The 57,305-nt window shown below is 71.9% G+C and carries 47 protein-coding genes (1 of these 47 running past the window's edge); 28 read left to right on the top strand and 19 right to left on the bottom strand.

The features are described 5' to 3' along the window. The 7 genes from D3P35_RS14590 to D3P35_RS14560 all read left to right on the top strand — a co-directional run. Positions 1-632, top strand: partial view of an ABC transporter ATP-binding protein gene (locus D3P35_RS14590; protein ID WP_118135473.1) — the 3' portion only. It extends 379 nt beyond the left edge of the window; 632 of the gene's 1,011 nt are visible here — the last part of the coding sequence; its start codon lies beyond the left edge, outside the window; its stop codon occupies positions 630-632. Then, the gene (locus D3P35_RS14585) at positions 629-1,624 is read left to right on the top strand and encodes an ABC transporter ATP-binding protein (RefSeq protein WP_118135472.1); all 996 of its coding nucleotides are present in this window, start codon (positions 629-631) and stop codon (positions 1,622-1,624) included. The genes D3P35_RS14590 and D3P35_RS14585 overlap by 4 nt, the downstream gene beginning before the upstream one ends. A gap of 25 nt (positions 1,625-1,649) precedes the next feature. Further along, a complete protein-coding gene (locus D3P35_RS14580; RefSeq protein ID WP_118135471.1) occupies positions 1,650-3,482 on the top strand; it encodes a hydantoinase B/oxoprolinase family protein in 1,833 nt (610 codons plus the stop codon). Continuing rightward, the gene (locus tag D3P35_RS14575) at positions 3,469-5,508 is read left to right on the top strand and encodes a hydantoinase/oxoprolinase family protein (protein ID WP_118135470.1); all 2,040 of its coding nucleotides are present in this window, start codon (positions 3,469-3,471) and stop codon (positions 5,506-5,508) included. The genes D3P35_RS14580 and D3P35_RS14575 overlap by 14 nt, the downstream gene beginning before the upstream one ends. Then, entirely contained in the window at positions 5,505-6,917 is a 1,413-nt protein-coding gene (locus D3P35_RS14570; protein ID WP_118135469.1) for a M20/M25/M40 family metallo-hydrolase, read from the top strand. Before D3P35_RS14575 ends, D3P35_RS14570 begins: the two co-directional genes overlap by 4 nt. 281 nt (positions 6,918-7,198) lie before the next feature. After that, a complete protein-coding gene (locus D3P35_RS14565; protein ID WP_118135468.1) occupies positions 7,199-9,067 on the top strand; it encodes a hydantoinase B/oxoprolinase family protein in 1,869 nt (622 codons plus the stop codon). Between the two features lie 8 nt (positions 9,068-9,075). Then, a complete protein-coding gene (locus D3P35_RS14560) occupies positions 9,076-11,121 on the top strand; it encodes a hydantoinase/oxoprolinase family protein (protein ID WP_118135467.1) in 2,046 nt (681 codons plus the stop codon). Between the two features lie 303 nt (positions 11,122-11,424). Here the strand turns inward: D3P35_RS14560 and D3P35_RS14555 are convergent, their stop codons facing one another. From D3P35_RS14555 to D3P35_RS14520, 8 genes are all read right to left on the bottom strand, one after another. Further along, complete coding sequence (locus D3P35_RS14555; protein WP_232830514.1) at positions 11,425-12,069, bottom strand: TetR family transcriptional regulator C-terminal domain-containing protein; 645 nt, start codon at positions 12,067-12,069, stop codon at positions 11,425-11,427. Between the two features lie 96 nt (positions 12,070-12,165). Further along, positions 12,166-13,029 carry an amidohydrolase family protein gene (locus tag D3P35_RS14550; RefSeq protein WP_118135466.1) on the bottom strand — a complete coding sequence of 288 codons (864 nt, stop codon included), beginning with the start codon at positions 13,027-13,029 and terminating at the stop codon, positions 12,166-12,168. After that, positions 13,029-14,618: an NAD(P)/FAD-dependent oxidoreductase gene (locus D3P35_RS14545; RefSeq protein ID WP_118135465.1), complete on the bottom strand. Its 1,590-nt coding sequence runs from the start codon at positions 14,616-14,618 to the stop codon at positions 13,029-13,031. The genes D3P35_RS14550 and D3P35_RS14545 overlap by 1 nt, the downstream gene beginning before the upstream one ends. After that, positions 14,615-16,273, bottom strand: coding sequence for a class I adenylate-forming enzyme family protein (locus D3P35_RS14540; protein ID WP_118135464.1), 1,659 nt, complete (start codon positions 16,271-16,273; stop codon positions 14,615-14,617). The genes D3P35_RS14545 and D3P35_RS14540 overlap by 4 nt, the downstream gene beginning before the upstream one ends. Positions 16,274-16,344: 71 nt before the next feature. Continuing rightward, entirely contained in the window at positions 16,345-17,832 is a 1,488-nt protein-coding gene (locus D3P35_RS14535; protein WP_118135463.1) for an aldehyde dehydrogenase, read from the bottom strand. Positions 17,833-17,854: 22 nt separating this feature from the next. Then, positions 17,855-19,249: an aminotransferase gene (locus tag D3P35_RS14530; RefSeq protein ID WP_118135462.1), complete on the bottom strand. Its 1,395-nt coding sequence runs from the start codon at positions 19,247-19,249 to the stop codon at positions 17,855-17,857. A gap of 168 nt (positions 19,250-19,417) precedes the next feature. Next, complete coding sequence (locus tag D3P35_RS14525) at positions 19,418-20,452, bottom strand: histone deacetylase family protein (protein WP_118135461.1); 1,035 nt, start codon at positions 20,450-20,452, stop codon at positions 19,418-19,420. Positions 20,453-20,460: 8 nt separating this feature from the next. Next, on the bottom strand, positions 20,461-21,894 hold the full coding sequence (locus D3P35_RS14520) for an amidase (protein ID WP_118135460.1): 1,434 nt from the start codon (positions 21,892-21,894) through the stop codon (positions 20,461-20,463). 197 nt (positions 21,895-22,091) lie between these two features. Between D3P35_RS14520 and D3P35_RS14515 the strand changes: the two genes are divergently transcribed. From D3P35_RS14515 to D3P35_RS14495, 5 genes are all read left to right on the top strand, one after another. Beyond that, positions 22,092-23,678 carry an ABC transporter substrate-binding protein gene (locus D3P35_RS14515; protein WP_118135459.1) on the top strand — a complete coding sequence of 529 codons (1,587 nt, stop codon included), beginning with the start codon at positions 22,092-22,094 and terminating at the stop codon, positions 23,676-23,678. Positions 23,679-23,787: 109 nt separating this feature from the next. Next, positions 23,788-24,753, top strand: a complete 966-nt coding sequence (locus tag D3P35_RS14510; RefSeq protein WP_118135458.1) for an ABC transporter permease — start codon at positions 23,788-23,790, stop codon at positions 24,751-24,753. Positions 24,754-24,763: 10 nt separating this feature from the next. Next, complete coding sequence (locus D3P35_RS14505; RefSeq protein ID WP_118135457.1) at positions 24,764-25,642, top strand: ABC transporter permease; 879 nt, start codon at positions 24,764-24,766, stop codon at positions 25,640-25,642. 3 nt (positions 25,643-25,645) lie between these two features. Continuing rightward, positions 25,646-27,271: an ABC transporter ATP-binding protein gene (locus D3P35_RS14500; RefSeq protein ID WP_118135456.1), complete on the top strand. Its 1,626-nt coding sequence runs from the start codon at positions 25,646-25,648 to the stop codon at positions 27,269-27,271. A 25-nt stretch (positions 27,272-27,296) separates the two neighbouring features. Then, a complete protein-coding gene (locus D3P35_RS14495; RefSeq protein ID WP_118135455.1) occupies positions 27,297-28,967 on the top strand; it encodes a GMC family oxidoreductase in 1,671 nt (556 codons plus the stop codon). An 8-nt stretch (positions 28,968-28,975) separates the two neighbouring features. On the opposite strand, the gene D3P35_RS14490 is transcribed toward D3P35_RS14495, so the two are convergent. After that, positions 28,976-30,256, bottom strand: a complete 1,281-nt coding sequence (locus tag D3P35_RS14490) for an MFS transporter (protein ID WP_157982157.1) — start codon at positions 30,254-30,256, stop codon at positions 28,976-28,978. 209 nt (positions 30,257-30,465) lie between these two features. Next, on the bottom strand, positions 30,466-31,047 hold the full coding sequence (locus D3P35_RS14485; protein WP_118135453.1) for a cupin domain-containing protein: 582 nt from the start codon (positions 31,045-31,047) through the stop codon (positions 30,466-30,468). 249 nt (positions 31,048-31,296) lie between these two features. Between D3P35_RS14485 and D3P35_RS14480 the strand changes: the two genes are divergently transcribed. From D3P35_RS14480 to D3P35_RS14435, 10 genes are all read left to right on the top strand, one after another. Further along, a complete protein-coding gene (locus tag D3P35_RS14480) occupies positions 31,297-32,208 on the top strand; it encodes a polysaccharide deacetylase (protein ID WP_198670626.1) in 912 nt (303 codons plus the stop codon). Continuing rightward, positions 32,205-33,458 carry a M20 family metallo-hydrolase gene (locus D3P35_RS14475; protein ID WP_118135452.1) on the top strand — a complete coding sequence of 418 codons (1,254 nt, stop codon included), beginning with the start codon at positions 32,205-32,207 and terminating at the stop codon, positions 33,456-33,458. Before D3P35_RS14480 ends, D3P35_RS14475 begins: the two co-directional genes overlap by 4 nt. Next, positions 33,455-34,387: a C4-dicarboxylate ABC transporter gene (locus D3P35_RS14470; RefSeq protein WP_118135451.1), complete on the top strand. Its 933-nt coding sequence runs from the start codon at positions 33,455-33,457 to the stop codon at positions 34,385-34,387. The genes D3P35_RS14475 and D3P35_RS14470 overlap by 4 nt, the downstream gene beginning before the upstream one ends. 31 nt (positions 34,388-34,418) lie before the next feature. Continuing rightward, positions 34,419-35,486: an arginase family protein gene (locus D3P35_RS14465; RefSeq protein ID WP_118135450.1), complete on the top strand. Its 1,068-nt coding sequence runs from the start codon at positions 34,419-34,421 to the stop codon at positions 35,484-35,486. Positions 35,487-35,752: 266 nt separating this feature from the next. Continuing rightward, positions 35,753-36,655 carry a hypothetical protein gene (locus D3P35_RS14460; RefSeq protein ID WP_118135449.1) on the top strand — a complete coding sequence of 301 codons (903 nt, stop codon included), beginning with the start codon at positions 35,753-35,755 and terminating at the stop codon, positions 36,653-36,655. Between the two features lie 122 nt (positions 36,656-36,777). Continuing rightward, positions 36,778-37,608 (top strand): ABC transporter substrate-binding protein, encoded by an 831-nt coding sequence (locus D3P35_RS14455; RefSeq protein ID WP_118135448.1) that lies wholly within the window; start codon positions 36,778-36,780, stop codon positions 37,606-37,608. Continuing rightward, positions 37,608-38,480: an amino acid ABC transporter permease gene (locus tag D3P35_RS14450; protein WP_118135447.1), complete on the top strand. Its 873-nt coding sequence runs from the start codon at positions 37,608-37,610 to the stop codon at positions 38,478-38,480. The genes D3P35_RS14455 and D3P35_RS14450 overlap by 1 nt, the downstream gene beginning before the upstream one ends. Continuing rightward, complete coding sequence (locus D3P35_RS14445; RefSeq protein WP_118135446.1) at positions 38,477-39,247, top strand: amino acid ABC transporter ATP-binding protein; 771 nt, start codon at positions 38,477-38,479, stop codon at positions 39,245-39,247. Before D3P35_RS14450 ends, D3P35_RS14445 begins: the two co-directional genes overlap by 4 nt. A gap of 153 nt (positions 39,248-39,400) precedes the next feature. Then, complete coding sequence (locus tag D3P35_RS14440) at positions 39,401-39,667, top strand: type II toxin-antitoxin system Phd/YefM family antitoxin (protein WP_232830513.1); 267 nt, start codon at positions 39,401-39,403, stop codon at positions 39,665-39,667. Then, positions 39,657-39,950: a type II toxin-antitoxin system RelE/ParE family toxin gene (locus tag D3P35_RS14435; protein WP_118135445.1), complete on the top strand. Its 294-nt coding sequence runs from the start codon at positions 39,657-39,659 to the stop codon at positions 39,948-39,950. The genes D3P35_RS14440 and D3P35_RS14435 overlap by 11 nt, the downstream gene beginning before the upstream one ends. A 353-nt stretch (positions 39,951-40,303) precedes the next feature. On the opposite strand, the gene D3P35_RS14430 is transcribed toward D3P35_RS14435, so the two are convergent. The 8 genes from D3P35_RS14430 to D3P35_RS14395 all read right to left on the bottom strand — a co-directional run bounded on the left by D3P35_RS14430 (position 40,304) and on the right by D3P35_RS14395 (position 48,138). Then, positions 40,304-41,047: an ATP-binding cassette domain-containing protein gene (locus tag D3P35_RS14430; protein ID WP_118135444.1), complete on the bottom strand. Its 744-nt coding sequence runs from the start codon at positions 41,045-41,047 to the stop codon at positions 40,304-40,306. A 3-nt stretch (positions 41,048-41,050) separates the two neighbouring features. Then, positions 41,051-41,917 (bottom strand): ABC transporter permease subunit, encoded by an 867-nt coding sequence (locus D3P35_RS14425; protein WP_118135443.1) that lies wholly within the window; start codon positions 41,915-41,917, stop codon positions 41,051-41,053. An 82-nt stretch (positions 41,918-41,999) separates the two neighbouring features. Then, the gene (locus tag D3P35_RS14420; protein WP_118135442.1) at positions 42,000-42,959 is read right to left on the bottom strand and encodes an aliphatic sulfonate ABC transporter substrate-binding protein; all 960 of its coding nucleotides are present in this window, start codon (positions 42,957-42,959) and stop codon (positions 42,000-42,002) included. A gap of 53 nt (positions 42,960-43,012) precedes the next feature. Continuing rightward, positions 43,013-44,215 carry an FMNH2-dependent alkanesulfonate monooxygenase gene (gene ssuD, locus D3P35_RS14415; protein ID WP_118135441.1) on the bottom strand — a complete coding sequence of 401 codons (1,203 nt, stop codon included), beginning with the start codon at positions 44,213-44,215 and terminating at the stop codon, positions 43,013-43,015. An 11-nt stretch (positions 44,216-44,226) separates the two neighbouring features. Next, the gene (locus tag D3P35_RS14410; protein ID WP_198670625.1) at positions 44,227-45,702 is read right to left on the bottom strand and encodes an FAD/NAD(P)-binding protein; all 1,476 of its coding nucleotides are present in this window, start codon (positions 45,700-45,702) and stop codon (positions 44,227-44,229) included. Positions 45,703-46,011: 309 nt separating this feature from the next. After that, the gene (locus D3P35_RS14405) at positions 46,012-46,491 is read right to left on the bottom strand and encodes an Lrp/AsnC family transcriptional regulator (RefSeq protein WP_118135439.1); all 480 of its coding nucleotides are present in this window, start codon (positions 46,489-46,491) and stop codon (positions 46,012-46,014) included. 2 nt (positions 46,492-46,493) lie between these two features. Next, positions 46,494-46,874 (bottom strand): hypothetical protein, encoded by a 381-nt coding sequence (locus D3P35_RS14400; protein ID WP_118135438.1) that lies wholly within the window; start codon positions 46,872-46,874, stop codon positions 46,494-46,496. A gap of 367 nt (positions 46,875-47,241) precedes the next feature. Continuing rightward, the gene (locus D3P35_RS14395; protein ID WP_198670624.1) at positions 47,242-48,138 is read right to left on the bottom strand and encodes a LysR substrate-binding domain-containing protein; all 897 of its coding nucleotides are present in this window, start codon (positions 48,136-48,138) and stop codon (positions 47,242-47,244) included. A gap of 114 nt (positions 48,139-48,252) precedes the next feature. On the opposite strand from D3P35_RS14395, the gene D3P35_RS14390 reads away from it, so the two are divergent. From D3P35_RS14390 to D3P35_RS14365, 6 genes are all read left to right on the top strand, one after another. Further along, positions 48,253-49,731: a sulfatase-like hydrolase/transferase gene (locus tag D3P35_RS14390; RefSeq protein WP_118135437.1), complete on the top strand. Its 1,479-nt coding sequence runs from the start codon at positions 48,253-48,255 to the stop codon at positions 49,729-49,731. A 65-nt stretch (positions 49,732-49,796) separates the two neighbouring features. Next, on the top strand, positions 49,797-50,762 hold the full coding sequence (locus D3P35_RS14385) for a tripartite tricarboxylate transporter substrate binding protein (protein ID WP_157982155.1): 966 nt from the start codon (positions 49,797-49,799) through the stop codon (positions 50,760-50,762). Beyond that, positions 50,759-51,232 (top strand): tripartite tricarboxylate transporter TctB family protein, encoded by a 474-nt coding sequence (locus tag D3P35_RS14380; RefSeq protein ID WP_118135435.1) that lies wholly within the window; start codon positions 50,759-50,761, stop codon positions 51,230-51,232. Before D3P35_RS14385 ends, D3P35_RS14380 begins: the two co-directional genes overlap by 4 nt. Before the next feature lie 12 nt (positions 51,233-51,244). Further along, complete coding sequence (locus D3P35_RS14375; protein ID WP_118135434.1) at positions 51,245-52,732, top strand: tripartite tricarboxylate transporter permease; 1,488 nt, start codon at positions 51,245-51,247, stop codon at positions 52,730-52,732. Positions 52,733-52,784: 52 nt separating this feature from the next. Next, the gene (locus D3P35_RS14370; RefSeq protein ID WP_118135433.1) at positions 52,785-53,753 is read left to right on the top strand and encodes a formylglycine-generating enzyme family protein; all 969 of its coding nucleotides are present in this window, start codon (positions 52,785-52,787) and stop codon (positions 53,751-53,753) included. A gap of 232 nt (positions 53,754-53,985) precedes the next feature. Beyond that, the gene (locus tag D3P35_RS14365) at positions 53,986-55,878 is read left to right on the top strand and encodes a SulP family inorganic anion transporter (RefSeq protein ID WP_118135432.1); all 1,893 of its coding nucleotides are present in this window, start codon (positions 53,986-53,988) and stop codon (positions 55,876-55,878) included. A 276-nt stretch (positions 55,879-56,154) separates the two neighbouring features. On the opposite strand, the gene D3P35_RS14360 is transcribed toward D3P35_RS14365, so the two are convergent. Next, entirely contained in the window at positions 56,155-56,955 is an 801-nt protein-coding gene (locus D3P35_RS14360) for a carbon-nitrogen hydrolase family protein (protein ID WP_118135431.1), read from the bottom strand. Positions 56,956-57,305: the final 350 nt, after the last annotated feature.

Raw genomic sequence — 57,305 nt, 5'->3', positions numbered from 1 at the left:
GTGCCCGGGCGGGCGACCTCTTCGAGATGGTGGGGCTGGAGCGCAAGCGGCTCGACGAATACCCCCACCAGTTCTCCGGCGGCATGCGCCAGCGCGTGTCCATCGCCCTCGCCCTCGCGCTCGACCCCAGGCTGATCATCGCCGACGAGCCGGTGACCGCGCTCGACGTGGTGATCCAGCGCCAGGTGCTCGACACTTTCGCGCGGCTGCAGGCCGAGCTCGGCCTCTCGGTGATCCTGGTCACGCATGACATCTCGGTGGTGGCCTATGTGTGCGATTACGTGGTGGTGATGTACGCGGGCCAGGTGGTGGAGGCGGGGCCGGTGGGCGAGGTGCTGCGCCGCCCCGGCCATCCCTATACCATCGGCCTCTACAACGCCTTCCCCGAGCTTGCCGGCGATGACCGGCTGCTCGCCCCCATCGACGGCGCGCCGCCCGACCTCGCGGACCCGCCCTCCGGCTGCCGCTTCCGCGCGCGCTGCCCCTTCGCGGTCTCCGCCTGCCGCCACCCGCAGCCCGATGTCGCCATCGGCGAGGGGCACCGCGCGCTCTGCCACCGCGCGCCCGAGGCCGCAGCCCTGCGCGCCGAGGCCGCGCGCGCCCTCACCCCGGCCGCCGCAGGTGTGTCATGAGCCAGGCCCCGTCCGCCCCGCCGCTGGTCTCGGTCGAGAATGTCTCGAAGCGCTTCCACCTCTCCCGCTCGCTGGCCGACGTGCTCAGCGGCCGCCGCCCGGTGGTCGACGCGGTCTCCGACATCAGCCTCACGCTGAAGCGCGGCGAAAGCCTCGGCATCGTGGGCGAGAGCGGCTGCGGCAAGACCACGCTGGGCCGCATGCTGGTGAAGCTCGCCTCCCCCTCATCGGGCGAGATCCGCTTCGACGGCGAGGCGCTGGAGGGCATGGCCCGGGGCCCCGAGCTCGCCTTCCGCCGCCGCGCCCAGCTGGTGTTCCAGAACCCGTTCGACGCGCTGAACCCGCATTTCACCATCCGCCGCAGCCTCTACGAGCCGCTGCACAACGCCCGCATTCCCGAGGCCGAGCACGAGGAGCGCCTGGCCGAGGCGCTCGACATGGTGCGCCTCACCGCCACCCAGCACATGCTCGACAGCTACCCCCACCAGCTCTCCGGCGGCCAGCTGCAGCGCGTGGTGCTGGCCCGCGCGCTGGTGCTGCGGCCCGAGTTCATCGTGGCCGACGAGCCGGTGTCGATGCTCGATGTCTCGGTGCGCGCCGGCATCCTCAACGTGCTGCGCGAGGTGCGTGACCGCATGGGCCTCGCCGCCGTGTTCATCTCCCACGACCTCGCGTTGGTGCGCTACGTCTGCGAGCGCACCATCACCATGTACCTCGGCGCGGTGGTGGAGGACGGGCCGACGGCCGATGTCATCCGCGCCCCCCTCCACCCCTACACGAAGGTGCTGGTGCAGGCGGTGCCGGTGCCGGACGTGGACCAGTCGCACGCCGCACTGCCCATCGTCGGCGGCCTGCCGGACGCGCGAAACCCGCCCTCCGGCTGCCGCTTCCACGACCGCTGCCCGCTCGCCGTGTCGCGCTGCGCGGCCGAGCGGCCGGCCCTGCGCATGCTGCGCCCCGGACATTCCGTTGCCTGCCACCTGGCCGAGTAGCCGGGCGGAGAAAGGAGCACCCCCGATGACCGATTCCGCCCTCGCAAGCCGGCCCGCGCCCCGGCCCGACGCGCCCCGCGGCCTGTGCGACCCGGTGACCCTGGAGATCATCCGCGGCGCCGTCATGGCCACGCAGAAGGAGATGGAGGCGCTGATCGAGCGCACCGCCATCTCCGCCTTCATCCGCGAGAAGAAGGATTTCTACACCGCGCTCTTCGACGAGCACGGGGTGATGGCCGTGGGCTCGATGGTGCCGATATTCGGCGACCTCACCAGCCCCGTCTTCCGCCATTTCCCGCGCGAGAGCATGAAGCCCGGCGACATGTACTGGTACAACGACTGCTACGAGAGCCAGGGCGCCGTCTCGCATTCCAACGACCAGGTGCTGCTCGCCCCGGTGTTCCAGGCGGGCCGGCTCTGCGCCTTCGTGATGAGCTGGGCGCATTTCGCCGATATCGGCGGGCTGCACCCGGGCTCGATCAGCCCCGAGACCACCTCGATCTGGCAGGAGGGCATCATCGTGCCCCCCACGAAGCTCATCGACGCAGGGGTGACCAACGAGGCCGCGCTGGCCATCTTCCACCGCAACTCGCGCTTCCCGGCCCAGAGCATCGGCGACATGAGCGCGCTGATGGCGAGCGTCGAGCTCGGCGCCACCCGGGTGTCGGAGATCGTTGCGCTGCACGGGGCCGAGGTGGTGTCCGACGCGCTGGCGCAGCTGCTGGAGCGCAACCGCACCCTCGTGCGGGGCAAGCTGGCGGAGACCTTCGCCTACGGCACCCACCGTTTCACCGACGCGATCGACAGCGACGGCCACGGCAACGGCCCGTTCCGCATGCGCTTCGCCATGACCCGCGAGAAGGGCGAGGGCGGTGAGGACCGCTTCATCTTCGACGCGACCGAGAGCGACGACCAGGCCCCCGGCCCGGTGAACCTGCTGATGAACCCCGGCGTGCCCGGCATGGCGCTGGGGCTCTACTATCTCGGCGGCGACCCCGCGCAGGTGTGCAACGCCGGCGGCCCGCTTTCGCTCGACGAGGTGCGGCTGCGCGAGGGCTCGCTGGTGCAGCCGAAATTCCCCGCGCCGCTGGGCATGCGCGGCCTCACGATGATGCGCATGCTCGCCTGCCTCAACGGCCTGCTGAACGTGGCGGGCGGCGCCGCGCCCGCCGCGCATTCCGCCTATGTCGTCACGCTGATGCGCGGCACCTGGACGCGCGACGGGGCGCCGGAGCCCTTCCTGCTCGCCGACGGTATCGGCGTGGGCTACGGCGCGCGCAGCTTCGCCGACGGGATCGACGCGGTCTATTTCGTCGCGCAGGAGAACTACCCGGTGGAGTTCCTCGAGATGAGCTACCCGATGCGGCTGCGCGAATACGGCGTGGTGGCGGATTCGGGCGGGGCCGGGCGCTGGCGCGGCGGCTGCGGCATCGTGCGCGAATACGAGGTGCTGGCCGACGAGATGCTGCTGGGCCTGCGCATCGACGGGGTGACCAACCCGCCCTGGGGCATCAACGGCGGCATGTCCGGCGGCCCGGGCCGCGCCTTCCGCAACCCCGGCACGCCGGGCGAGACCGAAATCGCCCCGCTCTCGGAGGGCACGCGGTTCAAGAAGGGCGACGTGCTGCGCATCGAGACCGGCGGCGGCGGCGGCTACGGCCCGCCCTATGAGCGCCCGGCCGAGGACGTGCTGGAAGACGTGCTCGGCGGCTTCGTGACCGAGGCCGCGGCCCGCGCGCTCTACGGCGTCGCCATCACCGGCGGCGCGCTCGACGCGGCGGAAACCCGCGCCCTGCGCGCCGTGCCGCCCGAAGTGAAGACCTTCCATCGCGGGGAATATCTCGATGTCCTTTCCTGAAGCCGGCCTCTCGGTTGCCGTCGACATCGGCGGCACCTTCACCGACGTGGCGCTGACCGACCAGGCCTCCGGCCGCACCTGGCGGGCCAAGACGCCCTCCACCCCCGCCGACCCCTCGGAAGCCTTCCTGAGCGGCATCCGCCTCGCGCTGGGTGACGCGGGCGCCGATGCCTCCGCCCTCGCGCATGTGCTCCACGGCACCACGGTGGCGACGAACATGATCCTCGAGGGCAAGGGCGCCCCGGCGGCGCTGGTCACCACGAAGGGCTTTCGCCACGTGCTCTCCATCGGCCGGCAGGACATCCCCCGCAAGGCCAACCTCTACACCTGGGTAAAGCCGAAGCCCCCGGTGCCCGCCTCGCGCATCCTCGAGGTGGGCGAGCGCATCGGCGCCGGCGGCACGGTGATTGAGCCGCTCGACGAGGAGAGCGTGCGCGCCGCCGCCGCCGCCATCGCCGGAATGGGGGTGTCGGTGGTGGCGGTGAGCCTGCTGCATGCCTTCGCCAACCCCGCGCATGAGCGCCGGGTGGGCGAGATCCTGCGCGCCGAGCTGCCGGGCGTGATGGTCACCCTCTCCACCGACGTGCTGCCGGTGGTGCGCGAATACGAGCGCTCGCTCGCCACGGTGCTGAACGCCACGGTGATGCCCGGCGTCACCACCTACGTGCAGCGGCTGGAGGAGCGGCTGGCCGAGGAAGGCGCCGGCGCCCCCCTGATGCTCATGCAGTCGAACGGCGGCGTGGCCGGCGCGGCGAAGATCCGCCTCGCCCCCGCGCTCACCGCGCTCTCGGGCCCGGCGGCGGGCGTGGTGGGCGCGCGCGCTGCCGCCCGGGCCTGCGGCATCGACGACATCATCACCGTGGACATCGGCGGCACCTCGGCCGACATCTGCCTGATCAAGGGCGGCGAGATCGGGCTCACCCAGTCCGGCTCGGTGGGAGACTGGCCGCTGGCGCTGCCCATCGTCGACATGATCACCATCGGCGCCGGCGGCGGGTCCATCGCCCGCATCCGTGACGCGGCGCTCTCGGTCGGCCCGCAGAGCGCCGGCGCCCGCCCCGGCCCCGCCGCCTACGGCCACGGCGGCACCGAGCCCACGGTGACCGATGCGCATGTGGTGCTGGGCCAGCTGCCCGCCCGGCTGCTGGGCGGGCGCATGAGCCTCGATGCCGCCGCCGCCCGCCGCGCGGTGGAGGAGAAGGTGGCCGGCCCGCTGGGGCTCGACGCCCTCACCGCCGCGCGCGGCATCCTCGCCATCGCCGACAACCACATGGTGGGCGCGGTGCGCGTGGTCTCGGTGGAGCGCGGGCATGACCCGCGGGACTTCACCCTGGTGCCCTTCGGCGGCGCCGGGCCGCTGCACGGCTGCGCGCTGGCCGACCTGCTGGGTATCACCCGGGTGCTGATCCCGCTCGCGCCCGGCGTGCTCTGCGCCGACGGGCTGCTGGCGGCCGACCTGAAGGCCGAGTTCAGCCAGGCCCTGCCCAGCCCCGGCGCGATGGACGCGGCGGAGGCCGCCGGCATCGTGGCCGGGCTGGAGGCGCAGGCGGCGGAATGGTTCGACGAGGAGGGCGTGGCCCCCGCCGACCGCCGCACCGCCTGCCGCGCGCTGATGCGCTACCGTGGCCAGGGCGGCGAGATCGCGGTGGATTACGCCGCTTGCCCGGCGGAGACGGAGGCGCATTTCACCGCCGGGCACCGCGCGCTCTACGGCTTCACGCTGGAGGCGCAGATCGAGCTCGTCACCCTGCGGGTGGAGGCGACCGGCCTTGCCGCCTCGCCCCCGGTCATCCCGCTGGCCGAGGGGCGCGAGGTGCCGGTCTCCGAGCACGCGGAGGTGTTCATCGGCGACACCCCCACGCAGGTTCCGGTGGTCGACCGCGCCGCCCTCGGCGCCGGCGCCGTGCTCACCGGCCCGCTCATCCTCACCCAGCTCGACACCACGAGCTTCATCGCCCCGGGCTGGACCGGCACGGTCCACCCCTCCGGCGCCATCCTGCTCACCCGCGAGGAGCCCCGCTCATGAACGACACCCCCCGGCTGGACGCGGTCTTCGCCCATATCGACGCCCGCTCCGGGAGCTACGTGGAGCGGCTGATCGCCTACCTGCGCAACCCCTCGATCTCGGCCCAGAACAAGGGCATCCGCGAGGTCTGCGCCCTGCTGGTGGAGATGCTCACCGGCATGGGGCTGCAGGCCGAGGCGGTGCCCACCTCCGGCCACCCGATGGTGCTCGGCCGCTACGACGCCGGCCCCGACAAGCCCACCATCCTGCTCTACGGCCATTACGACGTGCAGCCGCCCGAGCCGCTGGAGCTGTGGCACAGCCCGCCCTTCGAGCCCGAGATCCGCGACGGGCGCATCTGGGCCCGCGGCGTGGGCGACAACAAGGGCCAGCATTTCGCCCAGCTCATGGCCATCGAGGCGCATCTCGCCGTGCATGGCACGCTGCCGTGCAACGTGATCTTCCTGCTCGAGGGCGAGGAGGAGGTGGGCAGCCCCAACATCGAGGAGTTCATCCGCGCCAACCGCGACCGCCTGCGCGCCGACCTGGTGGTGACCGCGGACGGGCCGATGCACCAGTCCGGCCGGCCGACCATCTCCTACGGGGTGCGCGGCGTCGCCTCCTTCGAGCTGCGCGCCCGCACCGGCCGGCGCGACGCGCATTCGGGCAATTACGGCGGGGTGATGCCCAACGCGATCTGGCAGCTCGTGCACCTGCTCGCCACGATGAAATCGCCCGAGGGCGAGATCACCATCGCCGGGCTCGCCGACCGGGTGCTGCCCGCCACCCCCACCGAGGCCGCCGCGCTCGCCCGCCTGCCGGACGACCGTGCGGCCTACATGGAGGCGATCGGCATGCGCGCGCTCGACGCCCCGGCCGACCGGCCGCTGTTCGACCGGCTGATGTTCCACCCCACGCTCACCATCAACGGCCTGCACGGCGGCTATGGCGGCCCCGGCTCCAAGACCGTGCTGCCGGCCGAGGCGGTGGCGAAATGCGACATCCGCCTGGTGGAGGCGATGACGGTGGAGGAGGTGTTCGCCTGCGTGAAGGCGCATGTCGAGGCGCATGCCCCTGAGGTGGAGTTCGTGCCCTCGGGCGGCATGCTGCCCTCCAAGACCTCGATGGACTCGCCCTGGCGCGGCGCGCTGGTCGACGCGATGATCGCGGCGCGAGGCGAGGAGCCGCTGGAGTTTCCCTGCATGGGCGGCAGCCTGCCGGATTACGTCTTCACCAAGATCCTCGGCACCGATGCCTTCGTGACCCCCTACGCCAATTTCGACGAGGCCAACCACGCCCCGAACGAGAACATGGAGGTGGCGCTGTTCCTCGCCGGCATCCGCACCGGGGCGGCGCTGCTCGAGGAGGTGGGAAAGCGCCCGGCAGGGGGGCCGGCCGCGGAGGCGTCCGACACGGCAACTGCCCCCTGAAGCCGGGGCCGCGAGCCGCGGCCACCGCCCGCGCCACCGCGACCGCCGGGGACCGGCGGCGCACGAGGGGCCGCCTCCTCTCCCGGCCGTGACCATCGGGGAGCCACAGGGGCCGGGGTCGAAAGCCCTCCCCGTGGGGGGATAGACGACACGGGCGCCCGGACAGGGCGCCGGGAAACGGGCCCGGGGTGGCCGGCACCCCGGCACCGGGCCGAAGGCGCGTCCCGCCGGCGGGGCTGCGCAGCAACCATGAGGGGCCCGCGGGCCGCAGGGGAAAGAGCATGACACTGACCAGCTCACGGGAGGCCGCCCCCGCGGCGGCCGCGGCGGAGGAGATCTCCCCCGTCACCATCGAGGTCATCAAGGGCGCGCTGCGCTCCGCCCAGGCGGAGATGGAGCGGCTGTTGCAACGCACCGCCATGTCGCCGGTGATCCGCGAGAAGCAGGACTATTTCTGCGGGCTGTTCGACCGCGAGGGCCGGCTGCTGATCGGCACCAAGCTGCCGATCCTGGGCAACATCCTCGGCCCGGTGCTCGAGCAGTTCCCCATCTCCGAGATGCGCCCCGGCGACGTCTACTGGTACGACGACCCCTACCTCTCCGAGGGCGGGGTCTCGCACACGCCCGACCAGGTGTTCGTGGCGCCGATCTTCGTGGAGGGGGAGCTTGCGGGCTTCACCCATTCCTGGGCGCATTTCCTCGACATCGGCGGCATGCGCTCCGGCTCCACCACGCCCGACGCCACCGAGATCTTCCACGAGGGCATCCTCATCCCGCCCGTGCGGCTCTACCGCGAGGGGGTGCTGAACGACGATCTGCTGCGCACCTTCCTGCGCAACTCGCGCCTGCCGGAGATGAGCCGCGGCGACATCCGCGCCATGCTCGCCTCGGTCGAGCTGGGGGGGCGGCGCATGGCCGAGCTCTTCGCGCGCTTCGGCGTGGAGCGCGCCCATACCGCCTTCGATCGGCTGATCGAGCAGACCCGCAGCACCGCTCGCCGCCGCATGCGCGAGATCTTCACCCCCGGGCGCTACGCCTTCACCGAGCTCATCGACACCGACGGCCACGGCACCGGCCCCATCGCCATCCGCATGGAGCTCACGGCGGAAGGCGAGCACCTCACCCTCGACGCCACCCGCACCGATGACCAGACCCGCGGGCCGATCAACTTCATCATGCACCCCTCCAGCCTGCAGATGGTCTTCGGCGTCTACATCATCGCCGGCCACCCGGAGCTGATGTTCAACGAGGGCCTGCTCGACCTCGTGGACGAGGTGCGCCTGCGCGAGGGCTCGGTGATCAGCCCGCGCTTTCCCGCCGCCCTCGGCCAGCGCTCGATCACGCTCGCGCGGGTGACGAGCGCCTGCCTCGGCCTCGTGGCCGTGGCGCGGCCCGACCTCGCGCTCGGCTCCTCCTCGGCCTACAGCGCCAACAAGCTGCGCGGCACGCTGAAGGGCTCGGGCGCGCCCTTCCTCAAGACGCTGGCCATCGCCGCCGGCCAGGGCGCGCGGCCGGATTCGGACGGGCCGGACGCGATCTACTTCCTCAACCAGCAGAACTACCCGCTGGAATTCGCCGAGCAGAACTACCCGCTGCTGATGCTCACCTACGCGCTGAACCCGGATTCCGGCGGGCCCGGCCGCTGGCGCGGCGGCTGCGGCGTGGTGCGCGAGTTCCGCATGCTCTCGGACACCGCCACCGCCTCGCTGCGCATGAGCAACGTCGACTTCCCGGCCTACGGCGTGGCAGGCGGCATGTGCGGCCGCTCGGGCCGCTTCGTGCTCAACCCCGGGCAGGAGGGCGAGCGGCGCCTGCCCTCGCTCGCGGGCGGCATCGAGCTTGCCACCGGCGACGTGCTGCGCATCGAGATGCCCGGCGGCGGCGGCTTCGGCGACCCGTTCGACCGCGAGCCCGCCCGGGTGCTGCGCGACGTGCTGGGCGGCATGGTGAGTGCGGCCGCGGCGCTGGAGGATTACGGCGTGGTGCTCGACCCGCAGGCCGGCACGGTGGACGAGCCCGCCACCGCCGCCTGGCGCGAAGCCCACCGCCGCCCGGTGGCGATGTTCCACCGCCGGGGATATTTCGACGCCGCCGGCTGGGTGGCGGAAGCGGACCGGGCGGTGCGCGCCGCCCGCGCCGCGGCAGAGTGAGGCCAGGCATGGACAGGACCATCTCCATCGCCGTCGACACCGGCGGCACCTTCACCGACGTCTCGCTGGTCGACCGGGGCACCGGCGCCTTCCACAAGGCCAAGACCCCCTCCACGCCCGACGACCCCTCGCGCGGGTTCCTCGCCGGGCTGCGCCGGGTGCTGGCCGACAACGGGCTCGGCGCCGAGGCCGTGAGCCATGTCTTCCACGGCACCACCGTGGCCACCAACGCCATCCTCGAGATGCAGGGGGCGGACTGCGCGCTGCTCACCACCACCGGCTTTCGCCACGTGCTCGAGATCGGCCGCCACGACATCCCGCGCACCGGCAACATCTATGCCTGGGTGAAGCCCGAGCGCCCGGTGCCGCCCGAGCACATCTGGGGCATCGACGGCCGGATGACCCACGAGGGCGCCGAGCTCGCCCCCCTCGACGAGGCGATGCTGCGCGCCGCGGTGGCCGATATCCGCGCGAAGGGCCTGCGCTCCGTCGCCGTGTGCTACCTGCATTCCTACGCCAACCCCGCGCATGAGCTGCGCACCCGCGAGATCATCGCCGAGGAATTCCCCGAGGCGCAGGTCTCGCTATCCGCCGAAGTGCTGCCGGCCTTCCGCGAGTTCGAGCGCTCGATGGCGGTGCTGCTCAACGCCTACGTGATGCCGAAGGTCTCGGGCTATGTCTCGCGGCTCGAGGCGCAGATGGCGGGCGAGGGCATCGGCGGGCGGCTCCTGCTCATGCAGTCGAGCGGCGGGGTGACCGGGGCCGGCACCATCCGCAACGAGCCGATCCACACCGCGCTCTCGGGCCCCGCGGCAGGCGTGGTGGGCGCCGGCGTCATCGGCCGGCAGGCGGGCGAGCCGCGGCTGATCAGCTTCGACGTGGGCGGCACCTCGGCCGACATCTGCCTGATCGACGGCGCCGAGGCCTCGGTCACCACCGAGGGCCGGGTGGGCGAGTGGCCGCTGGGCCTGCCGATGATCGACATCCACACCATCGGCGCGGGCGGCGGCTCCATCGCCCGGGTGGTGAACGGCGCGCTGGTGGTGGGCCCGGCCAGTGCCGGCGCCGTGCCCGGCCCGGTCTGCTACGGCCGCGGCGGCACCGAGCCCACGCTCACCGACGCGCATCTGGTGCTGGGCCATCTCACCCCCCGGCTGCTCGACGGCGAGATGCTGCTCGACCGCGCCGCGGCCGAGCGCGCCATCGAGACCCATGTCGCCGCGCCCCTCGGCCTCTCGGTGCTCGAGGCTGCGACCGGCATCGTCGAGATCGCCAATGCCAACATGGTGGGGGCGATCCGCGTGGTGTCGGTGGAGCGCGGGCATGACCCGGCGGAATTCGCGCTGGTGCCCTTCGGCGGGGCCGGGCCGCTGCACGGCGGCTTCCTGATGCGGCTCTTGGGCATGCGCGCGGCGCTGGTGGCGCCGGAGGCGGGCGTGCTCTCGGCCATGGGCCTGCTGCATTCGGACCTGAAGAAGGACTTCACCCGCACCTGCATCCTGCGCGCACCGGACTATGACCTCGCGCGGCTGGAGGAGGTGTTCGCCGGGCTCGACGCGGGCGCGCGCGAGTGGCTCTCGGCCGAGGCGATCCCGCCTTCGGGCCAGGAGATCGACTGGGTGGTGGGCATGCGCTACCTCCACCAGGGCTTCGAGCTCACGGTCGACTGGCCGGGTCGCGCGGTGACGCGGGAGGCCCTGGCGCAGGCCATCGAGGGCTTCCACGCCGCCCATCGCCAGCTCTACACCTTCGACCAGCCGGAGGTGCCGGTGGAGCTCGTGTTCGCCCGGGTCTCGGCGCGCGGCAGCCTCGGCCAGCCGGCCGACCGCGCGGGCCCCGCGGCCGGGCCGATGCCCGAGCCTTCGGAGGTGCAGCAGGTCTGGGCGGAGGGGGCGTGGCAGGACTGCCCGGTGCATGACCGCCGCCGCCTGCCCGCCGGCGCACGGCTCCACGGGCCCGCCATCATCGAGCAGCTCGACGCCACCACCTACATCCTGCCCGGCCAGGTGGCGACGGTGGACGGTTTCGGCAACCTCATCCTGCGCGAGGCCTGAGTGCGGCGGCCGCTGCTGCGTGGCCGAAGGGGGGGCGCCCGGCCCCCCCGGGCTGCTGCCGCCCCGCCTTGCGGTGAGGCGGCGGCAGGTCTCGCGAAATCGGCGTGCGCGCGATGTGCCGCGGCCCGGAGGCAGTCGAGCGCCGGTGCGGCAATGGCCCCGCCGGGCTCGCGCAAGCAGGCGGGCCCGGGGGCACCATCCGCCCGGCTTCCGGGCATCGCGGCGGCCGCTGACCGCAACAAGCCCGTGCGCGTCTGGCCCGGCCCGGCGGGGCGGCCGCGGGCGTTCCTCCGCCGGCGCGCCTCAGAAATCCTGCGGGAAATACGCGCGCATCATCGCGATGCAGGCGGCGTGGCCGCGGCTCTGCGCCTCGCTGGCCGAGGTGGTCTGCAGCAGCGCCTCGATCCACAGGCCCGAGATCATCGCATTGAGCGAGACGGCGAGCAGCTCGGCGTCGAGCGCCACGCCGCGCAGGGTGGCGAGCTCGGCGATATCGGCGGCCACGGCGCGGTTGTAATGGTCGCGCAGGGCCGCGCAGCGGGTGCGGTAGGCCGGCACCCGCGCCGCCTCCGCCCAGAAGGCGAGCCAGAGCGCGATGGTGTTGCGGCTGCCCTGCTTGCGGCTGAAATCGGTGTCGATCATCCGGCGTATCCGCTCGGCCGGGCCCAGGGCGGAGGCGTCGAGCCGCACGAGATAGGCCTCGTACTCGGCCGCCGCATGGTCGAGCGCGGCGAAGATCACCCCTTCCTTGGACTGGAAGTGGAAGGCCACCACGCCGTAGGAGCACTTCGCCTCCGAGGCGATGGAGTTGATCGTGACCCCGGTGAGCCCGCGCTTCGAGATCACCTTGATCGCCGCTTCCATCAGGCTGCGGCGCCGGTCGAGCACCTGGTCGTCGCGGCTGGGCCGGGCGGTGCCGCGCTTCGGTCTGGATGTGAGCTCAGTCACCGGAACATCGCCTCCCCGGGGCGCCGGACCCGTGCGGACGGGTCGTTTTCGCGGGTTTCCGCCTGTCTTTCCCGGATAGGCGATGGCCGGACATTGTCAAGCATTGGTGCCGTCGAGCCGCAGAAACCTTGCGGCATTGTCGTGCAGCCAGAGCCGGCGCACCGTGTCGTCGAGCCCGAGCGCGTCGATCTCGGCCACGGCCGCATCGGCGGGCATCATCGGGAAGGCGGAGCCGAAGATCATCTTTTCCTTCAGGATGGTGCGGCCGTATTGCAGCAGGGGCTCGTAGCCCGAATGCGCCTTGGCGAGCAGCTTCGGGCGCACGGCGAGCAGGCCGATGAAGAGGTTCGGGTGCCGCCAGGCGGTGCCGATCAGCTCCTGCACCCAGGGCCAGCCGGGGGGCGAGGCGATGGCGCGCAGCCCGGGGTAGCGCACCATCACCGCGTCGAGATGCTCCGGCCGGCCGAGCGACATCGGTGTCGCGGTGGAGAAGTTGATGCCGCAATGGATGTTCACCGGCACGTCGAGCTCGATGGCCTTCTCGTAGAGCGGGAACAGGCGCGCGTCGTCCGGCGTCATCTTCAGCTCGAAGCACTGCAGGTTGAGCCCGCGCAGGCCGAGGCCGGTCACCGCGCGCTCGAACTCCGCCGCCGCGCCGGGCTGCCAGGGGTCGACCCCGGCAAAGCCGATGAAGCGCGGCCCGTGGGCGGCCACGAACTCCGCCACCGTCTCGTTGGGGATGCGGAAGCCGAAGGTGGTGGTGAGGTCGCGCGCCTTCAGCACCACCGCCCGGGCGCCGAGGCGCTCGTAGGTCTCGAGATAGCCCTCGAGCCCCTGTGCTGCACCCGAGGCGGCGGAGCGGCTCTCCGAGCCGCGGTACACCCGGCGGTAGTTCTGCAGGTGCGGCGCTGCGGGGGAGAATTCGGGCAGCGGCGGGCGGCTCGAGAAGTCGATCAGCATCAGTTCCAGCTCCGTCGGTTGGCGAGGATGACCTTCGCGGCATTGTGCCCGGGCACCCCGGTGACCCCGCCGCCCGGATGCACCGAGGCGCTGGCCTGGAACAGGCCCGGCACCGGGCTGCGATAGTCGGCGTAATCGGGCGAGTAGCGGCGGAAGAACATCTGGTCGGCGCTGATCTCGCCATGGTGCACATGGCCGTTGGGCAGGTCGAACATGCGCTCGATGTCGAGCGGGGTGAGCACCTGGCGGTGCAGGATCAGGCTCTCGATATCGGGGAAATGCGGGCGCAGCACGCCCAGCACCCGGGCCCAGAGCTCGTCGCGCCGGCTGTCCCAGTCGCCCTGCGCCAGCGTGTAGGGCGCGTGGCCGCCGAAGATGTTCATCACGTGGTGGCCGGGAGGGGCCAGCGTGGGGTCGACCAGCGTGGGGATCTTGAGGATGAGGAAGGGCTCCGGCGCCATGTCGCCGGCCTGCGCCGCGCGGTGCGCGCGCTCCATGTAGCCCACGTCGCCGGCGATGGTCATCTGCGGCGGCAGGGGGCCGTTCGCGGCGAAGACCGGGGCCTGCGGCAGGCCGGTGAGCGCGAGGTTCACCCGGAACACGGTGCTCTCGCAGCGGATGTTGCGGATGTCGCGGTTGAAATCCTCCGGCAGGTCGGCGGGGTCGAGCAGCCTGGTGAAGGTGGTGCGGGCATTGGCGTTTGCGATGACGATCTTCGAGCGGATCACCTCGCCGCCCGCGAGCCGCACCCCGGCGGCGCGGCCATTCTCCACCAGGATGCGCTCCACCGGGCAGGAGGTGCGCACCTGCATGCCATGCGCCTCGCCCGAGCGGCGGATGGCCTCGGAGATCGCGCCCATGCCGCCCTTCATGAAGCCCGCGGGCCCGGCGGCGGTGCTGCCGTCGCGCACGATGCCGCGGGCGAGCATGTAGGCCGAGCCGGGGGTCCTGAGGCTCGAGTTCGCCCCGCCGCCGCCGGCGAAGAAGCCCAGCACCAGCTTCACCTCCTCGGAGGTGAACCAGCGCGAGAGGTAATCGTAGGCGCTCATGGTGAGCAGGTTGTAGATGTCGAAGAACTGCGGCCCGATGCGCCGGAAGCGCCAGACGAACCCGGCGAGGCGCTTCAGGTCGCGCAGCTTGCCGCTGCCGGGGTTCACCGGCACTTCCCACAGCAGGCGCTGCATGTGCGGGGCGATCTTCGCCATATGGGCGCGGTACTTCAGGTAAGCTTCGCCATCGGTGTTGGAGAACCTGCCGATCTCGGCGACGAATTTCTCCGGGTCGTCCCAGAGGGTGAAGCTGCGCCCGCCGCTGAGCGCGAAGACCGTGGGCGGGGCGGGCAGCACCTCGAAGCCGTATTTCTGCAGCTCGAGGTCGAGGATCACCTTGGGCTGCAACAGCCCCTGGTAATAGGAGGCCATGGAGGAGCGGTAGCCCGGCGCGATCTCGCCGGTCACCGCCGCCCCCCCCACCATCGCGCTGCGCTCGACCACGAGCACGCTCACGCCCGCGCGGGCGAGATAGGCGCCGCAGGTGAGGCCGTTGTGGCCGCCACCCACGATGACGGCGTCATAGGCGGGGGCGGTCATGCGGTCTCTCCCGAAACCCAGGCGCCGGACACGCGGTCCCAGGCGCCGGCGCGCAGGTCTGCCACTCCGGCGGTGATCTGCGGCTTTGCGATCTTGAGCGAGGCGGTGCGGGGGAACTCCTCCACGAAGGCGTAGAAGCGCGGCACCTTGAAGGGGGCGAGCCCGGCCTCGGCGGTGGCGATCACCGCCGCGAGCACGTCCGGCCCGGGGGCGAGGCCCTCGCGCAGCTTGAGATAGGCCTTCACCTCCTCGCCGCGCAGCGCGTCGGGCACGCCCACCACGGCCACCTCGGCCACGCCGGGGGCGGCGGTGAGCACGGTCTCCACCTCGCGGGCGGCGATGTTCTCGGCCGAGCGGCGGATCATGTCCTTCTTGCGCCCGACGATGGTGTAGAAACCCTCCTCGTCGCAGCGGAACAGATCGCCGGTGGAGAACCAGCCGTCGCGCAGCACCTCGGCGGTGGCCGCCGGGTTGTTGTAGTAGCCCAGCATGATGCCGGGGCCGCGGATCTGCAGCTCGCCGATCTCGCCGGGGGGCAGCGGGGTGCCCGCCTCGTCGACGATGCGGCACTCGCGGAACGGGCAGGGCACACCGCAGCTGCCCGAGCCCACCTTGTCGGGGCGCTCAATGGGGGCGAACATCGCCGGGCCGATCTCGGTCATGCCGAAGGCCTCGCGGGCGTTGAGGTCGAAGCGCGCCTCGAGACCGGCGTGCAGGTCTCGCGGGCAGCCGTAGATGTTGGCGCGGATCACCCGGTTGTCGGCGTCATGCGGCTGCGGCGCCATGCCGTGCAGCACCCAGGGCAGCAGACAGAACTCGATGCCATGCTCCTTCAGCCAGCCCGAGAAGCGGCTGGTGGACTGGCGCGCCGCCACGAAGAGCGTGCCGCGCTGGTAAAGCGTCATCAGCAGGAGCCACTGCGGATCCATGTAGAAGAACGGCGTGGAGGCGAGGATGCGGGAGAAGCGCCGGCCGTCGCGGAAGGCGTTCACCTTTCCGGACGAGATCCAGTAGCGCTGGCTCAGCATGCAGCCCTTGGGAAAGCCCGAGGTGCCGGAGGTGAACTGGATGTTGAGCAGATCGTCATGCCCCACCGGAGCGGGCGGCTCGAAGCGCTCGGCCGGGGTTGCGGCCAGCGCCTCCCAGTCATGCCCGCCGGGGGGGATGTCGCCGCCGAGCAGGATCATGCGCTCCGCCGGCAGGCTCACCAGCCCCTCGGCGCGCGCGGTGTCGAGCACGGCGCGGGTGTCGGCATGGGCCACCACCCATTCCGCCTCGGCGGTGTTCATCACATGGGCGATCTCGCGCGGGCGGTAGCCGGGGTTGATCGGCAGCATCACCGCGCCGATGCGCCCCAGTGCCAGCCAGGTGAGCGGGAAGGCCGCGATGTTGGGCAGCATCACCCCCACATGCGTGCCCTTGGTGATGCCGAGACGCACGAGCGCGCGCGCCAGCCCGTTCACCCGGGTGCGCATGGCCTCGTAGGTGATGGTCTCGCCGCTGTCGAAGAAATTCCACAGCACCCGGTCGCCGGCCTCGGCGGCGGCGGCGTCGATCAGCGCGCCGATGTTCTCGGGCAGGGGCTCGGCCTCGATGGCGCGGCGGCGCTCCTCGTAGGGGGTGACGGGGTGTGCGAGGACATCGTCCTTCCACATGGCAGCGCTCCGATGCAGGGGGAGGGCCCCCCGCCCCGGCCCGTGGCAGCGGGAGGGGCGGGGAGAGAGGCTCAGTGGGCGAACCACATCGCCTTGAGGTCGGTGTACTTGTCCATCGCGTGGAGCGACTTGTCGCGCCCGAAGCCGGACTGCTTGAAGCCGCCGAAGGGCACGGCCATGGAGCCGCGGTCGAAGCAGTTGACCCAGACCACGCCGGCGCGGATCGCCTTCGCCGCGCGGTGGGCGTTCTTCACCGAGCCGGTCCAGACCGCGCCGGAGAGGCCGTAGATCGTGTCGTTCGCCACGGCCATCGCCTCGTCGAACCCGTTCACGGTGATGGCCGAGAGCACGGGGCCGAAGATCTCCTCGCGGGCGATGGTCATGTCGTTGCGCACGCCCTCGAAGACGGTGGGCTCGATGAAGAACCCGCCGGTTTCGGTGCGCACGCGGGCCCCGCCGATGAGCGCGCTCGCGCCCTCGGCGCGGCCGGCGTCGATGTAGCCCAGCACGCGGCTCATCTGCTCCTCGCTCACCACCGAGCCCATGCGGGTGGCGGTGTCGAGCGGGTCTCCGGGCTGGTAGTTCGCGGCCTGGGCGGCGATCTTCTCCAGCAGCGCGTCGCGGATGCTCGCGTCCACGATCAGCCGGGAGCCCGCGTTGCACACCTGGCCGGTGTTGGCGAAGATGCCCGCCGCGATGCCGGCGGCGGCGGCGTCGAGATCGTCGCAATCGGCCAGCACCACCTGGGGCGACTTGCCGCCCAGCTCCAGCCCGATGCGCTTGATGTTGGACTGGCCGGAGTACTGCATGAAGTACTTGCCCACCTCGGTGGAGCCGGTGAAGCCCACGCAATCCACGTCCATGTGCAGGCCGAGCGCGCGGCCGGCGATGTGGCCCAGGCCCGGCACCACGTTCAGCACGCCCGGGGGCATGCCGGCCTCGATGGCAAGCTCGCCGAACTTCAGCGCCGTGAAGGGCGATTGCTCGGCGGGCTTGAGGATCACCGAGTTGCCGGTGGCGAGCGCCGGGCCCAGCTTCCAGGCCGCCATCGACATCGGGTAGTTCCACGGCACCACGGCGGCGACCACGCCCAGCGGCTCGCGCACCACCATGGTGGTCATGTCGGGCCCCGTCGCGGCCACCTCGCCGTAGACCTTGTCGATCGCCTCGGCATACCAGGCGATGCAGGAGGCGGCACTCACCACGTCGCCGTTGTAGGCGTTGGCGATGGGCTTGCCGACGTTGAGGGTCTCGAGCAGGGCGAGCTCCTCGCGGTTGGCGAGGATCAGCTCGGAGAAGCGCAGCAGGATGCGGCGGCGCTCGGCCGGGGCCATGCGCGACCAGCTTCCCGCCTCGAAGGCGCGGCGGGCGGAGGCGACGGCGCGGTCCACGTCGGCATCGTTGCACGAGGCGACCTGCGTGAGCACCCGGCCGTCACCGGGATAGACACAGTCGAAGGTCTCGCCGGAGAGGCTGTCGACGTAGGCGCCGTCGATGAAGGGGCGGTTCGGGAGCACGGCTGCGGCGGCGCGGCCGTGCCAGTCGATGGTGTGCAGCATGTCTGTCCTGTGGGTTCGGGGGTCAGGGGGCGGTTGCGCCCGGCGCGGGGGCAAGGCCGCTCGCGGCGCTCACCTCGGTGATGGCCCGGCGCATGATGGCGATGATCTCGTCGATCTGCGCGGGCGTGACGATCAGCGGCGGCGAGATCACGCAGAGATCGCCGAGCGGGCGCACGATGAGCCCGAGCTCGAAGCAGCGCGCGTCGATGCGGGCGGTGAAGGCCTTGTCCTCGGCAGTGCCGTCGACCCGGGAGGGGTCGATCATGCACTGCACGCAGCCCACCAGCCCCACGGAGCGCACGTCGGCCACGCCCGGCAGGTCGGCGAGCGAGCGCAGCCCGGCGGCGAAATGCTCCGCCATGTCGCGGGCGTGCTCCACGATGCCCTCGCGCTCCATCAGCGCGATGTTGGCGAGGGCGGCGGCGCAGGACACCGGCTGGTTGGTGTAGGTGTAGCCGTTGGAAAACCAGCTCCCCTTCGCGTTCTCGCCCGAGATGCGCGCCAGCACCGCCTCGGAGATCGCGAGCCCGCCCAGCGGCACGTAGCCCGAGGTGACGCCCTTGGCGAAGGTGATGATGTCGGGCGTGACGCCGAACACCTTCTCGGAGGCGAACCACTCGCCGCAACGCCCGAAGCCGGTCACCACCTCGTCGGAGATGTAGAGGATGTCGTGCGTCTCGCAGAGCGCCTTGAAGCGGGCGTGATAGCCGGCAGGCGGGATGATCACCCCGCCGGAGGCGAGGATCGGCTCGGCGAGGAAGGCGGCCACCGTGTCGGGGCCGAGCGCCTCGAGACGGTCCTCGAACTCCTGCACCAGGTCGTCGAGGAAGGCTTCCTGGCTGCGGTTGCCGGCGTGGCGCGGGTTCGGGCTGGAGAGGAAGGAGATCCGGTCCTGCGCGATGTCGAAATTCGGCCAGTTGCCGCGGCGCCCGGTGCAGGCGGCGGTGAGCGAGGTGGAGCCGTGGTAGCCGTCCATCCGCACGATGATGCGCTTCTTCTGCGGCCGGCCGAGCACGTTGTTGTAGAACTCCGAGAAGCGCAGGGCGCTGTCCACGGCGGTGGAGCCGCCGGTGGTGAAGAAGATGCGGTTGAGATCGCCGGGCGTGAGCGAGGCGATCTTCTCCGCCAGTTTCGCCGCCGGGCTGGTGGCCATGTACCAGGGCGAGGCATAGGGCAGGGTCATCGCCTGCTCGGCCATCGCGTCGACGATCTCGCGGCGCCCGTAGCCCACCTGCGCGCACCACATGCCGGCCGGCCCGTCGATCAGCCGGCGGCCGTCCTCGGTGTAGACATGGATCCCCTCGGCGTGGGTGAGCACGGGCTGGCGGGTGCGGCCGAGTTTCTCCATCTCCTGCGCGGGCAGCAGCACATGCTTGCGCAGCGCCTCGCCCACCTCGTCGTTCCGAGCATCCGTCATACCAGTTCCCTTCGGCTGCACCTGTGCGCGGGCCGGCGCGCGCCCCGCGCCAGCCCCTTGCCCGGATACTGCGGAAGCCGGGCGGGGCTGTCAATATTTCTGATTGCTCGATCAATCAATGTGTCGATCGGACGCCGCCCCCGCCCTTGCGGGCAAGGGGGCGGCGGGCTAGCCGCGCGCCGCCATGTGGCCGCCGAGCACGCTCGCCACGTTGTCGCCGATCGCCTCCACCGCGTAGCCGCCCTCCATCACGAAGAGGGTGGGCAGGCCGAGCCCGCCGATTCGCCGGCCGATGTCGGCGAAATCCGCGCCGCGCAGGCGAAAGCGCGAGATCGGGTCGCCCTCGAAGGCGTCGACCCCGAGCGAGACCACGAGCCGCTGCGGCGCGAAGGCGGCGATGCGCGCCAGCGCCCGGGACAGCGCATCGCCCCAGCCGGCATAGCCGGTGCCCCAGGGCAGGGGCAGGTTCAGGTTGCAGCCCGCGCCTTCGCCCTCGCCGGTCTCGTCGGCGAAACCGGCGTAATAGGGGTAGTCCTGCACCGGGTCGGCGTGGAGGGAGACGGTGAGCACGTCCGCGCAGGCATAGAAGATGTCCTGCGTGCCGTTGCCGTGGTGATAGTCGATGTCGAGCACGGCCACGCGCGCGGCGCCCGCATCGCGGAAGGCGCGGGCGGCGATGGCGGCGTTGTTGAGAAAGCAGTAGCCGCCGAAATAGTCGCGCCCCGCGTGGTGGCCGGGCGGGCGGCAGAGCGCGAAGGCGGCGGGCGCGCCGGCGTCGACCAGTGCCGCCCCGGTGAGGGCGCAGTCGGCGGCGGATTGCGCTGCCTGCCAGGTGCCGGCCAGCACCGGGCTGCTCATGTCGATGGCATAGCGGCCGAGCTCGGCGCCGGGCCGGGTGGTGGGGATCATCCGGCTGCGCCGGGGCGGCCAGACATTGGGATAGGCCGGGGTGGGGCCGGTCTCGGCCTCCCAGCGCTCCCAGATCGTGGCGAGGAAGTCGATGAAACCCGCGTCATGCACCGCCAGCAATGGCGCGGTGCCGAAGCGCCTGGGCGCCAGCACCGGGCCGGGGAAGGCGCGCTGCACGGCGGCCAGCACCAGCTCGGCCCGGCGGGGCGTCTCGAAGGCCTCCACCCAGCGGCCGCGGTAGAATTCGGTGGGGACGTCCTGGAGGCGGTGGTCTTCGGAATGGATGATCTGCATTGCGCGCCTCAGAAGCCGAGCGCGGGCCGGGTGGCCGCCGAGGCATACCAGCCGCCCACCGCCGCCTCATAGGCGAGGCCGGCGCCGAACACGCCCTGGTCGTCATAGGTCCGCCCCACGAGCTGGATGCCGGTGGGCACGCCGCTTGCCGCATGGCCCGAGGGCACCGAGAGCACCGGGCAGCGGCTGAGCATGTTGAAGGGCCAGGCCATGGTCCAGCCCAGGTAGGGGTCGACCTCCACGCCGTTGATGCTGAGCGGGCCCGCCATGTCGAACTCCGCCGGCACCGCCGGGATGGCGAGGGTGGGGCAGACGAACAGGTCCAGCTCCTCCATCATCGGGCCGAAATGCGCGTAGATCCGCCCCTCCACCCCGATGGAGGCGAGATAGTCGGCCGTGGTGATGCCGAGCGCGCGGCGGGCGAAACCGGCGGTGTAGGGGGCAAGCTGGGCCTCGCGCGCGTCGAGATATTCCGCCAGCCAGGCGCCGAAGAGCGCGCCGTGATGGGTGGCGGCGGCGTGGTAGACGTCCCAGTCCCAGGGCAGGGCCACCTCCACCACCTCGGCGCCGAGGGCGCGGAACACGTCGAGGGCGGCGAGGGTGTTGGCGCGCACCTGCCCGTCCACCTCCATGAAGCCGAAATCGATCGAGTAGCCGATGCGGCGGCCGCGCAGGTCGGCCGGGCGGGCCTCCACCTCGAGCTGCGGTTTCAGCGAGGCGATGTCCTTCGGGTGGGGCCCGGCGAGGACATTCTCCATCAGCAGGCAATCGGCCACGCTGCGGGCCATCGGCCCGGGGTGGTTGTAATGGTCGAGGTTGAACGGCGGGGTGGAGGGCACCCGGCCGTAGGGCGGCTTGAACCCCACCACCCCGCAGGCCGAGGCCGGGATGCGGATGGAGCCGCCGATGTCCGAGCCGGTGGCAAGCGTGGTGAGCCCCGCGGCCAGTGCCGCCCCCGAGCCGCCCGAGGAGCCGCCGGGGGTGAACTGCGGGTTCCACGGGTTGCGCGTCACCCCCCATTGCCGCGAGTGGCAGAAGGGCGCGCAGGAGAATTCCGGCGTGGTGGTGCGGGCATGCACCACGGCGCCCGCCTCGAGCAGCCGGCTCACCACCGGGGCGCTCTCGGTGGCGACATGGTCGGCATAGAGGAGCGAGCCGTAGGTGGTCACCTTGCCGGCCATCATGTTCTCGTCCTTCAGCGCCACGGGAATGCCTTCCAGCGGGCCGATGTCATCGGCACCGGCGGCATAGCGGGCCTCGGCGGCGCGGGCCTGTTCCATTGCCTCCTCGGCATAGGTGAAGCACACCGCGTTGAGCCCGTCGGCGCTGGCGGGGATGCGCGCCAGATGCGCTTCGAGAAGCTCCACCGGGGAGAGCTCGCGGGCGCGGAACATGCGCAGGGCCTCGGTTGCGCTGAGATAGGCCAGGCTCGTGTCTGTCATCGGGTCACCACCTTTGCGGGCAAGGGTATCGGGGGGCATTCTAGGCCATCACGTGATTGATTGGTCAATCAGTTTGTTGACATGCCCACGTATCCATCTATCGTGATTTCCCGAGGGGAGCGGCCACCCGGCACCTGCGTGAAGACAGGCGGGAAGAGCTCCGGTTCTTCGCACTAACAGTCTGACAGGGAAGCAGAATGAAAGAATCGCATTTCCGCAAAGCCGGGCGCGCACGGGTTTCGCGCCGCCATTTTCTCGCCGGAAGCTCGGCCCTCGCGGCACTGGGTGCGGCCGGCGGCCTGCCCCTGCCGCTGCGCGCGCAGGACGGCACGCCGGCACAGGGCGGCACGCTGCGCCTCGGCCTGCACAACGCCTCGCAGAACGACAGCCTCGACCCCGGAAGCTGGTCGACGAGCTGGACCGGCGCCTCCTTCAACGGCGGCATCTACAACAACCTCGTCGAGATCCTGCCCGACGGCACCGTGGCCGGTGACCTGGCCGAGAGCTGGGAGGCCGGCGAGGGCGCGGTGACCTGGCGCTTCAGGCTGCGCCCGGGCGTCACCTTCCACGACGGCAAGCCCCTCACCCCCGAGGACGTGCGCCAGTCGTTCCTGCACCACATGAAGCCCGATTCGACCTCCGGCGCGCGGGCGATCGTCGACCAGATCGCCTCCATCGAGACCGAGGGCGAGGACATGGTGGTGTTTACCCTCGCCGAGGGCAACGCCGACTTCCCCTACCTGTTGTCGGATTACCACCTCTCGGTGCTGCCGGCGCTCGAGGGCGGCGGCATCGACATGCAGAGCGGCAACGGCACCGGCGCCTTCCTGCTCGACAGTTTCGAGCCCGGCATCGCCACCCGCCTGAAGCGCAATCCCAACTACCACAAGCCGGGCAAGCCGCATGTGGACGAGGTGGAGTTCATCTCCATCCCCGATGCGACCGCCCGGCTCAACGCCCTGCTCACCGGCGAGGTGGACTTCATCCAGGACCTCGACGGCCGCAACATCCCGCTCATCGAGCGCAGCCCGGACTACGTGGTGCAGCGCGTGCCCAGCCTGCGGCACTTCTCCTTCGACATGGACACCACCGTGGCGCCGTTCGACAATCCGGACGTGCGCATGGCGCTGAAATACGCGCTCGACCGCGAGGACATCATCGAGAAGGTGTTCCTCGGCGAGGGCCGCCCCGGCAACGACAACCCCGTCGCCGCCATCATGCCCTTCCACCACGAGATGCCGCAGCGCAGCTACAGCCCGGAAAAGGCGAGGGAACACCTCGCGAAAGCCGGGCTCGACAGCCTGACGGTCGATCTCTCGGTGGCGGAAAACGCCTTCCCCGGCGCCATCGAGGCGGCGGTGCTCTACCAGGAACACGCGGCGCGCTGCGGCATCACCATCAACGTGGTGCGCGAGGCGGCGGACGGCTACTGGGAGAACGTCTGGCTGAAGAAGCCGTTCTGCGGGGTCGACTGGTTCGGCCGCCCGACGCTCGACTGGCTGTTCTCCACCATCTACACCTCCGACGCGCCCTGGAACACCGGCTGGTCGAACGCCCGGTTCGACGAGCTGCACGCCCTCGCCCGCGCCGAGACCGACGAGGCGAAGCGGCGGGAGTACTACGCCGAGATGCAGGAGATCATCCACGCGGAGGGCAACACCCTCACCGTGGCCTTCGTGGACTGGCGCAGCGCCGTCTCCACCCGCGCCGGCTTCGGCGAGGTGGGCGGGCTGCTGCCGCTCGACAACATGCGCATCAGCGAGCGCATGTGGGCCGAAAGCTGAGCCGGATGCCCGGCCCCGGGGGCGCGCCCGCCGCGCCCCCGACCCCCGCGGCCCCCCGCAGCCCCGCCCGGGGCAGGGCCCGCGCGCGACGACTGCGGAGCAGCACGACATGAACCGAACTACCCACCCCATCCTCTCCATGGTGCTGAGCCGCCTCGGCCTGGGGCTGCTGAGCCTGGTCATCGTCTCGCTGGTGATCTTCTCGGCGGTGAGCTTCCTGCCCGGCAGCTATGCCGCGGCCATCCTCGGCCAGAACGCCACGCCCGAGGCTGTGGCGGCGATGGAGCGCCAGCTCGGCCTCGACCAGCCCTGGGCGCTGCGCTACGCGAGCTGGCTCGCCACCGCGGCCACGGGCGATCTGGGCATGTCCTTCTCCGGCCGCCCGGTGGTGGACGTGATCGGGCCCCGGCTCGCAAACACCCTCACCCTCGCGGCCATCACTGCGGCCATCGCGGTGCCGCTCGCCATCGGGCTCGGCATCGCCTGCGCGCGCTGGCGCGGCCGGCTGATCGACCGGGTGCTCTCCACCACCACCCTCGCCTCGATCTCGGTGCCGGAATTCTTCGTGGCCTACGTGGTGATGATGATCTTCGCGGTGAAACTGCAGCTGCTGCCCTCCATGGCCGGCATCCGCAACGGCATGGATTTCGGCGAGCAGCTCATCCGGATGATCCTGCCCATCCTCACCCTGCTGCTGGTGATCCTCGCGCACATGCTGCGCAACACCCGCGCCGCCATCCTCTCGGTGATGGCGAGCCCCTACGTGGAGATGGCGCGGCTCAAGGGCGAGCCGGAGGCCCGGGTGGTGATGCGCCAGGCCCTGCCCAACGCCATCGGCCCCATCGCCTCGGTGGTGGCGATCAACCTCGCCTATCTCATCTCCGGCGTGGTGGTGATCGAGGTGGTCTTCGTCTACCCCGGCGTGGGCCAGGCGATGATCGACGCGGTGCGCAACCGCGACGTGCCGGTGATCCAGGCCTGCGCGCTGATCTTCGCCGCCGCCTACATCGGCTTCAACCTGCTGGCCGACATCCTCTCCATCGTCAGCAACCCGCGCCTGCTTCACCCGCGCTGAGGGCAGATCCATGAACGACAGCATCGCCACCCCCTCCGCCATACCCGGCCGGCTCACCCGCGCGCGCCGCGCGCTGGCGGGCGCCCCGCTCACCGCCCGTTTCGGCATGGTGGTGGTGCTGGCCTATGTCATCGTCGCGGTCTTCGCGCCCTTCATCGCGCCCTACGGCGAGGTGGAGGTGGTCTCGCGCGTGCCCTTCGACGCCTGGAGTGCGGCCCACCCGCTGGGCACCGACCAGCTCGGGCGCGACTTCCTCTCCCGGCTGATCTTCGGCGCGCGCAACTCGATCTCCATCGCGCTGGCCACCACGCTGATCTCCTTCGCGCTCGGCTGCCTGACGGGCATGTTCTCGGCGCTGGCGGGCGGCATCGTCGACCAGGTGCTGTCGCGCTTCGTCGACGCGCTGATGTCGGTGCCCGACCTGATCTTCATCCTGATGATCCTGTCGATCTTCGGCTCCTCGGTGCCGAACCTGATCCTGATCATCGCGGTGCTCACCTCCACCCGCTTCTTCCGCATCTCGCGCGCCGCGGCGCTCAATATCACCAGCCTCGATTTCGTCGAGGCGGCGAAGGTGCGCGGCGAGACGCTGCTGTGGATCGCGGTGCACGAGGTGTTTCCCAACATCCTGCCGCTGATGCTCTCCGAGCTCGGCATGCGCTTCTGCTTCATCTTCCTCTCCATCGCCGCGCTCTCCTTCCTCGGCGTGGGCATCCAGCCCCCCACCGCCGAATGGGGCTCGATGGTGCGCGACAACGCGGCGCTGTTCTCCATGGGCGACATCACCCCGCTGATCCCGGCGGCCTCCATCGCCTTTCTCGCCATCGCGGTGAACTTCGTCGTCGACTGGCTGCTGAGCCGGGCCAGCGGCCTGCAGGACGAGGTCTGAGCCATGACGCAAGACATCCCCTCCCCGCTCGTGCTCGAGATCGAGAACCTCAGCATCGAGGCGCGCGCGAATGACAGCTGGTCGGGCATCGTCAACGGCGTGAGCCTGTCGCTGCGCCGGGGCGAGGTGCTGGGGCTGGTGGGCGAATCCGGCGCCGGCAAGTCCACCATCGGCCTCGCGGCGCTCGGCTACCTGCGCCCCGGCGCGCGGGTGGCGGGCGGCGCGGTGCGGCTCGAGGGCCAGGACCTGCTCGCCCTGCCGGAGGCCGCGCGCCGGCCCTTCCGCGGCACGAAGGTGGCCTATGTCGCCCAGAGCGCGCAGGCCGCCTTCAATCCCGCCCACCGGCTGATGGACCAGATCGTGATGGTGGCGGTGGAGCGCGGCGGCATGACCCGGGCAGCCGCCGAGGAGCGCGCCGTGAGCCTGTTCGCGGCGCTGCAGCTCCCCGAGCCCGACCGCTTCGGCCGGCGTTACCCGCACCAGGTCTCGGGCGGCCAGCTGCAGCGCGCCATGGTGGCGATGGCGATGATGTGCAATCCGGCGCTGATCGTGTTCGACGAGCCCACCACCGCGCTCGACGTCACCACCCAGGTGGAGGTGCTGATCTCCATCCGCCGGGTGATCGAGGAGTTCGGCGTCGCCGCCATCTACATCACCCACGACCTCTCGGTGGTGGCGCAGATCGCGCATCGCGTGGCGGTGTTGCGCTATGGCGCGGTGGTGGAAACGGCACCCATCGGCCGGATCATGGCCGCGCCCGAACACCCCTACACCCGCAGCCTCTGGGCGGTGCACGAGCTCTCGGTGAGCCATGAGGCCGCAGCAGGGCATGACACCGGCGAGGCGCTGCTCTCGCTGGAAAACCTCTCCGCCCGCTACGGCGATTTCGAGGTGCTCTCGGACATCAGCCTCACCCTCGGCCGGGGCGAGACGCTCGCCGTGGTGGGCGAGAGCGGCTCCGGCAAGTCCACGCTGGGCCGGGTGATCACCGGGCTGAAGGCGCCCTCCGCCGGCCGCGCGCGCTATGCCGGCGCGGCGCTGCCCGAGCGGGTGAGCCGCCGGCCGAAGGCGCTGCTGCGCCGCATCCAGATCATCTACCAGTCCGCCGACACGGCGCTGAACCCGCGCCAGACGGTGCGCAAGATCATCGGCCGGCCGCTCGCGCTCTACCACGGGCTGCGCGGCCGGGCGCGCGAGGCGCGGCTGATGGAGCTGCTGCGCCTCGTCGAGCTCGACCCCGCCCATGCCGACCGCACGCCGGGCCAGCTCTCGGGCGGGCAGAAGCAGCGCGTGGCCATCGCCCGCGCACTCGCCGCCGAGCCGGAGCTGATCGTGTGCGACGAGATCACCTCCGCCCTCGACAAGGTGGTGCAGGCCGAGGTGCTGCGCATGCTGATGGACCTGCAGGCCCGGCTCGGCGTGGCCTTCTTCTTCATCACCCATGACATCGAGGTGGTGCGCGCCATCGCCGACCGGGTGGTGGTGATGGAGCGCGGCCGCATCGTGGAGCAGGGCAGCCGCGCGCAGATCTTCGCGCCGCCGCATGCGCCCTACACCGAAACGCTGCTCGCCTCGGTGCCGGAGATGGCGCCCGGCTGGCTCGACCGCATCATCGCCGCCCGCGCCTGAGCGGCGACGGCAGGGGGAGGGGGCCATGGCGCAGGAAGAGTTCGACTACGTGATCGTGGGTGCGGGCTCGGCGGGCTGCGTGCTCGCCGCCCGGCTCACGGAAGACCCCGCCTGCCGGGTGCTGCTGCTCGAGGCCGGCCCGCCCGACCGCTCGCTGATGATGACGATCCCGGCGGGGGTCTACCGGGTCTACCACGACCCGCGCTTCAACTGGGGCTATGCCTCCGAGCCGCAGGCGGGCCTCGCCGGGCGGCGCATCCCGGTGCCGCGCGGCCGCACGCTGGGCGGCTCCTCCTCGATCAACTCCATGGTCTGGCTGCGCGGCCACCCGGCGGATTACGACGCCTGGGCGGCCCGGGGACTGGCGGACTGGAGCTTCGCGCATTGCCTGCCGTATTTCCGCCGCTCCGAGCGCTCGGACCGCGGCGCCTCCGCCTATCGCGGCGGCGAGGGGCCGGTCTCGGTGGAGAAGGGCCGGCTCGCCTCGCCGATCTTCGATGCCTTCGAGGCCGCGGCGGCCGAGGCCGGCCACCGGCTGGTCGACGATCTCAACGGGCCCGACGCGGTGGGCATCGGCCGGATGGACAGCAGCAAGTCCGGCGGCCGGCGCTGCAGCGCTTCCGTCGCCTACCTGCGCCCGGCCGCGGGGCGGCCGAACCTCACTGTGCGCACCGGCGCGCTGGTGCACCGGGTGGTCACAAGGGCGGGCCGCGCCCTCGGCGTGGACTACGCGCAGGGCGGCGGGCCGCGCCGGGCCCTCGCCGCGCGCGAGGTGCTGCTCTGCGGCGGGGCGATCAACTCGCCCCAGCTCCTGATGCTCTCGGGCATCGGCCCGGCGGCGGAGCTGCGCGCCCTCGGCATCGCCCCGGTGCTCGACGCGCCGGGCGTGGGCGCCAATTTGCAGGACCATCTCGACGCCGGCCTCTCCTTCCGCTGCGCGGAGCCGGTCTCGCATGCCTGGATGGGCTCGCCGTCAGGCAAGCTGCGCGTGGGGCTCGAGTGGCTGCTGCGCCAGAGCGGCCCCGGCGCCTCGAACATCTGGGAGATGGGCGGCTTTGCCAATGCCATGCCCGATTCCGCCCTGCCCACGGTGCATTACCACCTCGCGCCGATGAAGATCGACGCGCGCCCGGGCGGCGGCTTCGGCCTGTCGAACGGCTTCACCCTGCACCTGTCGCAGCTCCGCCAGCGCAGCCGCGGCCGGCTGAGCCTGCGCAGCGCCTCGGCCCGCGACGCGCCGGTGATCGACTTCCGCTTCCTCTCCGACCCGCGCGACATCGTCGAGCTGCGCGAGGGCGTGAAAATGACCCGCGAGATCATGGAGCAGGGCCCGCTGCGCCGCCTCGGCACGCTGGAGGTGAGCCCGGGCGTGGGTATTGCCTGCGACACCGCCATCGAGGAGGCCCTGCGCGCCAGCATGGCGACCGAGTTCCACCCCTCCTGCACCTGCCGCATGGGCACCGACGCGGGCGCCGTGCTCGACCCCGAGCTGCGCCTGCGCGGGCTCGAGGGGCTGCGCGTGGTCGATGCCTCGGCCATGCCGCATGTGGTGGGGGCCAATCTCAACGCCACGGTGATCATGCTCGCCGAGAAGGCGGCGGACATGATCCGCGGCCGGGCCCCGCTGCCGCCGGCAGACGTGCCGGGCGCCAGCGCCGCGCAGGTGGCCGAGATCACCGCGCAGGCGCCGGGCTGAGCGCGGGGTCAGCCCCGCCGCCGCGACCGGGCGATGCCGGCGGCGAGGAAGGCGACCGTGCTCAGCACCGCCGAGAACACGTAGAAGGCCGGGCCCAGCCCGATCCCGTCGATCAGGAAGCCCAGCAGGAAGGTGGGGATGGCATTGGCCAGGTAGCCCACCACGTAGAAGCGCGAGATGCGCGCCGCGTGCTGGCCCGGGGGCGCGGTCTCGTTCACCAGCGCCGCCCCGCCCACGAAGGCCGCACCATAGCACAGCCCGCAGAGCGGCATCGCGAGGACGAACACCAGCGGCACCCCGGCCAGCGCGCCGAGCGCCGCGAGGATCTGCAGCAGCGCGAGGCCGAGCGTGCCGAACAGGATGGCGTCGAGCGCGCGGAAGCGGCTGGCCAGCACCTGCCCGATGCCGCCCGAGAGCTGGAACAGCGCCGGCATCAGCCCGGCCAGCGCCTGCACCTGCAGCCCGAAGAGGTCGGTCGCCACGCTCACGCCGAGGGCCATCAGCATCGAGCCCAGCATCCAGGCCACCCCCACCGAGAGGCAGGCGAGGCGGAACAGCCGCAGCCCCTGCCGGGCGGAGGCCGGCGCGGCCGCGGCGCCGATGGCCGGTGCGGGCACCGGGGCGGCGCGTTTCGGCCAGGCGGCGCAGGCCAGCCCGACGAAGGCGATGGCCGCCACCAGCGCGATGCAGGCGAAGGGGGTGACCAGCGGTGCCACCCCGGCGGCAAGGGCCGCGGAGGCGAGGCAGGGCCCGAAGGCCGCCCCGCCGGTGAAGGCCACGGTGGAGACGGTGGCCGCCCTGCCGCGCTTCTCCGGCGTGTCGAGGTCGAAGAGTGCGGCGGAGGCGGTGGAGGTGATCATCCCGGTGCTGAGCCCGGAGAGCAGCCGGCCGAGCATCAGCATCCACATGCTGTCGGCGAGGGCGAAGATCACCGCGCCGGCCGCGGTCACCAGCAGGGCGGGCAGCAGGGTCTGGCGCCGGTCCGACACGCGGCGGTCGAGCCGGGGCGAGAGGAAGAGCGCGAGCAGCGTGCCCACGGCATAGATCGAGAAGATCGTGGTGCCGGCGCTCTGATCGAGGCCGAGCTGGCGGATGTAGACCGGGTAGAGCGGGCTCGGCGTGGTGCTGGCGAGCAGCGCGGCGAAGATCGCCAGCGCGCAGGAGGAGCGGCCGAGCAGGTAGCCGGGGTCGCCCGCGCTGGTGCGCCAGCGCAGCGGCGCGCGCCGGCCGGCCGGCCAGCCGCCGGGCACCGCCCCACCGCGAATTTCGACGGGCTGCGTCGACATCATTGGCCGGATCTCCGAATTCGAGGACATGCCGCCCGGGCCCGCGCGGAGCGGTGCGAGGGGGGATGGCCCCTTCCGCGTAGCGCGAATGCGGCAGGAGCCGCAAGGGTGCAGGCGCACGTTTCCCTCGCAGGTGCGGCAAGGCGGGCGGACCCGCCGGCCTTCGGCTCAGCCGACTTTCCCATCAGGACAGTCGCTTGACCAGCGCACCCTCAGAAGGTGGGCGGCGTGTTCACCCAGAGGATGCGGGCGGTGGTCTCGCCGGGGTTGTTGTAGGCATGCGGCAGCTCGGAGTGGAACAGGAAGGAATCGCCCGGCTCCAGCCGGTACACCCTGTCGGCCACCTTCAGGTCGATCACGCCCTCGAGCACGAAGCCCATCTCCTCGCCGACATGGGTGATGGTGTCATGCCCGCCACCCTGCGGTGCCACCACGTGGATATTGGCCTGGAGCAGCGACATCGGGCCCAGCGGCACCAGCTGCTCGAGCTGCACGCCCGGCGAATTCGGCCGTGCATTCATGTGGATATGCGGCCGCATGCCGCTGCGCACCACATAGACCGGGTCGTCCTCGGCCTCCGTTGCGTCGAACAGGCTGGAGACGTTGATGCCGAGCGCCGAGACCAGCCGGTGCAGCAGCGACAGCGAGGGTTGCACCTTGTCGCGCTCCAGCTTCGAGATGAAGCTCTCGGAACATTCCACCGTCTCGGCCACCTGCTTCATGCTCAGGCCCCTGGTGCGGCGGGCATGGCGCAGGCGGCCGCCGATACGGATTTGCGGCGCAGTCTCGGACATGGCCTTCCCGACTCCCTGGTTCCCGGCCTCGGTCTCCCGCGGCACGGCCCGACTCTCCCTCGCGACCTTTCTGTGCCCAATCTGACTCATAGTAAAGTCACTTGACAGGAAGGAAGATCGCGGCTCTGTCTGTCCCTACCATTCACCGCACGGGCTCTTCAACGAGCGCGGCCGGCCTTCCGCTGCGGCAAGCAGCGGCCGCGCCCGCCCGTGAGCACGCCCGATCCCCCAGCCGGAGGCCCCGCGCCCGTGACGCTGAAACTCATCAAGTCCCCGCCGCAGTGGCCGAACGGCGCGCGCTGCGCCGTGTGCCTCTCCTTCGACATGGACGCGGAATCCCTCGTCCACCGCCGCTACCCGGAGAGCGCGCCCGACCATGTCGCCCTCGCCGCCCAGCTGCGCTACGGGCCCGAGGTGGCAGTGCCGCGGCTGCTCGACATCTTCGCCGCCCACGGCATCCGCCAGACCTTCTTCGTGCCCGGCTGGTGCCTTACGCGCTACCCGCGCACCATCGAGCAGATCCTCGCCGGGGGCCACGAGATCGCCCATCACGGTTACCTGCACGCCCGCCCCAACGCCCAGACGCCCGAGGGCGAGCGCGAGAGCCTGCAGGCCGGCATCGAGGCGATCGTGGCCGCAACCGGCCGCCGGCCCGCCGGCTACCGCGCGCCCGCCTACCAGATGTCCCGCCACACCATCCCCTACCTGCTCGACGAGGGGTTTTCCTATGACAGCTCGCTCTTCGGCGATGATGTGCCCTACCTCGTGGGCGACGCCAGCCGCACGCTGATCGAGCTTCCCACCGACCTGGTGATGGACGACTGGACGCAATACGCCTGCCTGCCGGATTTCGGCTACATGATGCAGGTGGCCGCGCCCGACACGGCCATGGCCGCGGTGCGGGCCGAGTTCGACGCCGCCTGGCGCCACGGCGGGCTGATGGTGAGCGTGTGGCACCCGTTCCTCTCCGGCCGGCTCGCGCGGGCGGAGGCGATCGCCGGGCTCATCGAGCACATGCAGGCGCGCGGCGACGTGTGGTTCGCCACGCTCGAGGAGATCGCCGCGCATTGCCGGGGGCTGATCGACGCCGGAAGCTGGGCGCCGCGCCGCGACACCGTGCCGTTCTGCGACGCGCCGCTGCCGCCGGGAACTCCCGGGTGAGCGCCCCCGCCCCCCTCACCGCCCTCGCCGCGCCGCGGGCCGACCGTGCCCGCGTGCTCGGCCGGATGGAGGCGCTCTCGCGCGTGGGCCGGCTGGCGAACGGCGGGCTTTGCCGCCTCGCGCTGTCGGACGAGGAGACCGAGGCGCGCCGCATGCTCATCGGCTGGGCGCAGGCGCTCGGCTGCACCGCGACGCTCGACCCCGCCGGCAATCTCTTCCTGCGCATGGAGGGCCGCCGGCCCGACCTCGCGCCGCTGCTCGTGGGCTCGCATCTCGACAGCCAGCCGGTGGGCGGGCATTTCGACGGCGTGCTGGGCGTGGTGGCCGGGCTCGAATGCCTCGAGCTGCTGGTCGAAGCGGGTGGCCCGGAGCGGCCGGTGGAGCTCGTCTCCTGGTGCAATGAGGAGGGCGTGCGCTTCGCCCCCACCACCATGGGCTCGGCGGTGCACGCCGGTGCGCTGCCACTGGCGCGGGCGCTTGCCACGCGCGATGCGGAGGGCACGAGCCTCGCCGCGGCGCTGGAGCGCTCCGCCGCCCGGCTGCGCGCGGCGGGGCTCACGCTCACGCCGCGCGGCCTCGGCGGCAGCTATTCCGCCTTCGTGGAGCTGCACATCGAGCAGGGCCCGGTGCTGGAGCGCGAGGGCATCGCCATCGGCGTGGTGAGCGACGTGCAGGGCCTCGCGCAGTTCCGCCTCTCGGTGGCCGGCACCGCGGGCCATGCCGGCGCCGTGCCGATGGCGGGGCGCGAGGACGCGCTCACCCGCGCCCGCGCGGTGATGGACCGGCTCGACGCCTGCCTCGGCGCGCTGCCCGGGCTGCGCCACACCATCGGCCGCATCGAGGTGAGCCCCGGCGCGATCAACACCATTCCCGCCCGCGTCGACTTCACCCTCGACGCCCGCCACCCCGACCCGGAGGTGCTGGCCCGCGCCATCGCCTGTGTCACGGCGGCAGAGGCGGAGGTGACCCCGCTCATCCACCAGGCGCCGGTGCCCTTTTCCCCCGCCCTGCGCGGCAGCATCGCGGCGGCCTGCGACGCGCTCGGCCTGTCGCGGCGCGAGATGATCTCGGGGGCCACCCATGACGCCGCACAGGCCGCCGCCCTCTGCCCGGCGGGCATGATCTTCGTGCCCTGCTCGGGTGGCATCAGCCACAACGAGAACGAACATTGCCCGCCCGAGGCGGTGATGAACGGCACCGATGTGCTGGCCGGCACGGTGTTCGCCCTCGCCGGAAAGGACCCCGCATGACCCGACTTCTCCTCAGCCATTACATGCCGGCGGCGCACGGGGTGCACGCCGATTTCCTCGCGCCCTGGGCGGCGCGGGTGATGGCGGACTGCCCCTCGCTCGAGATCGACATCGCCTGCGAGGGCTCCGAGCTGGGCCTGCTGGAAAACCAGTTCGCGCAGGTGAGCGAGGGCCGGGTGGACATCGCCCATTCTCCCGTGGCGCTGCCGCGCGGGCGCTTCCCGCTCACCAACCTGATGAACCTGCCGTTTCTCGCAGCCGATTCCGGCGAGGCGAGCCGGCGGCTCTGGGCGGCGCAGGCCGAGTTCCTCGCCGCCGAGTTCGCGCCGCTGCACCTGCTCGCGCTCCATGCCGACAGCGGCGGCGTGCTGCACCTGCGCGATGCGCCGCTCACCGGGCTGGCCGACCTTGCTGGCAAGCGCATCCGCACGCCGGCGGGCGCCGTGGCCGAGGCTGTCGCCGCGCTTGGCGCCGAGCCGGTGCTGCTGCTGCCCCCGGCCATCGGCCCCGCCGCACGGGCGGGCGAGATCGACGGCGCGGTGATGGCCTGGGACGTGCTGGCCTATACCGGCACCGACACGGTGTTCCGCCACCACCATCCGGAGGTCTTCTACGTCTCGCCCCTCTACCTCGTGATGAACGCCGCGAGCCGCGCCCGCCTCGGCCCCGAGGAGCGCGCGGCGATCGACCGGCACTCCGGCGCCGATCTCGCGCCCCGCTTCGGCGGCTACTGGCAGGCGTGGTCGCAGCCCGGCCGGGCGCTGGCCGAGGGGCCGGGCCACAGCATCACGCCGCTGCCGGGCGAGGTGCTGGAGGCCTTCCGCACCGCCGCCGCCGAGGCGGTCTCCCACGAGGGGGCCCGGCTCGCGGCCGACGGGCTGACCGCGGCGCCCGGCGTGGCCGCCGCATTCGCAGGGCGCGCCGGCTGAGCGCGCCGCACAGACACTCAGGAGCATTCCAATGCCTCACTATCCCAGCTGGGACGACACTTTCCGCGGCAAGGTCTGGCGGACCACGCATTTCCCCCGCATCGAGGAGGACATGCCCACCTTCCTCGGCGTGCGCCACGCGCTGACCGAGGCCGATCTTGCCGGCGCCGACGTGGTGATCATCGGCGCGCCCTTCGTGGCCGGCTGGGGCCGCCAGTACAGCGGCGTGGACAAGGACGAGTGGATCTCCGCCACCCGCCGCGTGCGCCAGCAGTCGATCCGCTACCGCTCCGGCTACATCCAGGACTTCGACCTCGACGTGTTCGAGCACCTCAACGTGGTGGATTTCGGCGATGCCGACATCCCGCCCGAAACGAGCTACAGCGGCCGGGCCGAGAAGATCCTCGAGGCGCAGGACGCCACCATGCTCAAGGTGCGCGCGGCGCTGAACGCCGGTGCCGTGCCCATCGTGATCGGGCAGAACTCTCCCTGCGGCTCCTACGCGGTGGGCCGGCCCATCGCCGAGACGGTCGAGGGCAAGGTGGGCATGGTGAGCCTCGACACCCATTGGGACGCCTGGCCCTACGACTGGGCGACGATGAGCGAGCATGTCGCGGGCTCGACCAACTGGAAGGACAAGCTCTACCGCGACTGCCCGAATTTCGACATGTCCAAGCTGGTGGAGATCGGCGAGCGCGGCATGCTGGAAGACCCCGCCACCATCCGCCGCTTCGTGGGCGCGGGCGCCGATTTCATCCCCATGTGGCGGCTGCGCACCGAGCTCGGCATCGAGGGCACGGTGAAGGCGCTCGACCGCGCCTTCGACGGCACCGACGCGGTCTACGCCCATTTCGACATGGACGTGATGGGCGGCTCCGGCCCCTCGGAAGGCGACATCCTGGGCGAGCTGGCCGAGCCGATGGGCATGACCGATTACGAGGCCATCCGTCTCGGCCACGAGGTGGGGCTGCGCGGCTGCGACGGGCTGTCCTTCATCTGCATCCCGCCGGGCTCTGCGGTCACCTACCGGGTGATCGTCTACGTGATCATGTATTTCATGGCCGGCCTCGCGAAGCGCAAGATCGCCGCCGGGGCCTGAGCGCCCCCGCCCGGAGCGGGGCCGCGCAGCCCCGCTCCGGGCGCATTGCACAGGTTTTCATCCGGGCTGCCCGGCCTGCCCGGAACCGGGGCAAGGAAAGCGACTTGCCTGCACGGAATGTTACTTGACTGCCTCCGAGTCACCTGCAACAGATTGACCGACCAGATCCCGAGGGGGGACCTCATGGCACTGCTTCCGCTGCCGGCTGCCACCGGCGCTCCGTCCAGACCTGCCGCATTCTCCGCACCTCTGGCGAGGGCACGCGCATGAGCGCGCCGGCCCTGCTCATCGTGAACGTGGACAGCGACCCCGACCCGGTCTCGGTCTACCAGGAAGACGCGGCCGTGCTGGCGAAATACGCCCGGATGCGCGAGATCCTCGCCGCCCACACCGGGGGCCGCGCGGCCTGGACCGTGCTCACCGGCCCGATGTACCGCACCCGCTTCTCCGAGCCGCCCTTCACCGGTTTCTGGGGCGAGATCTCCGCCGAGGGCGCCGACCTGGTGCTGCACCCGGAGGAGGATCTCTACGGCCCGCCCGAGGGCACCGCGCCCGGCGCCTGCACCTATTACGACACGGCGCACATGCGCGGCGTCATCCTGCAGCAGGCCGAGCGCATGGCCGCCGCGGGCCTCTCCTTCGCCGCCCATCGCGGCGGCTACCACGGGCTCACCCCCGGCATGGCGGCGGCGGTGCGCGAGGCGGGCATCGGCATCGAGCTCTCCTGCGCCCCGGGCATCGCCTGGCCGGAAAAGGCCGCGGCCTGGGCCGATGCCCCGCTCTCGGCCTATTACATGTCGGCCGAAGACCCGGCCCGGCCCGCCGGCCCCGGCGAGGCGGATGCGCTCTTCGAGATCCCCTGGGCCTGGGACGCCATCGCCCCCGGCACCTCGCGCCGCTTCGTGGTGGGGGAGAACTACATGATCAACGAATTCTCGACGCTCGAGGCGATGCGCGGTGTCTGGGACGCGGTGATGGCCCGGGCGGCGCGCACCGGCGAACAGCAGATCGTCTCGATGGTCTGCCACACCTTCACCATGGGCCAGCCCGAGTACGAGGAGCGGCTCACCGGCATCCTCGGCCATGTGGCGGCCAGCGGTGCCGCCTTCGCCACCCCGCGCGAGGCGAAGCGCATCTACGACACGGCCCGGCTCGCGCCCGCGGGCTGAACCGCTTCCGGCCGGCCCCGCCCGGGGCCGCCGGCATCCATCCCCCGAATACGGCGGCACAAGAACCGCCCCCGCCCGCACCGGGCACGCCAGTCCAACACGGTTCCGACCAGGAGGTCATCATGCTGAAATCCGTTCTCGCGGGCTCCGCCCTGCTCACCGCCGCGGCGCTGCCCGCCTTCGCCGGGGAGATCCCGCAGGCGATCCGCGACGCCGGCAAGCTCACGCTCGCGATCAACGCCACCTACCCGCCGATGGAATACGTCGACCCCGAGACCGGCGGCTTCAAGGGCCTCGACATCGACCTGGTCGACGCGCTGGCCGAGAAGCTGGGCCTCGAGGTGGAGCGCACCGACGGCGCGTTCAAGCAGCTCATCCCGGCCCTCACCACCGGGCGGACCGACTTCATCCTCTCCGGCATGACCGACACCGAGGAGCGCCAGGAGGCGATGGATTTCGTGGATTACATGAAGGCCGGCGCCCAGTTCTACGTGCTCACCGACAGCCCGATCCAGGACCCGGCCGAGCTCTGCGGCAAGCGCGTGGGCACCGTGCGCTCCACCACCTACCCCGGCCTGATCGAGGCGTGGAGCAACGCGAACTGCGTGGAGGCCGGCAAGGAGCCGATCGAGATCGTCGGCGCCGAGAGCTCGCCCGACACCCGCGCCCAGCTCAGGCAGGGCCGCTTCGACGCCGCGGTGCAGGGCGGCGAGACCATCCCCTTCACCTCCGCCCAGGAGGGCGGCAATGTCTACCGCCTGATCGGCGAGCCGCTCACGGAGGCCTATTACGGTGCGGCCTTCCGCAAGGAGGATTCCGAGTTCCGTGACGCCGTGGCCGACGCGCTGGACGAGATGATCGCCGACGGCACCTACGGCGCGATCTTCGAGAAATGGGAGCTCTCCTCCCACGCCCTGCCGGCGGTGATGATCAACGGCGAGCCGCGCGAGTAATGAGCGCGGCGAGCCTGCCGGGCGGCGACACGGGCTCCGTGTCGCCGCGCACCACCGAGGACATCTCGACGCTGAAGATCATCCACCGCCGCCACTACGGGCGCTGGGTGTCGGCGGCCGTGCTGCTGGGCCTGCTGGGCCTGATCGTGAACGCCTTCGCCACCGGCCAGATCGAGTGGGACTACGTGGGCCGCTTCTTCACCGTGCCGGCCATCCTCGGCGGCGTGGCGAACACCATCGTGATGGCGGTGCTGGCGATGCTGATGGGCATCGTGCTGGGCATCGTCTTCGCGGTGATGCGCGGCTCGGCGAACCCGATCCTGCGCTCGGTGGCCTTCGGCTACATCTGGCTGTTCCGTGGCACGCCGGTGCTGCTGCAGCTGCTGCTGTGGTACAACCTCGCGCTGGTCTTCCCCACCATCGGCATCCCCGGCCTGTGGTCGGAGCGGATGATCGACGTGATGACGCCGTTCACGGCCGCGCTGCTCGGCCTCGGGCTCAACCAGGGCGCCTACACGGCCGAGGTGATCCGCGCCGGCATCCTCTCGGTGGACGCGGGCCAGATGGAGGCCGCCCAGACCATCGGCATGACCCGGCTGCGCGCCCTGCGCCGCATCGTGCTGCCGCAGGCGATGCGCGTGGTCATCCCGCCGCTGGGCAACGAGTTCATCTCCATGGTCAAGACCACGTCGCTCGCCAGCGTCATCCAGTTTTCCGAGGTGATGCACAACGCCGAGACGATCTACTACGCCAATGCCCGGGTGGTGGAGCTGCTGTTCGTGGCCGGCGCCTGGTACCTGATCATCGTCTCCGTGCTCACCGCGCTGCAGGTGCCGCTGGAGCGCCGCTTCGCCCGCGGGGTGGCCCGATGAGCGCCGGGCCCCTCGTGCGCGTGAGCGCGGTGCGCAAGCGCTTCGGCGATTACACCGCGCTCGACGGCGTGTCGCTCGAGGTGGCGCAGGGCGAGGTGCTGTGCCTCATCGGCGGCTCCGGCTCCGGCAAGACCACGCTGCTGCGCTGCATCAACCAGCTGAACGACATCGACGCCGGCGCCATCTGGCTGGAGGGCGAGCTGCTGGGCTACCGCCAGCTCGGCCAGAACCTCTATCCGCTCTCCGAGAAGGAGATCGTGCGCCAGCGCCTCAAGACCGGCATGGTGTTCCAGCGCTTCAATCTCTTCCCGCACATGACCGCGCTGCAGAACATCACCGAGGGCCCGGTGCAGGTGCTGCGCACCCCGCCGAAACAGGCCGAGGCCAGTGCCCGCGCCCTGCTCGAGCGCGTCGGCCTCGCCGACAAGGCGGGCAACTACCCCGCCCAGCTCTCCGGTGGCCAGCAGCAGCGCGTGGCCATCGCGCGCGCCCTGGCGATGAACCCGCGCATCATGCTCTTCGACGAACCCACCTCCGCGCTCGACCCCGAGCTGGTGGGCGAGGTGCTCTCTGTGATGCGCGAGCTCGCCCGCTCGGGCATGACGATGATCGTCGTCACCCACGAGCTGGGCTTTGCCCGCGAGGTGGCCGACCGCGTGGTGTTCATGGACCGCGGCAGCATCGTCGAGGAAGGGCCGGCCGATGCCCTGCTCTCCAGCCCCCGGCACGAGCGCACCCGCGCCTTTCTCTCCGCCGTCATCGGCTGAGACCGCGCACCGGAGCCGCGGCGCGGGAGGCCCTGGCGTCTGCCCGCGCCGTGGCCGGGGCGCAGCGCTGCCGCGGGTGCGGTTGACGGTCGGTAAAGCCGACCGTTGTATATCTCCATGATCAGGTCCATATTCCGGTCTGAAACCAGTGCCATGGAGGGTGCCAGGATGAACGTGCAGCGCGTGGAGACGAATGTGGCGATCAGCGTCTCGGACCTGAAGAAGAATCCGTCGGCGGTGTTCCGCAGCTCTGCGGGCGAGCCGGTTGCGGTGCTCAACCACAACCGGGTGATGGCCTACATGGTGCCGGCCCAGCTCTACGAGGAGATGATGGAGCGGCTCGACGACCTCGAGCTGGCGCGCATCGTGGAAGACCGCGCCGGGGGCGAGCGGGTGCGGGTCACGCTGGATGACCTATGAGCTCGAGTTCGAGAAGCGCGCCCTGAAGGAATGGAACAAGCTCGGCGCGCCCCTGCGCGAGCAGTTCAAGAAGAAGCTCGCCGAGCGGCTTGAAGCCCCGCGCGTGGAGGCCGACCGGCTGCGCGGTGTCCGCGACGTCTACAAGATCAAGCTGCGCTCCTCCGGCTATCGGCTCGTCTACCGGGTGGAGGACGATGTGCTCGTCGTCTTCGTGGTCCATGTCGGGCGGAGAGACCGCGTCTACCAGGAGGCCGAGCGCCGACTGAAGTCCGACCCCCGCTGACAGTTTCCGCTCCGCGAACATCCGCCCGGTGCGCGATTGCGCGCCGGGCTTTTTTGCGCGTTTTCAACGCGATATACGCCCTGCGCGCGTTCCGGGGGGGCTCTGCCCGGCACCGGGCGGGGGCGCGGGGCGGGGAGATGGCTCCCGGTAATATGCCATTATCGGGAATGACGCCGAAACGCCGGGAAAACCGCCGCGCAGCCCACCGGCCGGGACCGCGGCGCCCGCGCGGATGCGGCCGGGCGCGGGGCGGGGGTCTCCGGCGGCAAGCTGCGGCAGGTGGCCGAAGCGCTGCGGACCGGAGCCCGAGCCGGGGAGCGCGGCAACCGTGGAGGCGGGAGCCCGCCGCGCGCTCAGGCATCGCCGTGCAGGAGGTCTTGCAGGATCTGCTGTTCCAGCGCCGCCACCTCCGGGCTGCCGTGGTGGCGGGGGCGCGGCAGGTCGACCGCGATGTCGCGGGCGATGCGGCCCTCGTCGAGCAGGATGACCCGGTCGGCGAGGATCACCGCCTCGGCCACGTCATGCGTGACCAGCACCGCGGTGAAACCCTTCTCGGCCCAGACCCGCTCCAGCAGGCGCTGCATGCCGATGCGGGTGAGCGCATCGAGCGCGCCCAGGGGCTCGTCGAGCGCGAGGATGCGCGGCGCGCCGATCAGCGCCCGGGCCAGCGCCACGCGCTGGCGCTGGCCGCCGGAGAGCACGGCCGGCCACTCCGCCCCCCGGCCCTCGAGCCCGACCCCGGCGAGGATGTCGTGCGCCCGGCGCCGCGCCTCCGCCCGGTCGGCGAGGCCGGTGAGCCCCACCTCGACATTCCCGGCGATGCTCGCCCAGGGCAGCAGGCGCGGCTCCTGGAACATGATGCGGGTGCCTGCGGGGCCGGTTGCCGCGGCGCTGCGGGTGATGCGGCCGCCGTCCGGCGCATCGAGCCCGGCGAGCAGGCGCAGCAGGGTGGACTTGCCGCAGCCGCTCCGGCCGATGATGGCGAGGAACCGGCCGTCCTCGAGGCTGAGGTCGAGCCCGCGCAGCACCTGTTTCTCGCCGAACCGGCGTTCGACGCGCTCGAAGGTGAAGGCGGCGGGTGATCCGTCCAGGGGCATGGGCTAGTCCTTTCCGCGAAACGAGGGATGCCATTGCAGCGTCCGGCGCTCGAGCAGCCGGGCGAGACTGTCGGCCAGCTTGCCGAGCAGCGCGTAGATCAGGATCGACAGCACCACGACATCGATCTGCAGGAACTCGCGTGCCTGCATGGCCATGTAGCCCAGCCCCTCGGAGGCGGAGATCGTCTCGGCCACGATCAGCGTGAGCCACATGATGCCCAGGGCATAGCGCAGGCCGGTGAAGATCGCCGGCAGCGCGCCCGGCAGCACCACCCGGCGGTAGAGCGTGGCCCTGCGCATGCCGTAGATGCGGCCCATCTCGACCAGCTGGGGGTCGACCCCCTGCACGCCGAGCAGCGTGTTCACGTAGATCGGGAAGAACACCCCGAGGGCGACGAGGAAGATCTTCGCCTCCTCGCCGATGCCGAACCACAGGATGACGAGCGGGATCAGCGCCAGGTGCGGCACGTTGCGCACCATCTGCAGGGTGGTGTCGGTGACATCGCGCGCAAGGCGCGACAGGCCGTTGACGAGGCCGAGCGAAAAGCCGATCGCCCCGCCGATCGCGAAGCCCAGCAGGGCGCGCTGCGTGCTCGCCGCCACGTGCCCGGCGAGGTCGCCCGAGAGCAGCAGCCGCCAGAAGGCCGCGAGGATGGCCGACGGGGCGGGCAGCACGTTGGCGCGGATGCCGCCGGTGGCCGAGAGCAGCTCCCAGAGCAGCAGCAGGGCGACCGGCAGCAGCCAGCCGATCCAGCCCCGCCCCGCGAGGCGGCCGGCCAGGCGGGCAAGCGTGCGGCCGCGGGTGCCGGGGCCCGGGCGCCGGGCGCGCCGGGCTTCGGGGGAGAGGGGTTCGGTGGAGATGAATGACATGCGTCGGGGCTCCTTGCCTGATCAGGCGAATGGGCCTGACCGGGAGGGCGGCGGGTGGCCGCCCTCCCGGCGGTGATCGCGTTCAGCCGGCGGAGGGGGTCCAGACGGCATCGGCGATCGCGATTTCCGCGGGGATGAGCCCGAGGCCGAAGAACCGGTCTGCCGTGGCCTGCTGGCCGGCGATGATCTCCGGCGTCATGTCGGAGAGGCCGAAGCCCGCGCGGTTTGCCGCGATGGCCTGGGCCTCGAGCGGCACGCCGGTCACCTCGTGCAGCGCCTGGGCCACCTCGTCGCGATGCGCGTCGGCCCAGGCCGCGGCCTCGGCCAGGGCGCCGGTGGTGCGGGTGATCACCTCGCCGTTCTCCGGCACCTCGGCGAAGGCGCGGCCGGCGAGCAGGTAGGTGTTCACCTCGATCACCTCCGGCGCGCGGATCAGCACCGTGGGGCTGTGCTGCCACTCGGCGATGGCCAGGAACGGGTCCCAGATCGACCAGGCATCCACGTCGCCCCCGGCAAAGGCCGCCGCGGCGTCGGCCGGGGCGAGGAAGGCGACATCGACATCCGCATAGGCGATGCCGTTTGCCTCCAGCGCCGCGACCAGCAGGTTGTGCGCCGAGGTGCCCCGCCCCACGGCAACCCTGCGGCCGGCGAGATCGGCCACACCGGCGATGCCGCTGTCGGGACGGGCGATGATCGCCTCGCCCTCGCCATTGGGCGGCAGGGCGGCGACATAGACGATGGCCGCCCCGGCGGACTGGCCGAAGATCGGCGGGGCGTCACCGGTCCAGCCGAGATGGATGGCGCCGACGTTGAGCGACTCCACGATCGGCGGGCCGGCCGAGAACTCGACCCACTGAACCCCGACACCCAGCGGCTGGAGCGCCGTCTCGATCAGCCCGCGCTGCCGGGCGATCACCGGGAGATTGGTCTTCTGGTAGCCGATCTTCAGGGTTCCGACGCCTTGCGCCAGAACCGGGAGCGCCGAGGCCAGCGTCGCGGCCGAAGCGCCGGCGATCAGGTCGCGTCTGGTGAGTGAAAGCACGATGTCCTCCTGCCCCGCGGGGCGGTTCGATGGATGTGTTGCAGGTGAGCGGCTCAGGAGGCCGGGGCCGGGACCGGGGCTCCGGCGCCGCCGTCGGCCCCGGCGCGCACGTTGCCGCCATGGCCGCCGCCGCCGAAGACCGCGGCCTCGCCGAAGCTGTTGCGCAGGCGGCCCTGCGGCGCGGCGATGCCGAGCGCGGGGAACAGCAGCTCTGCCACCCGGTAGGCCTCCTCCAGGTGCGGGTAGCCCGAGGCGATCACGGTATCGATGCCCGCGGCCTGGTATTCGCGCAGCCGCTCGGCCACGGTTTCGGGCGCGCCCACCAGCGCGGTTCCGGCCCCCGAGCGCACCAGCCCCACGCCGGCCCAGAGATTGGGCGAGACCTCTAGCCGGTCGCGCCGGCCCTCGTGCAGGGCGTTCATGCGCTGCTGGCCCACCGAGTCGTTCTGGCCGCGCAGCACCTTCTGGGCGGCGGCGATGGTCTCGTCGGTGAGTTTGGAGATCAGCCGGTCGGCCGCCTCCCAGGCCTCGGCCTCGGTCTCGCGCACGATGAAATGCAGCCGGATGCCGAAGCTCACCTGCCGCCCCGCCGCCGCGGCCGCGGCGCGCACGCGCGCCACCTTCTGGGCCACCTGCGCCGGCGGCTCGCCCCAAGTGAGGTATTTCTCGACATGGCGGCCGGCGAAATCGATCGCCGCGTCCGAGGAGCCGCCGAAATAGAGCGGCGGGCGCGGCGCCTGCACCGGCGGCAGGGCAAGCCGGGCGCCCTTCACCCGGATGTGCGTGCCCTCGAGATCGGCCCGGCCGCCCTCGATCAGCCCGTTGAACACCGTGAAGAACTCCTCGGCATGGTCGTAGCGCTGGTCGTGCGGCAGGAAGATGCCGTCGCCCGCCAGCTCGTCGGGGCTGCCGCCCACCACGATGTTGAGCAGCAGGCGCCCGTTCGACACCCGGTCGAGCGTCGCGGCGAGGCGGGCGTAGTAGGTCGGGCTCGCCGTGCCGGGCCGGATGGCGACGAGGAAGCGCAGCCGCTCGGTATGGGCGGCGAGATCGGCCGCCAGCACGAAGGATTCCTCGCAGGCCACGCCCGTGGGCAGCAGCACCCCGGAATAGCCGAGACGGTCCGCCGCCCGCGCGATCTCGCGGAAATAGCCCGGGTCGTTCGGGCGGCCGAGCGTGTTGCTGCCCAGATAGGTGCCATCGCCGGAGGAGGGGATGAACCAGAGGAAATCCGGCGGGGTGTCGGGATGGGTCATGTCGTTCTCCGTCAGAAGGCGGCGCCGTGATGGCGCGCCAGGGACCGGGGGGAGGCCGCCGCGCCCGGCCCGGGCGCGGCGCGAAGGCGCGCGATGACACCGCGCGCCACGGCCTCGGCGTGTTCGCTGACCTGGGGAAGCCCCATCAGCTCGCCGAAGGTGCCGCGGGCCAGGGGGCCGGCGACGAACAGGTCGGGCTGCGCCGCCCCGTCCTGCCCCAGGGCACGGGACAGCCGGTCGCAGGCGAGCCCCAGCCCGGTGGTGCAGAGGCACAGGTGCCCCGCCCCCGCCAGCCCGGCGAGCCAGGGCGCGCTGCCCAGGATGCCGCCATGCGCGGGGCCGGTGGTCACCACCACCGCATCCACCAGCACCGCCTCGGGGCCCGGGCCGCGCCGGGGCGCGAGGGTGACGCGGATGGCGCCCGCGCCCGGCGCCCCTGCCCCGGGTTCGATCCCGGCGCCGAGCAGGCCCGCGGCGCGGATGGTCAGCCGCCCCTCGGCCAGGGCGCGGTCGAGCACCGCCTCGGCCTGGGGCGCGATGCGGAACCGGTGCACGTCCCAGTAGGGTCGCAGGTGGCGCACGATGCGCCGGCGCTCGCGGGCCGGGAAGGTCTGCCAGATGTCCTGGCCCTGGGCGCGGACGGCGTCGATCACCGCCTGCCAGCCGATGCCCTCCGCCTCGGCGGCGCGGATCATGCGGCGCACGCGGGCGACCATTTCCGAGGCCCGGCAGGGTGGCATGTCGGTGAACCGGCCATAGGGTGGCTGCGGCTCGGCCGCATGCCCCCGCGCGCGCAGGCCGCGCCGCGAGACCGCGAGCACCGGGCCGCGATGGCCGAGCCGGTCCAGCGTGGCGATCACATCGGCCGAGGTGAGGCCGTTGCCCACCACGAGCACCCGGTCGGCCGGGCCGATCCGGCCGAGCGCCGCGCTGTCTGTGCCGTTTCCGATCAGCCGCGGATGCCCGGCGATGGCGGCGAGCGCGCGCGGCAGGCCGGGCGCGGGATGGCTTGTCGCGATCACCAGCACATCGGCCAGCATCAGCGCGCCATCGTCTCCGGCGATCTGCCAGCGCCCCGCCTCGCGCGACACCCGCACCACCGCCTGGCGGACATGGCGGATGGCACCCGCGGCGAGCCATGGGGCGAGCTCGCCCGCGACATAGGCTCCGAACACCGCGCGGCGCGGGTAGAGATCGCCGCAGGCGCTGCGCACCGCGGGGTCGTCGTTCACCGCGCCGGTCTCGCCGATCCAGCGCAGGAAACTGCCCGGATCGTCGGGATAGGGGCTCATCCGGGCGGCGGAAACGTTTACCCGGTGGCTCGGCTCGGTGGTGCTGTAGGCCAGGCCGCGTCCCAGCTCGGGCCGGGGCTCGAACACCGCGACCCCCCAGCCCTGCGCGGCCAGCCCGGAGCGGGCCAGATGCAGTGCGACCGTGGCCCCGCTGAAGCCGCCGCCGATGATCGCGACCTGTCCGGTGAGCGGCATGCCGGCCGGCATCCCGCTCGTCCGCGGGCCGTCGGCCGCCGGAGCGGAGCCGCCGGGCCCCGCGGGGGCCGCCCCGCAGTCGTTGCAGCGCATGGATGTTGGCAACGTCATACTCCCTCACGGCGGGCCCGGAGGCCGCAATTCCGATAGTGAGATCCTATTTTCAGACAACAGAACGAGTAAATAGAGAGTTTTATTCGATTATTTCTGGATATTTAGAAAAATATTCCAATAGGTATTAAAACGACGATATTTACATGTAATTTATTTAAGTCGCATCTTCGACCGGGGTCGGCGGCTCTGCGCCGTTCATCTGCCCTCGAGGTCTATCGGCCAGGCCGTCGACGTCCGGACGGTTTCGAGCGAGAATCTCGAATTGATCGTCCGGCAGGGCAGCGCCTTGCTGAAGGCCGTGCAGAAGCGGTCGAACGCGTCCATGTCGGGCACGATGACCTTGAGGATGTAGTCGGCCTCCCCCGCCATGCGGTGCACTTCGACGATCGGCGGGAACTGCAGGGTTGCCTCCTGCAGGGCGGCGCGCCAGTCCGTCGTGTGCTCCGGGGCCTCGATCTCGACGAACGCCGTGAGCCCGAGGCCGATCTTCGACGGGTCGACCAGCGCCACCCGCCCGATGATGAAGCCGGCGTCCTCGAGCTTCTGCACCCGCCGCCAGCACGGGGTCTGGGACAGGCCGACGAGGCTCGCCAGCTTCGCGATCGACACGGTGGCGTCCCGCATCAGGTGAGAGAGGATCTTCCTGTCGATCCTGTCGAGTTTCACGTCCTTCATGGTCACATCCTCATCATCATCCTGCCCCAGGGCGGCGCGAGCGCGGCAAAGGCCCGGCGTTCCGCCAGGAGCAGCAGCCCCGGCTCCGGGGCGACGGGGCTCAGCCCGAAGACCTGCAGGCTGTGCAGCAGCAGCGCCTGCCAGACCGGGTCGCCCCAGCCGCTCCACGGGGCGGGCAGCACGATGGTGCGCAACCGGCACTGCGCCTCCGGATGCCCGCGCCAGATGCAGGCCCACCGGGGCGTGGCGGTGCGGATGCCCCAGGGGGTCGCGATGCCGATCGCCCGGGCCTGCTCCGCCCGGATCGGGGCGGTCGTGAGCCGCAGCGCCCCGCGCAGCCAGGCCGGCGCGGGCCCCGGGGGGATTGCCGATACCGGCTTCATCGCTGCCCATGCCGTTCCGGAGGCTGTCCCGATGCGTTCGTCCATCGCACACAAGCTGTCCTTTCCGTGCCCTGTCCGCTCCCGCCGGGCCGCAGCGACCCCGCGCGAGGCGGCTCCGTCTCTTTATCACCGTTAATACGATAGGATTAGTCGTGTTAAAAGCAAGAAATCTCTGCGCCGTCCGGCGACTTCTCCACAAGGCCTTGACGATGCGGGATTTTTCCGGCCGGCTCCTGCCGGAGCGCCTCTGCGCCGCGCGCGGCTGGCCCACCGCCCGCACGCCGCGGGAGCTCGGCGCATGCTCGCCGGGGACAGCGTCGCCCTTGCCTGCGGGCGATGCCGCGCCCGCCCCGGGCCGGGCGCGCCCTCAGAGCCGCCCGGCGGCGGAGAGCTGCTGCACCAGGGTGCGGAAGCTGCGCAGGGTGGCGGCGTCGTCGGACGGGCGCCAGGCCAGCACCAGCTCGGCCATCGGCGCGTCCGCATCGGCCAGCGGCAGGCACACCACCCCCTCCCCCTGCAGCGAGGAGGCCGAGCGGGGCAGCAGCGAATAGCCCAGCCCCGCCCGCACCAGCCCGGTCACCACGTGGCGCTGGTACACCTCCTGGGTGATGGTGGGCGTGCGCTTCAGCCGCTCGAACAGCGGGCGGAACAGGCCCAGGATGTACTGCGCTTTCGCCCCGGGCGCGAGGATCAGCCCCTCGTCGATCACCTCGCCCAGTTCCAGCGCCGCCGCTCCCGCCAGCCGGTGGTCCTCCGGCAGCACCACCACGTAGGGCTCGCGCAGGATCACCTCGGCCTCGATCGGCTCGGCGAGGTTCACCGGCCGGGTGAGCGCCACGTCGATGGCGCCGCGCAGCAGGGCATCGGCGAGCTCGGCGCTGATCATCTCGGTGAGCTCGAGCCGCACCTCCGGCGCGCGGCGGCGATACTCCGACACGATGAGCGGCAGCGCGCGCACCGAGGCCGCCTCCACGAAGCCCAGCCGCAGCCGGCCGATCTGCCCCTGCGCCGCCCGCCGCGCCGTGGTGACCGCGCTCTCGTAATCCTGCAGGATCTGCGCCGCGTCGCGCCGGAAGCTGCGCCCCGCATCGGTGAGCGACACCCGCCGCCCGGCGCGCGAGAACAGCACCACCCCCAGCTCGGCCTCGATCTTCTGCAGCTGCTGGGACAGCGCCGGCTGGCTGATGCCGAGCCGGGCCGCCGCACGCACGAAATTCAGCTCCTCCGCCAGCACCTCGACCGCCCGCAATTGCCGTGTGTCCATGCCCTCTCCTCGCCGTGAATAAGCATTGCTTATTTGACTATAGAAAACGATTGACGAAATCGAGGCGCAGGGAGGACCCATGACCAACGATACGATTTCACGCGAGCAACGCGCATGAGCCAGCGCCCGAACATCCTGCTGATCACGGTGGACCAGTGGGCCGGCGCGCTGCTGGGCCATGCCGGCCATCCGGTGATCGAGACGCCGACGCTCGACGCGCTGGCCCGCACCGGGGTGAGCTTTCGCAACCTCTACAGCGAATGCCCGGTCTGCATCCCGGCGCGGCGCACGCTGATGACCGGCCAGTCGCCGCGCAGCCACGGCGACCGGGTGTTCCGGCCCATGCTGCCGATGCCCGACGCGCCCACCCTCGCGGGCTGCCTGCGCGCCGGCGGCTACCAGGCCTTCTCGGTGGGCAAGCTGCACGTGCACCCGCAGCGCAACCGCATCGGCTTCGACGACGCGCTGCTGGCCGAGGAGGGCCGCCCGCAGCTCGGCGCCGTCGACGATTACGACATGTTCCTCGCCGAGCGCGGCCATGCCGGCGAACAATACGCCCACGGCATGTCCAACAACGATTACGTCTGGCGCACCTGGCACCTGCCCGAGGATTGCCATGTCACCAACTGGACCGCGCGCGAGACCTGCCGCCAGATCCAGCGCCGCGACCGTGACCGGCCGGCCTTCTGGAACATGTCCTTCACCCATCCGCACCCGCCGCTGGTGCCGCTGGCAAGCTACCTCGCCCGCTACAGCCCGGCCGAGATGCCCGAGCCTGCCACCGCCGACTGGGCGCGCGACCCCGAGGCCCTGCCCTGGGCGCTGCGCTTCGTGCGCAACTACCTGCCGGAGCGCAGCGCGCGCGAGCACCGCGGCCTGCTCGCGGCCTTCTACGCGCTCTGCACCCATATCGACCACCAGATCCGCATCGTCATCGGCACGCTGCGCGAGGAGGGCATCCTCGACGATACCGCGATCCTGTTCCTCTCCGACCACGGCGACATGCTGGGCGAGAACGGGCTCTACGGGAAGCGGCTGTTCCTCGATGCCTCGGCCCGGGTGCCGGGCATCTTCGTGGCGCCGAAATCCACCGGGGAGCGCTACCGCGGCGTGACCTGCGACGGGATCTACGGCCTGGCCGATGTGATGCCCACCCTGCTCGAGCTCGCCGGCCTGCCGGTGCCTGACAGCGTCGATGGCATCTCCATGCTCGGGCTCGACGGGCGGCCGCATCTCTACGGCGAATGCCTCGAGGGCCCGCGCGCCAGCCGGATGATCCGCCGGGGCGACTGGAAGCTGATCTGGTACCCCGCCGGCAACCATGTGCAGCTCTTCGACATGGCCCGCGACCCCGGCGAGCGCCGCAACCTCGCCGACAGTCCGGAGGACGCCGGCACCCGGGCCGAACTCGAGGCGCTGCTCCTCGCCGAGCTCTACGGCGAGGACCTCGACTGGGTGGAGGACGGCCGCCTCACCGGCTGCGCGGCCCCGCCGCTCACCCCGCCCGACGAACGCGGCCTTTCCGGCCAGCGCGGCCTGCACTACCCGCAACCACCGCTCGAGCTGAGCGGCAAGGTGGTGGGCGCCGGCTGACCCCCCGGCCGGGCAGCCCCTGCCCGGCCCACGAAACGCGAAACCCATCCATGGGAGGAACCAAGATGACCACGCGCAGAACAACGCTTCTCGGCCTCGCGGGCCTTGCCGCGGCCGCCCTCGCCGGCGCCGCCCTGCCCGCCGCCGCCGCCGATTTCCCCAGCCGGCCGATCACGGTGATCGTGCCGTTCTCGCCGGGCGGCTACACCGACAACGTCGCCCGGGTGATCGCCCAGGCGATCGAGGACAACGAACTGCTGAGCGAGCCGCTCGTCATCGTGAACATGGGCGGCGGCGGCGGTGCGGCGGCCTATGCCAAGCTGATGTCCTCGCCGAAAGACGGCGAGACCATCATGCTGTGGCAGTACAATGCGCTGATCGCGAAGGTGCTCGGCATCGGCCGCTTCGACATCGACGACATCGTCTCGCTCGGCTCCACGGGCGAGACCAGCCCGCTCTGGGCCGTGGGCCCCGACTCCGGCCTCACCAGCTTTGCGGACATCGAGGCGCGGCTGAAGGAAGAGCCCGGCAGCCTCATCGAGGTCGGCGGCATCGGCACCATCGCCCAGTTCGCCGGCGCCGGGCTGCAGCAGGCCGCGGGCATCTCCACCCGCTTCGTGAACGGCAACAGCGGCGCCGACCGCCAGCGCATGCTGCTGGGCGGCAATGCCGACATCTCGCTGTTCTCGCCCGCCGAGGTGATGGGCAACGACCAGCTCAAGCCCGTGGCCTCCTTCGCGCCCGAGCGCTCGGAGCAGCTGCCCGACGTGCCCACGGTCTCCGAGCTCGGCTACCCCGACGCGACCTGGGTGAACCCGATGTGGTGGATGGCCCCCGCCGGCATCCCGCAGGAGGCGATCGACACGCTCTCCGAGGCCTTCGAGAAGGCGGTGGCGACCCCGGAGGTGAAGCAGTTCTTCGAGACCTACGGCGACAAGGCGGTCTTCGTCGACGGCCCCGAGACCACGGCGCGGGCGCGCGAGCGGCTGACCGCGATCGAGGCCACCGCCGAGCAGATGCGCAAGCCATGACCCGCCGGCCCCATCCCGCAAGCGACCTGGCGCTGAGCCTGCTGCTGCTGGTGATCGCCGCCCTGCTGCTGGGCGGGGCCGCGCAGCTGCCGCCGCCGCAGTTCGACCCGCTGGGCTCGGCCGCCCTGCCCCGCATCCTCGCGGGCCTGCTGATCGTCTTCGCGCTGATCACCGGCGCGCGGGCGGTGCTGCTGTGGCGCGCCGGCGGCGCATCCGACGCCCTGCCCTGGTCGCCCGGGGCGGCGGCGCGCGGGGCGGCGGTGCTCGGGCTGCTGGTGGCCTTCATCCTCGTGATGGCGGCCGGGCTCGCGCCGTTCTGGGCGGCGGGCACGGTCTATGTCGCGGCCTCGGCGCTGCTGATCGGCGGCTTCACCCCGCGCCGGCTGGTCGTGACCGTGCTCGGCGGGCTGGCGCTCTGCGCCGTGCTCACCGTGGTGTTCACCCGTTTCTTCTACATCAATCTGCCGTAAGGGCCTGGCCTGATGACAGAGCTTCTCAACGCCCTCGCGGCGACCTTCTCCCCCGCCGTGCTGGCCTGCCTGGTGCTGGGCACGGCGCTGGGGCTCGTGGTGGGGGCGATCCCGGGGCTCGGCGCCTCGATGCTGATCGCGCTCACCCTGCCGATCACCTTCCACATGGCCAACGACACCTCGATCTCGCTGCTGGTGGGCGAGTATGTCGGCGGCATCTCGGGCGGGCTGATCTCGGCGATCCTGCTCAACATGCCGGGCACGCCGGCCTCGATCGTCACCACCTTCGACGGCTACCCGATCACCCGCAAGGGCGGGGCCGCGCGGGCGCTCTCGCTCGGCATCGTGGCGAGTTTCGCCGGCGGGCTGATCTCGGCGCTGTTCCTCGCCGGGCTCTCGCCGTTCCTCGCGAAATTCGCCCTGCGCTTCGGGCCGTGGGAGTATTTCGGGCTGATCATGATGGCCTTCGTGATGCTCGCCGCACTCGCGGAGGATTCGCTCCTGCGCGGGCTGATCGGCGCGGTGCTGGGCATGGCCTTCGCCCTGCCGGGGATCGACGCCTCCAGCGGCGAGGCCCGGCTCACCTTCGGGCTCGACCCGCTGCTCTCGGGCTTCGACGTGCTGCCGGTGCTGATCGGCATCTTCGCCATCCGCCAGATCCTCTCCGAGGCCGGGCAGGCCGCCCCGCCGCCGGAGATGGTGGCGAGCAAGGGCGCGCTGGCCTTCGGCAGGCGCGACCTCACCCGCTTCATGCCCAACATCCTGCGCTCCAGCGTGATCGGGACATGGATCGGGCTGCTGCCGGGCATCGGCGCCAGCGTCGCCTCGCTGGTGAGCTACGGCAGCGCCCGGGCCTTCTCGAAGACGCCCGAGCGCTTCGGCAAGGGCGAGGAGCACGGCATCGTCGCCAGCGAGGCGGCCAACAACGCCTCCGTGGGCGGCGCGCTCATCCCGCTGGTGACCATGGGCATTCCCGGCAGCGTGGTGGACGCGATCCTGATCGGGGCGCTGATGATCCACAACCTGCAGCCCGGCCCACTGCTGTTCCAGAACTCGCCGGAAGTGGCCTACGGCTTCATCGCCGCCTACCTGGTGGCGAATTTCATCATGCTGGGGCTGATGTGGATGGGCACCCGGGGCATCGCCCGGCTCACGCAGGTGCCGGGCTGGGCGCTCTTCCCGCTCATCCTGTTGTTCTGCGTGGTCGGGGCCTATGCCATCAACAACGACTGGTTCGATGTCTGGGTGATGCTGGGCTTCGCGCTGCTCGGGCTGGTGCTGAGCTTCGCGCGCATCCCGCTCGGGCCCTTCGTGATCGGCTTCGTGCTGGCGCCTATCGCCGAGGGGCAGCTGCGCACCGGGCTGATGTATTCCGACGACGGTTTCGCCGGGGTGCTGGAGCGGCCCTGGGCGGTGACCTTCCTCGCCATCGCCGCGCTCTCGGTGGTGGCCCCGCCGCTGCTGCGCCTCGTGAAGCGCCGGCGCAGCCCGGCCCCCTGAGCCTCCCGGGCCCCCTCCCGTGCGGCGGGGGCCCGAACCCGAAGGACATACCATGCAGGACCACCCGGTCGCGCCCGCGGGCGCGTGCTGCGCCGGCGGGCGCGGCACCGACACCCCGCCGCCGCCCCACCACGCGGACATCCCCCCCGCCGATGCCGCGACCCGCGCCGAGCTGCGCGCCCGGCTGCGCCCCGTGCCCGGCGGCTTCTTCGAGATGGGCGCGCGGCGCGCCACCTACCCCGCCGATCTCGACAGCCCGCGCCGCCGGGTGCGGCTCTCGCCCTTCGCCCTCTCGCCCACCGCGGTGAGCAACGCCGAGTTCGCCCGTTTCGCCGCCGCCACCGGCTGGCGCACCGTCGCCGAGACCGAGGGCTGGAGCTATGTCTTCCACCTGTTCCTGCCGAACGGCGGCGCGCAATACCCCTCCCCCGCCGGCCTGCCCTGGTGGCGCGCGGTGGAGGGCGCGAGCTGGGCACAGCCCGAGGGCCCCGGCTCCTCCACCGCCGGGCGCGAGACCCACCCCGCCGTGCACATCGCCTGGTATGACGCGCAGGCCTATTGCCGCTGGGCCGGCCTGCGCCTGCCCACCGAGGCGGAATGGGAGCGCGCGGCCCGTGGCGGCCTCGCCAACCGCAAGTTCCCCTGGGGCGACGCCCTCGCCCCCGGCGGCCGCCACCGCATGAACATCTGGCAGGGGCGCTTTCCCCTCGAGAACACCGCGGAGGACGGCCATGCCGGCACCGCCCCGGTCGACAGCTACCCCCCCAATGCCTACGGGCTGCACAACATGACCGGCAATGTCTGGGAATGGGTGGCCGACCGTTTCGGCCCGCCGCCGCGGCAGGCAGCACCGCTCGTCGACCCCAAGGGCCCCGCGGAGGGCGAGCTGCGGGTGAAGCGCGGCGGCTCCTACCTCTGCCACGAGAGCTACTGCGACCGCTACCACGTGCATTCGCGCACCTCGAACCCGCCGGATGCCTCCTCCGGCAACCTCGGCTTCCGGGTGGCGGCGGACCGATGACCGTTCCGCTGCCGATCGCCTGCGTTGCGCCGGCTCTCCTTGTGCCTGCCCCCCTTGTACCAGACAGCCGCCCGGGTGACCGGCGCCCGGCCGCCTGCCTGTCGCCTGCCCCTGCTGCGCCTCACCATCCGCCTGCCCCCTGCCCGCGGGTTGGCGGCCGCACCGCCATTCAAGCCTGACCGCGCCGCGCCCCGCCGCCGGGGGCGCGGCGCAGCCCCGAGAAGGACCCTCCATGGACCATCCGCGCCCCACCGTGCCGGAGCTCGACCGGCTCAGCGCGCCGGAGGCCGAGCGCATCGACCGCGCCCTCGGCCGCCAGCTCCGCCTCGGGCTGCGCCAGCTCGGCCACGAGATGCTCTCCCGCCCGGACTGGTTCGCCCTCGTCAACCGCCAAACCCTGCGCGCCGACCTGCTGGCCGGGCTCACCGGCGCCACGCTGGTGCTGCCCCAGGGCGTGGCCTTCGCCGCCATCGCCGGCCTGCCGCCGGAATACGGCTTCTACGCCTCCATCGTGCCCACCATCGTCACCGCCCTGCTCGGCTCGAGCTGGCAGGCGGTCTCCGGGGCGACGACGGCGCTCTCCGCCCTGGTCTTCGGCGCGCTCGCGGGCCATTTCACCCCCGGCTCGCCCGAGTTCATCTCGGCGGCGATCTCCATGGCCTTCCTCGTGGGGGTGTTCCAGATCCTCATGGGGGTCATGCGGCTGGGAACGCTGGTGGATTTCGTCTCCCACTCGGTGATGACCGGCTTCGTGGCCGGGGCGGCGCTGCTGATCGGCACCAGCCAGCTCGCCGCCCTGCTCGGGCTCGAGCTGCCGCGGCCCGAGCACCCGCTGCGCTTTGCCACCGAGCTTGCCACCCATCTCGGCCAGGCCGACCCCGTGTCGCTGGGCGTGGGGCTCAGCACCATCCTCACCGCGGTGCTGGCCCGGCGGATCTCGCACCGCCTGCCGCATTACCTGATCGCCCTGCTCGTCGCCACGCTGCTCGGGCTCGGGTTCGAGGCCGGCGGCGTGCCGCTTGCCACCGTGGGCACCATCCGCGGCGTCATCCCCTCCTTCGAGGTGCCCGAGCTCTCGCCCGGCTTCCTGCGCGACCTGGTCTCCGGCGCCTTCGCGGTGGCCTTCGTGGGGCTGCTGGAGGCGGTGTCGATCGCCCGGGCCATGGCGGCGAAATCCGGCCAGCTGCTCAACGGCAACAAGGAGTTCATCGGCCAGGGCGCCTCCAACCTCGTGGGATCCTTCTTCCACGCCTACCCCTGCTCGGCCTCCTTCACCCGCTCGGCGGTGAATTTCGAGAGCGGCGCGCGCACCCCGCTGGCTGCGGTGTTCTCGGCGCTCATCCTGCTCGCCATCCTGCTGCTCGTCGCGCCGGCCTTCGCCAGCGTGCCGGTGGCCGGGCTCGCCGGCATCATCATGGTGGTGGCCTGGCGGCTGGTCGATTTCGCCGAGATCGGGCACATGATGCGCAGCTCGATCTCCGAGACGCTGATCGCCGGGGTGACCTTCCTCTCGACCATCGTCATCGACCTCGAGTTCGCCATCTACGCCGGGGTGGCGCTGTCGCTCTCGCTGTTCCTGATGCGCATCGCCCGGCCGGTGATCGCGGTGCTCTCGCCCGACCCGGAGGCGCCGAGCCGCGCCCTGCGCCCGGCCCGGCTCTACGGGCTCGGCGAATGCCCCCAGCTCATCATCGCCTCCATGGAGGGCCCGCTCTACTTCGGCACCGTGGAGGCCACGCGGCGCGATTTCCACCGCTTCCGCATCGAGCGCCCCGCGCAGAAACACATGCTGTTCCTGTCGCGCTCCAGCGCGGAGACCGACCTGCCGGCGGCGGAGATGCTGCTCGAGGAATCCCGCCTGCGCGACGCGGCGGGCGGCAGCTTCCACCTCAAGATCGGCAGCCTGCGGCTGCTCAGCAAGCTCGCCCGTTTCCGCGTGGTAAAGGCCCTCGGCCGCGACCACATCCACATCTCCAAGCGCGAGGCGATCGCGCAGCTGGTGCCGAAGCTCGACCCCGCCATCTGCGCCAGCTGCACCGCCCGCGTCTTCAACGAATGTGCGCAGCAACCCGATGAGCGGCGCAAGGATACCCCTGCGCCCGGCGCCCCCGTGACCCGCCGTTGAACCGGGGCGCCGCCGGGGCGAACCCGCCTGCCCGCCCCCTCCCCCGGGCGCAGTGCCCGGAAAGCCGCGCCTGGGAGCCGCCGACACCCGGCGGCGGTGGCGCGCGCCCTGCCGGCGGGTCTGCCCTGCGCATCGCCCGGCCGCGGCGCCGCCATACCCCGGCGCCGCTGGGCCCATCCCGGCGGCACGGGGCGACGGCATCGGGCCCCGGCGGGCGGTGCAAACCGCCGGGGGCGATGCCGATCGGCCCGGCACGGTGACAGGGGCGGGGAGCGGTCAGCCCCCCGGGCCGGCCTCCCGTTCGCCGCGTGCGGCCCGCGCGACGTAGAGCGGATAGGCCGCCTGCTGGCCCGCGGCCACCTGCACCGGGTCGATGTCCGCGGTCACGAGGGGGCGGCGCGGGGAGGTGGTCGCGATGCGCCGGCCGGTCGGGTCGATGATGAACCCCCTGCCGCCGAAGACCGGAGCGCTGCCGCCGACCCGGTTCGAGCTCACCACGTAGGCCGCCGCGCCGAGCGCTGCCATCGCCCCCGCGATGTGCCAGGGGGCGAGATCGCTCCCGGTGGCCCGTGGCGCGGCGATCAGCGCGGCGCCGTCGAGCCCGTATGTGCGCGCGCGCTCGCTGAACATCAGCTCGGTGCACAGCAGCATGCCGCTGCGCAGGCCGGCGATCTCGCGCACGCTGAAATCCGTGCTGGCGGTGTGAAACCAGGCGGTTTCGTGCCAGCCCGGCTCGGCCGGAAACATCTGCTTGCGATGCAGTGGCAGGATCTGGCCATCGACCAGGCACACCGCCTCGTTCGCCAGCCGCGCGCCCTCGCGCACGGGGCGCGAGGTGAGCACCGCCGGCACGCCGAGATCCGCCATCGCCCCGAGCCCGCGCCGGTGCGCCTCGATCGAGCGCTCCGCCGCCGCCTCGCAGAACGCCACACCACCGGCCAGCCAGTTGCCGAACGGCATCTCGTTGGTCACCAGGATGTCGGGGGCGGCATGGCGCACCCGCCCGGCGATGGCCGCCCAATCCCGCGAGCCGGCCTCGAGCCCGTCGGGCCACTCCACTGCGCTGACACGAACCATTCCGTTGCTCCTTCCGCCCGTCTGGCACCCGCCGCCCCGCCCGCGGCCGCACGGGTCCGCTACCGGTTTCGTGCCGCCGGGCGGCCCTGCGCCCGCCGTCCTGTGCGAGCGCACGCGTGGCAGCACGACATGGCCGCCGCAGAGGCAGGGAAACTGCCCCGTCCGTCCGACGAGGACAACCCCGCCGGCCACGGCGACGCAGATCACCTGCCTGTCCGCCGAGGGCGCCCCGCTCCGGTGCCACATCCGGCGGCCCGGGGCGTTCCTGCGGGGTGCGGCTGTCCCGGCCCCTGCGGGGGCCGGGAAGCGGGTGAGCCGCCGCCGGCGGGGGGGTGGCCGGCGGCGGTTCG

The sequence above is a fragment of the Oceanicella sp. SM1341 genome, assembly GCF_003448965.1.
GTDB lineage: Bacteria > Pseudomonadota > Alphaproteobacteria > Rhodobacterales > Rhodobacteraceae > Paroceanicella.
Note: the sequence above shows the minus strand (reverse complement) of the source record. Positions and strands in the feature narration are given on the sequence as shown.

Bases quoted from the DNA above. Each gene is read 5' to 3' on its own strand.
- D3P35_RS14585 (WP_118135472.1), top strand. From the start codon at position 629: ATGAGCCAGGCCCCGTCCGCCCCGCCGCTGGTCTCGGTCGAGAATGTC.
- D3P35_RS14580 (WP_118135471.1), top strand. From the start codon at position 1,650: ATGACCGATTCCGCCCTCGCAAGCCGGCCCGCGCCCCGGCCCGACGCG.
- D3P35_RS14575 (WP_118135470.1), top strand. From the start codon at position 3,469: ATGTCCTTTCCTGAAGCCGGCCTCTCGGTTGCCGTCGACATCGGCGGC.
- D3P35_RS14570 (WP_118135469.1), top strand. From the start codon at position 5,505: ATGAACGACACCCCCCGGCTGGACGCGGTCTTCGCCCATATCGACGCC.
- D3P35_RS14565 (WP_118135468.1), top strand. From the start codon at position 7,199: ATGACACTGACCAGCTCACGGGAGGCCGCCCCCGCGGCGGCCGCGGCG.
- D3P35_RS14560 (WP_118135467.1), top strand. From the start codon at position 9,076: ATGGACAGGACCATCTCCATCGCCGTCGACACCGGCGGCACCTTCACC.
- D3P35_RS14550 (WP_118135466.1), bottom strand. From the start codon at position 13,029: ATGCTGATCGACTTCTCGAGCCGCCCGCCGCTGCCCGAATTCTCCCCC.
- D3P35_RS14545 (WP_118135465.1), bottom strand. From the start codon at position 14,618: ATGACCGCCCCCGCCTATGACGCCGTCATCGTGGGTGGCGGCCACAAC.
- D3P35_RS14540 (WP_118135464.1), bottom strand. From the start codon at position 16,273: ATGTGGAAGGACGATGTCCTCGCACACCCCGTCACCCCCTACGAGGAG.
- D3P35_RS14535 (WP_118135463.1), bottom strand. From the start codon at position 17,832: ATGCTGCACACCATCGACTGGCACGGCCGCGCCGCCGCAGCCGTGCTC.
- D3P35_RS14530 (WP_118135462.1), bottom strand. From the start codon at position 19,249: ATGACGGATGCTCGGAACGACGAGGTGGGCGAGGCGCTGCGCAAGCAT.
- D3P35_RS14525 (WP_118135461.1), bottom strand. From the start codon at position 20,452: ATGCAGATCATCCATTCCGAAGACCACCGCCTCCAGGACGTCCCCACC.
- D3P35_RS14520 (WP_118135460.1), bottom strand. From the start codon at position 21,894: ATGACAGACACGAGCCTGGCCTATCTCAGCGCAACCGAGGCCCTGCGC.
- D3P35_RS14515 (WP_118135459.1), top strand. From the start codon at position 22,092: ATGAAAGAATCGCATTTCCGCAAAGCCGGGCGCGCACGGGTTTCGCGC.
- D3P35_RS14510 (WP_118135458.1), top strand. From the start codon at position 23,788: ATGAACCGAACTACCCACCCCATCCTCTCCATGGTGCTGAGCCGCCTC.
- D3P35_RS14505 (WP_118135457.1), top strand. From the start codon at position 24,764: ATGAACGACAGCATCGCCACCCCCTCCGCCATACCCGGCCGGCTCACC.
- D3P35_RS14500 (WP_118135456.1), top strand. From the start codon at position 25,646: ATGACGCAAGACATCCCCTCCCCGCTCGTGCTCGAGATCGAGAACCTC.
- D3P35_RS14495 (WP_118135455.1), top strand. From the start codon at position 27,297: ATGGCGCAGGAAGAGTTCGACTACGTGATCGTGGGTGCGGGCTCGGCG.
- D3P35_RS14490 (WP_157982157.1), bottom strand. From the start codon at position 30,256: ATGATGTCGACGCAGCCCGTCGAAATTCGCGGTGGGGCGGTGCCCGGC.
- D3P35_RS14485 (WP_118135453.1), bottom strand. From the start codon at position 31,047: ATGTCCGAGACTGCGCCGCAAATCCGTATCGGCGGCCGCCTGCGCCAT.
- D3P35_RS14470 (WP_118135451.1), top strand. From the start codon at position 33,455: ATGACCCGACTTCTCCTCAGCCATTACATGCCGGCGGCGCACGGGGTG.
- D3P35_RS14465 (WP_118135450.1), top strand. From the start codon at position 34,419: ATGCCTCACTATCCCAGCTGGGACGACACTTTCCGCGGCAAGGTCTGG.
- D3P35_RS14460 (WP_118135449.1), top strand. From the start codon at position 35,753: ATGAGCGCGCCGGCCCTGCTCATCGTGAACGTGGACAGCGACCCCGAC.
- D3P35_RS14455 (WP_118135448.1), top strand. From the start codon at position 36,778: ATGCTGAAATCCGTTCTCGCGGGCTCCGCCCTGCTCACCGCCGCGGCG.
- D3P35_RS14450 (WP_118135447.1), top strand. From the start codon at position 37,608: ATGAGCGCGGCGAGCCTGCCGGGCGGCGACACGGGCTCCGTGTCGCCG.
- D3P35_RS14445 (WP_118135446.1), top strand. From the start codon at position 38,477: ATGAGCGCCGGGCCCCTCGTGCGCGTGAGCGCGGTGCGCAAGCGCTTC.
- D3P35_RS14440 (WP_232830513.1), top strand. From the start codon at position 39,401: ATGGAGGGTGCCAGGATGAACGTGCAGCGCGTGGAGACGAATGTGGCG.
- D3P35_RS14435 (WP_118135445.1), top strand. From the start codon at position 39,657: ATGACCTATGAGCTCGAGTTCGAGAAGCGCGCCCTGAAGGAATGGAAC.
- D3P35_RS14430 (WP_118135444.1), bottom strand. From the start codon at position 41,047: ATGCCCCTGGACGGATCACCCGCCGCCTTCACCTTCGAGCGCGTCGAA.
- D3P35_RS14425 (WP_118135443.1), bottom strand. From the start codon at position 41,917: ATGTCATTCATCTCCACCGAACCCCTCTCCCCCGAAGCCCGGCGCGCC.
- ssuD (WP_118135441.1), bottom strand. From the start codon at position 44,215: ATGACCCATCCCGACACCCCGCCGGATTTCCTCTGGTTCATCCCCTCC.
- D3P35_RS14410 (WP_198670625.1), bottom strand. From the start codon at position 45,702: ATGCCGCTCACCGGACAGGTCGCGATCATCGGCGGCGGCTTCAGCGGG.
- D3P35_RS14405 (WP_118135439.1), bottom strand. From the start codon at position 46,491: ATGAAGGACGTGAAACTCGACAGGATCGACAGGAAGATCCTCTCTCAC.
- D3P35_RS14400 (WP_118135438.1), bottom strand. From the start codon at position 46,874: ATGAAGCCGGTATCGGCAATCCCCCCGGGGCCCGCGCCGGCCTGGCTG.
- D3P35_RS14395 (WP_198670624.1), bottom strand. From the start codon at position 48,138: ATGGACACACGGCAATTGCGGGCGGTCGAGGTGCTGGCGGAGGAGCTG.
- D3P35_RS14390 (WP_118135437.1), top strand. From the start codon at position 48,253: ATGAGCCAGCGCCCGAACATCCTGCTGATCACGGTGGACCAGTGGGCC.
- D3P35_RS14385 (WP_157982155.1), top strand. From the start codon at position 49,797: ATGACCACGCGCAGAACAACGCTTCTCGGCCTCGCGGGCCTTGCCGCG.
- D3P35_RS14380 (WP_118135435.1), top strand. From the start codon at position 50,759: ATGACCCGCCGGCCCCATCCCGCAAGCGACCTGGCGCTGAGCCTGCTG.
- D3P35_RS14375 (WP_118135434.1), top strand. From the start codon at position 51,245: ATGACAGAGCTTCTCAACGCCCTCGCGGCGACCTTCTCCCCCGCCGTG.
- D3P35_RS14370 (WP_118135433.1), top strand. From the start codon at position 52,785: ATGCAGGACCACCCGGTCGCGCCCGCGGGCGCGTGCTGCGCCGGCGGG.
- D3P35_RS14365 (WP_118135432.1), top strand. From the start codon at position 53,986: ATGGACCATCCGCGCCCCACCGTGCCGGAGCTCGACCGGCTCAGCGCG.
- D3P35_RS14360 (WP_118135431.1), bottom strand. From the start codon at position 56,955: ATGGTTCGTGTCAGCGCAGTGGAGTGGCCCGACGGGCTCGAGGCCGGC.